This window comes from Rhodanobacter sp. OK091 (assembly GCF_900142825.1).
GTDB lineage: Bacteria > Pseudomonadota > Gammaproteobacteria > Xanthomonadales > Rhodanobacteraceae > Rhodanobacter.
Genome location: NZ_FRCH01000003.1, coordinates 56,632 through 114,302, shown reverse-complemented (window position 1 = coordinate 114,302; position 57,671 = coordinate 56,632). Strand labels below are relative to the sequence as shown.

At 64.4% G+C, this 57,671-nt stretch carries 50 protein-coding genes (2 of these 50 only partly in view); 14 read left to right on the top strand and 36 right to left on the bottom strand.

What is annotated here, in order from left to right; all coding sequences use genetic code 11:
* From BUA26_RS15190 to BUA26_RS15180, 3 genes are all read right to left on the bottom strand, one after another.
* A protein-coding gene (locus BUA26_RS15190; RefSeq protein WP_072761724.1) for a TonB-dependent receptor crosses the window boundary here: on the bottom strand, positions 1-1,060 show its start. The gene continues 2,081 nt to the left of window position 1, outside the view; the window shows 1,060 of its 3,141 coding nt (coding positions 1-1,060); the start codon lies at positions 1,058-1,060; its stop codon lies beyond the left edge, outside the window.
* A 372-nt stretch (positions 1,061-1,432) separates the two neighbouring features.
* Positions 1,433-2,602, bottom strand: coding sequence for a PilT/PilU family type 4a pilus ATPase (locus tag BUA26_RS15185; protein ID WP_072761723.1), 1,170 nt, complete (start codon positions 2,600-2,602; stop codon positions 1,433-1,435).
* A 99-nt stretch (positions 2,603-2,701) separates the two neighbouring features.
* On the bottom strand, positions 2,702-3,739 hold the full coding sequence (locus BUA26_RS15180; protein WP_072761722.1) for a type IV pilus twitching motility protein PilT: 1,038 nt from the start codon (positions 3,737-3,739) through the stop codon (positions 2,702-2,704).
* A 374-nt stretch (positions 3,740-4,113) separates the two neighbouring features.
* Here BUA26_RS15180 and proC point away from each other — a divergent pair, with 374 nt between their 5' ends.
* On the top strand, positions 4,114-4,938 hold the full coding sequence (proC, locus tag BUA26_RS15175; protein WP_072761721.1) for a pyrroline-5-carboxylate reductase: 825 nt from the start codon (positions 4,114-4,116) through the stop codon (positions 4,936-4,938).
* Positions 4,935-5,510, top strand: a complete 576-nt coding sequence (locus BUA26_RS15170; protein WP_072761720.1) for a YggT family protein — start codon at positions 4,935-4,937, stop codon at positions 5,508-5,510. Before proC ends, BUA26_RS15170 begins: the two co-directional genes overlap by 4 nt.
* Positions 5,511-6,246: 736 nt before the next feature.
* On the opposite strand, the gene BUA26_RS15165 is transcribed toward BUA26_RS15170, so the two are convergent.
* From BUA26_RS15165 to pdxH, 3 genes are read right to left on the bottom strand one after another with little or no spacing between them, the layout of a single operon-like run.
* Positions 6,247-7,065, bottom strand: a complete 819-nt coding sequence (locus BUA26_RS15165; protein WP_072761719.1) for a cobalamin-binding protein — start codon at positions 7,063-7,065, stop codon at positions 6,247-6,249.
* 4 nt (positions 7,066-7,069) lie between these two features.
* Positions 7,070-7,510, bottom strand: coding sequence for a secondary thiamine-phosphate synthase enzyme YjbQ (locus BUA26_RS15160; protein WP_072761718.1), 441 nt, complete (start codon positions 7,508-7,510; stop codon positions 7,070-7,072).
* On the bottom strand, positions 7,507-8,094 hold the full coding sequence (gene pdxH, locus BUA26_RS15155) for a pyridoxamine 5'-phosphate oxidase (protein WP_072761965.1): 588 nt from the start codon (positions 8,092-8,094) through the stop codon (positions 7,507-7,509). Before pdxH ends, BUA26_RS15160 begins: the two co-directional genes overlap by 4 nt.
* Positions 8,095-8,326: 232 nt before the next feature.
* Between pdxH and BUA26_RS15150 the strand changes: the two genes are divergently transcribed.
* Entirely contained in the window at positions 8,327-9,160 is an 834-nt protein-coding gene (locus tag BUA26_RS15150) for a kinase (RefSeq protein WP_072761717.1), read from the top strand.
* A gap of 56 nt (positions 9,161-9,216) precedes the next feature.
* Here the strand turns inward: BUA26_RS15150 and BUA26_RS15145 are convergent, their stop codons facing one another.
* The 3 genes from BUA26_RS15145 to BUA26_RS15135 form a co-directional block, all read right to left on the bottom strand.
* Positions 9,217-9,420: a dodecin family protein gene (locus tag BUA26_RS15145; protein WP_072761964.1), complete on the bottom strand. Its 204-nt coding sequence runs from the start codon at positions 9,418-9,420 to the stop codon at positions 9,217-9,219.
* A gap of 111 nt (positions 9,421-9,531) precedes the next feature.
* Complete coding sequence (locus BUA26_RS15140; protein WP_072761716.1) at positions 9,532-9,876, bottom strand: YbjQ family protein; 345 nt, start codon at positions 9,874-9,876, stop codon at positions 9,532-9,534.
* A 31-nt stretch (positions 9,877-9,907) separates the two neighbouring features.
* Positions 9,908-10,741 (bottom strand): NAD-dependent epimerase/dehydratase family protein, encoded by an 834-nt coding sequence (locus BUA26_RS15135; RefSeq protein ID WP_072761715.1) that lies wholly within the window; start codon positions 10,739-10,741, stop codon positions 9,908-9,910.
* 35 nt (positions 10,742-10,776) lie between these two features.
* On the opposite strand from BUA26_RS15135, the gene BUA26_RS15130 reads away from it, so the two are divergent.
* The 6 genes from BUA26_RS15130 (at position 10,777) to BUA26_RS15105 (ending at position 18,641) form a co-directional block, all read left to right on the top strand.
* Positions 10,777-11,334, top strand: coding sequence for a shikimate kinase (locus tag BUA26_RS15130; protein WP_072761714.1), 558 nt, complete (start codon positions 10,777-10,779; stop codon positions 11,332-11,334).
* Positions 11,331-12,431 (top strand): 3-dehydroquinate synthase, encoded by a 1,101-nt coding sequence (aroB, locus tag BUA26_RS15125; RefSeq protein ID WP_072761713.1) that lies wholly within the window; start codon positions 11,331-11,333, stop codon positions 12,429-12,431. Before BUA26_RS15130 ends, aroB begins: the two co-directional genes overlap by 4 nt.
* Before the next feature lie 102 nt (positions 12,432-12,533).
* A complete protein-coding gene (locus BUA26_RS15120; protein WP_072761712.1) occupies positions 12,534-12,794 on the top strand; it encodes a WGR domain-containing protein in 261 nt (86 codons plus the stop codon).
* Between the two features lies 1 nt (position 12,795).
* Complete coding sequence (gene hemE / locus BUA26_RS15115) at positions 12,796-13,863, top strand: uroporphyrinogen decarboxylase (RefSeq protein ID WP_072761711.1); 1,068 nt, start codon at positions 12,796-12,798, stop codon at positions 13,861-13,863.
* A gap of 76 nt (positions 13,864-13,939) precedes the next feature.
* A complete protein-coding gene (locus tag BUA26_RS15110; protein ID WP_083573038.1) occupies positions 13,940-14,695 on the top strand; it encodes an alpha/beta hydrolase in 756 nt (251 codons plus the stop codon).
* A gap of 1,102 nt (positions 14,696-15,797) precedes the next feature.
* Positions 15,798-18,641: a valine--tRNA ligase gene (locus tag BUA26_RS15105; protein ID WP_072761710.1), complete on the top strand. Its 2,844-nt coding sequence runs from the start codon at positions 15,798-15,800 to the stop codon at positions 18,639-18,641.
* Between the two features lie 256 nt (positions 18,642-18,897).
* Here BUA26_RS15105 and rimI read toward each other — a convergent pair whose 3' ends face one another.
* From rimI to BUA26_RS15090, 3 genes are read right to left on the bottom strand one after another with little or no spacing between them, the layout of a single operon-like run.
* Entirely contained in the window at positions 18,898-19,368 is a 471-nt protein-coding gene (gene rimI, locus BUA26_RS15100) for a ribosomal protein S18-alanine N-acetyltransferase (protein ID WP_072761962.1), read from the bottom strand.
* Positions 19,369-19,373: 5 nt separating this feature from the next.
* Positions 19,374-19,868 carry a hypothetical protein gene (locus BUA26_RS15095; protein WP_072761709.1) on the bottom strand — a complete coding sequence of 165 codons (495 nt, stop codon included), beginning with the start codon at positions 19,866-19,868 and terminating at the stop codon, positions 19,374-19,376.
* Positions 19,865-20,647: a CDP-alcohol phosphatidyltransferase family protein gene (locus BUA26_RS15090; RefSeq protein ID WP_072761708.1), complete on the bottom strand. Its 783-nt coding sequence runs from the start codon at positions 20,645-20,647 to the stop codon at positions 19,865-19,867. Before BUA26_RS15090 ends, BUA26_RS15095 begins: the two co-directional genes overlap by 4 nt.
* A 129-nt stretch (positions 20,648-20,776) precedes the next feature.
* Here BUA26_RS15090 and BUA26_RS15085 point away from each other — a divergent pair, with 129 nt between their 5' ends.
* The 3 genes from BUA26_RS15085 (at position 20,777) to BUA26_RS15075 (ending at position 23,630) form a co-directional block, all read left to right on the top strand.
* Positions 20,777-21,199: a DUF4124 domain-containing protein gene (locus BUA26_RS15085; RefSeq protein WP_072761961.1), complete on the top strand. Its 423-nt coding sequence runs from the start codon at positions 20,777-20,779 to the stop codon at positions 21,197-21,199.
* Positions 21,200-21,304: 105 nt separating this feature from the next.
* Positions 21,305-23,002 carry a proline--tRNA ligase gene (locus BUA26_RS15080; RefSeq protein WP_072761960.1) on the top strand — a complete coding sequence of 566 codons (1,698 nt, stop codon included), beginning with the start codon at positions 21,305-21,307 and terminating at the stop codon, positions 23,000-23,002.
* Positions 23,003-23,306: 304 nt separating this feature from the next.
* Positions 23,307-23,630, top strand: a complete 324-nt coding sequence (locus BUA26_RS15075; protein ID WP_072761707.1) for an H-NS histone family protein — start codon at positions 23,307-23,309, stop codon at positions 23,628-23,630.
* A gap of 120 nt (positions 23,631-23,750) precedes the next feature.
* Here BUA26_RS15075 and BUA26_RS15070 read toward each other — a convergent pair whose 3' ends face one another.
* From BUA26_RS15070 to BUA26_RS15035, 8 genes are all read right to left on the bottom strand, one after another.
* Positions 23,751-25,031, bottom strand: coding sequence for a threonine/serine exporter family protein (locus BUA26_RS15070; RefSeq protein ID WP_072761706.1), 1,281 nt, complete (start codon positions 25,029-25,031; stop codon positions 23,751-23,753).
* Entirely contained in the window at positions 25,028-25,474 is a 447-nt protein-coding gene (locus tag BUA26_RS15065; RefSeq protein WP_072761705.1) for an NfeD family protein, read from the bottom strand. The genes BUA26_RS15070 and BUA26_RS15065 overlap by 4 nt, the downstream gene beginning before the upstream one ends.
* Positions 25,475-25,484: 10 nt before the next feature.
* Complete coding sequence (locus BUA26_RS15060) at positions 25,485-26,429, bottom strand: SPFH domain-containing protein (protein ID WP_072761704.1); 945 nt, start codon at positions 26,427-26,429, stop codon at positions 25,485-25,487.
* A 240-nt stretch (positions 26,430-26,669) separates the two neighbouring features.
* Positions 26,670-27,911, bottom strand: coding sequence for a TolC family protein (locus BUA26_RS15055; RefSeq protein ID WP_072761703.1), 1,242 nt, complete (start codon positions 27,909-27,911; stop codon positions 26,670-26,672).
* Positions 27,908-28,210 (bottom strand): DUF3240 family protein, encoded by a 303-nt coding sequence (locus BUA26_RS15050; RefSeq protein WP_072761702.1) that lies wholly within the window; start codon positions 28,208-28,210, stop codon positions 27,908-27,910. Before BUA26_RS15050 ends, BUA26_RS15055 begins: the two co-directional genes overlap by 4 nt.
* The gene (locus BUA26_RS15045; protein WP_072761701.1) at positions 28,203-31,286 is read right to left on the bottom strand and encodes an efflux RND transporter permease subunit; all 3,084 of its coding nucleotides are present in this window, start codon (positions 31,284-31,286) and stop codon (positions 28,203-28,205) included. The genes BUA26_RS15050 and BUA26_RS15045 overlap by 8 nt, the downstream gene beginning before the upstream one ends.
* Position 31,287: 1 nt before the next feature.
* Positions 31,288-32,394 carry an efflux RND transporter periplasmic adaptor subunit gene (locus BUA26_RS15040; RefSeq protein ID WP_072761700.1) on the bottom strand — a complete coding sequence of 369 codons (1,107 nt, stop codon included), beginning with the start codon at positions 32,392-32,394 and terminating at the stop codon, positions 31,288-31,290.
* A gap of 344 nt (positions 32,395-32,738) precedes the next feature.
* Entirely contained in the window at positions 32,739-33,125 is a 387-nt protein-coding gene (locus BUA26_RS15035; RefSeq protein WP_072761699.1) for a hypothetical protein, read from the bottom strand.
* A gap of 82 nt (positions 33,126-33,207) precedes the next feature.
* On the opposite strand from BUA26_RS15035, the gene BUA26_RS15030 reads away from it, so the two are divergent.
* Together BUA26_RS15030 and BUA26_RS15025 are read left to right on the top strand one after the other, a co-directional pair.
* The gene (locus tag BUA26_RS15030) at positions 33,208-34,275 is read left to right on the top strand and encodes a DMT family transporter (RefSeq protein WP_072761698.1); all 1,068 of its coding nucleotides are present in this window, start codon (positions 33,208-33,210) and stop codon (positions 34,273-34,275) included.
* Between the two features lie 12 nt (positions 34,276-34,287).
* Positions 34,288-34,905, top strand: a complete 618-nt coding sequence (locus tag BUA26_RS15025) for a class I SAM-dependent methyltransferase (RefSeq protein WP_072761697.1) — start codon at positions 34,288-34,290, stop codon at positions 34,903-34,905.
* 69 nt (positions 34,906-34,974) lie between these two features.
* On the opposite strand, the gene BUA26_RS15020 is transcribed toward BUA26_RS15025, so the two are convergent.
* The 16 genes from BUA26_RS15020 to BUA26_RS14945 form a co-directional block, all read right to left on the bottom strand.
* Complete coding sequence (locus BUA26_RS15020) at positions 34,975-36,360, bottom strand: sensor histidine kinase (RefSeq protein ID WP_072761696.1); 1,386 nt, start codon at positions 36,358-36,360, stop codon at positions 34,975-34,977.
* 121 nt (positions 36,361-36,481) lie between these two features.
* On the bottom strand, positions 36,482-37,822 hold the full coding sequence (locus BUA26_RS15015; RefSeq protein ID WP_072761695.1) for a sigma-54-dependent transcriptional regulator: 1,341 nt from the start codon (positions 37,820-37,822) through the stop codon (positions 36,482-36,484).
* 126 nt (positions 37,823-37,948) lie between these two features.
* Positions 37,949-39,763, bottom strand: coding sequence for a DUF885 domain-containing protein (locus BUA26_RS15010; RefSeq protein WP_072761694.1), 1,815 nt, complete (start codon positions 39,761-39,763; stop codon positions 37,949-37,951).
* A 172-nt stretch (positions 39,764-39,935) separates the two neighbouring features.
* Entirely contained in the window at positions 39,936-41,150 is a 1,215-nt protein-coding gene (locus BUA26_RS15005) for an ABC transporter permease (RefSeq protein ID WP_072761693.1), read from the bottom strand.
* Positions 41,151-41,161: 11 nt separating this feature from the next.
* Positions 41,162-42,484, bottom strand: a complete 1,323-nt coding sequence (locus BUA26_RS15000; RefSeq protein WP_072761692.1) for an ABC transporter permease — start codon at positions 42,482-42,484, stop codon at positions 41,162-41,164.
* 72 nt (positions 42,485-42,556) lie between these two features.
* Positions 42,557-43,801 carry an ABC transporter permease gene (locus BUA26_RS14995; RefSeq protein WP_255368379.1) on the bottom strand — a complete coding sequence of 415 codons (1,245 nt, stop codon included), beginning with the start codon at positions 43,799-43,801 and terminating at the stop codon, positions 42,557-42,559.
* Positions 43,802-43,808: 7 nt separating this feature from the next.
* Positions 43,809-45,113 carry an ABC transporter permease gene (locus BUA26_RS14990; protein WP_072761691.1) on the bottom strand — a complete coding sequence of 435 codons (1,305 nt, stop codon included), beginning with the start codon at positions 45,111-45,113 and terminating at the stop codon, positions 43,809-43,811.
* A 26-nt stretch (positions 45,114-45,139) separates the two neighbouring features.
* A complete protein-coding gene (locus tag BUA26_RS14985; RefSeq protein ID WP_072761690.1) occupies positions 45,140-46,363 on the bottom strand; it encodes an ABC transporter permease in 1,224 nt (407 codons plus the stop codon).
* 1 nt (position 46,364) lies between these two features.
* A complete protein-coding gene (locus tag BUA26_RS14980) occupies positions 46,365-47,669 on the bottom strand; it encodes an ABC transporter permease (protein WP_072761689.1) in 1,305 nt (434 codons plus the stop codon).
* A 122-nt stretch (positions 47,670-47,791) separates the two neighbouring features.
* Complete coding sequence (locus BUA26_RS14975) at positions 47,792-49,045, bottom strand: ABC transporter permease (protein WP_072761688.1); 1,254 nt, start codon at positions 49,043-49,045, stop codon at positions 47,792-47,794.
* A 90-nt stretch (positions 49,046-49,135) separates the two neighbouring features.
* On the bottom strand, positions 49,136-50,461 hold the full coding sequence (locus tag BUA26_RS14970) for an ABC transporter permease (RefSeq protein WP_072761687.1): 1,326 nt from the start codon (positions 50,459-50,461) through the stop codon (positions 49,136-49,138).
* Between the two features lie 66 nt (positions 50,462-50,527).
* Complete coding sequence (locus tag BUA26_RS14965) at positions 50,528-51,736, bottom strand: ABC transporter permease (RefSeq protein ID WP_072761958.1); 1,209 nt, start codon at positions 51,734-51,736, stop codon at positions 50,528-50,530.
* 40 nt (positions 51,737-51,776) lie between these two features.
* Positions 51,777-53,090, bottom strand: a complete 1,314-nt coding sequence (locus BUA26_RS14960) for an ABC transporter permease (protein WP_072761686.1) — start codon at positions 53,088-53,090, stop codon at positions 51,777-51,779.
* Between the two features lie 84 nt (positions 53,091-53,174).
* Positions 53,175-53,894 carry an ABC transporter ATP-binding protein gene (locus tag BUA26_RS14955; protein WP_072761685.1) on the bottom strand — a complete coding sequence of 240 codons (720 nt, stop codon included), beginning with the start codon at positions 53,892-53,894 and terminating at the stop codon, positions 53,175-53,177.
* Between the two features lie 157 nt (positions 53,895-54,051).
* Positions 54,052-55,323 carry an efflux RND transporter periplasmic adaptor subunit gene (locus tag BUA26_RS14950; RefSeq protein WP_072761684.1) on the bottom strand — a complete coding sequence of 424 codons (1,272 nt, stop codon included), beginning with the start codon at positions 55,321-55,323 and terminating at the stop codon, positions 54,052-54,054.
* A 253-nt stretch (positions 55,324-55,576) separates the two neighbouring features.
* On the bottom strand, positions 55,577-57,671 hold the 3' portion of the coding sequence (locus BUA26_RS14945; RefSeq protein ID WP_178368610.1) for a TonB-dependent receptor. The gene runs 446 nt beyond the window's last position; only the last 2,095 of its 2,541 coding nucleotides appear in the window; the start codon falls outside the window, past its right edge; it ends in the stop codon at positions 55,577-55,579.

The window sequence follows — 57,671 nt, the reverse complement described above, 5'->3', positions numbered from 1 at the left end:
CGTTCCAGCCAGTCTTGTTGACACCGGCTGACGAGTTGGAGAACGACGCAACGCTGTTGCCGCTCTGGCGATTCATTTCCGCGTCGACGTAGAAGAACAAGCGATCCTTGATCAACGGACCGCTGAAATAGACGCCCGTCGTTAGATAGGAGAACTGGTTCTGGTTGCGGTACTGATACAACGTGCCGTCGGTGTGGTTGCTAGGCAGCGGACTGGGGTTGGAATTGCCGTAGTAGCCAGTGTTGGGAAAGTAGTTGTTGCGTGGATTGGCACGCAATGCTTCCGGGCGCCAGATGGTGTAGACGCCCCCCTTCCACTCGTTCGAACCGCGCTTGGTCACGATGTTGATGACGCCGCCGGTGGAGCGGCCGAACTCGGCACCGTAGCCGCCGGTCAGAATCTGTTCCTGATCGATCGCGTCGAACGGCAGCGTGCTGAAACCGATCGAGGTGAGCGGGTTGGCCACCGCATAGCCGTTGATGAAATACGCATTCTCCGACGAGGCAGCACCACCGAAGCTGGGCACGCCATAGCTGTCATTGCCAACTACGCCCGGCGCCAACAACGCGGCAGCGGCAATGTCACGCGCGACCGGCAGCTTGCTCAGCTGTTCCGAGGTGAGCACGGTACGCGTATCGACCGACGAAACGTCGATCGCGGGCAATGCGGAGGCAACTACCGTAACACCTGACAGTTCCTTGGCAGCAGCAGCCGTGCCCGCACCGAAAGATACCTCGGTGCCGCCAGCAATATTCACGGTCACATTGTCCCGTACGCCCACGTCGGCCCCCTGATTTCTCAGGGTTACTTTGTAGCGACCGTTCGGCAGCGATGAAAGCCGGTAGCGACCGCCGTCATCGACTGTGGTCGTACGGGTCATGCCCGTATCAAGATTCTGGATAACCACCGTCGCACCAGGCTGATTGGTCGCCTGACCAAAAATGGCGCCGGTAATATTGGACTGCGCAAATACTGCCGTGCTTATGAAAGCCAGGCCCAAGGCAGCAGCGAGCGCCGATCGGCGCAAATTCCCCCGGCCAAACACCGTCGAAGTACTCATCTAAACTCCCGAAATAGAAGCATTCACACGAGCGTCCGCGGACGGCCTTCGTTATGAATCGCCAAAAATTGAAGACAAAAAAGCCCACTCAAGCCGACTGGGCTCGATTGAATTCTGAAAGTGGACTTTCACTCCTGCTGCCGACTTTCCCCTCGACAGTGGCGCAAGATATAACGCAGGTAAATACGTCAGTCAACCAATTTTTTACGAAATATTTCAACTAATTTCATAAGCCGCACGGCGTTCGTCGCTGCGATAATTGCCGGATTTTCATGTTGTTACGAAACACAAGCACAGAATGCATCTGTGCCTAGAAACGAAGAAAGGCGCCCTATGGGCGCCTTTCTTCGTTTTTATTTGCGATGAAAATTCTCAGCGATTCAGCAGGTTGCTGCCGCCGAAGTTCTGCGAGTCGCGCGTTTCCTCCAGTTCCACGCCATCCAGGCCTTGCGACAAGGTGTGCGCATCGCCGCCCTGCGCCAGCTTGATGCGCAGGCGCACCTCGTTGGAGCTGTCGGCGTAACGCAGGGCGTCCTCGTAGGAGATCTCGCCGGCGTGATACAGCTCGACCAGGCTTTGGTCGAACGTCTTCATGCCAAGCAAGGTGGATTCCTTCATCAGCTCCTTGAGCTTGTGGATCTCGCCTTGGCGGATGTAATCCTGCGCCAGCGGCGTGCCAAGCAGCACTTCCACCGCGACCCGGCGCGCCTTGCCGTCGGGTGTGGGGATCAGCATCTGCGCCACGATGCCTTTCAGGTTCAGCGACAGATCCATCAGCAGCTGCTGCCGACGATCCTCCGGGAAGAAATGCAGGATGCGATCCATCGCCTGGTTCGCGTTGTTCGCATGCAGCGTGCACAACACCAGATGGCCGGTTTCGGCGAAAGCGATCGCGTGATCCATGCCTTCGCGCGTACGCACCTCGCCGATCATGATCACGTCCGGCGCCTGGCGCAAAGTGTTCTTCAGCGCGTTGTCCCAGCTGTCGGTGTCGATGCCGACTTCGCGCTGGGTGATGATGCAGCCCTCGTGCTTGTGCACGTATTCGATCGGATCCTCGATCGTGATGATGTGGCCGGTCGAGTTCAGGTTGCGGTAGCCGACCATCGCCGCCAGCGAGGTCGATTTGCCCGAGCCGGTGGCTCCGACGAAAACGATGATGCCGCGCTTGGTCATCGCCAACTGCTTGATCACCGGTGGCAGATTCAACTCCTCCGGTGTCGGGATCTTCGATTCGATCCGGCGCAGCACCATGCCCACGCAGTTGCGCTGGTAGAAGCACGACACACGGAAGCGGCCGACGCCTTGCGCCGAGATCGCGAACTGGCACTCGTGGGTCTTCTCGAACTCCTCGCGCTGACCGGGCGTCATCACGTTGAGCACCATGTCGCGCGACTGCTGCACGCTGAGCGGGCTTTGCGTGATCGGCACGATCCGGCCCTGCACCTTCATCGAAGGCGCCACGCCGGCCGTGATGAACAGGTCCGAGGCCTTCTTGTGCACCATCAGTTTCAGGAATGAGGTGAAATCGAAATCGCTCATGGCGATTCTCCTTCGGAGACGGAAAACGGGAAATGCGGAGCCGGGAATCGAGTCGGGAGATCGCCGTTGCGGGCGGCCTCCGGTTCCCTGCTCCCGGCCTTACTTGAAGCTGTCCTTGTTCTTGGCATAGCTGGATGCCTGCTGACGCGTCACCAGACCGCGTTTGACCAGATCCTGCAGGCACTGATCCAGCGTCTGCATGCCGAACTGCGTGCCGGTCTGGATCGACGAATACATCTGCGCCACCTTGTCCTCGCGGATCAGGTTGCGGATCGCCGGAATGCCGACCATGATTTCATGCGCCGCGATGCGGCCGCCGCCGACTTTCTTCAGCAGCGACTGCGAAACCACGGCGCGCAGCGATTCGGACAGCATCGAACGCACCATCGGTTTTTCACCGGCGGGGAACACGTCGATGATGCGGTCGATCGTCTTGGCCGCCGAGCTGGTATGCACGGTGGCGAACACCAGATGGCCGGTTTCCGCCGCGGTCAGCGCGAGGCGGATGGTCTCCAGATCGCGCAACTCGCCAACCAGGATGTAGTCGGGATCCTCGCGCAGCGCCGAACGCAGTGCCTCGTTGAAACCCAGCGTGTCGCGATGGATCTCGCGCTGGTTGACCAGGCATTTCTGCGAGGTATGCACGAATTCGATCGGATCCTCGATCGTGAGCATGTGCCCGTATTCGTTCTTGTTGATGTGATCGACCATCGCCGCCAGCGTGGTCGACTTGCCCGAGCCGGTCGGGCCGGTCACCAGAATCAGGCCCTGTGGCTGTTCGATCAGCTCCTTGAAGATGCGCGGTGCGCCCAGATCCTCTAGCGTCAGCACCTCGGACGGAATGGTACGGAACACCGCACCGGCACCGCGGTTCTGGTTGAACGCATTGACGCGGAAGCGCGCCAGCCCGGGAATCTCGAACGAGAAGTCGGTTTCGTAGAATTCTTCGTAATCGCGCCGCTGCTTGTCCGACATGATGTCGTAGATCAGCGAATGCACCTGCTTGTGCTCGAGCGCGGGGATGTTGATGCGGCGCACGTCGCCGTCGACGCGGATCATCGGCGGCAGCCCCGCGGACAAGTGCAAGTCCGAGGCTTTGTTCTTCACCGAAAAAGCAAGCAGTTCGGCAATGTCCATCTGTCGTTCCCCTCAACCGATGTCTGGCAATCGTCTGGATCGCATGAATTCGTGTGCCACGTCAGGGGACGGGTGATATTCGCAGGCGTGGCCTGCCACAGCCCATGGTGCGCCATGGAACCACCTGAACGAACTACCTGGATCCCCCTGTAGCCGCGTCGATACTACTCGCGCAACCGGCTGTGCGGCCAGTCTTTCCAGACCCCGACTTGCAAACTGTCGACCCGGTTTGAGCACCCGGTCGAAAAATCATCGTCCGGCCACCGCACGGACCGTCGAACCCGCTGTGTCGGCGTCCATGCATACCCACAAAACTGCCGCGTGACGACACCGCTCCGGTAAGGTACGCGGTCTGGACACGCGAGGAACCCTGCATGACACGACTTGCCTTCATCGGCGGCGGCAACATGGCACGCAGCCTGATCGGCGGCCTGCTGAAAACCGGCGTGGCCCCGGCCACCATCAGCGTCGCCGAGCCCCTGGCCGAAGCCCGGCATGCGCTGGGTCGCGAATTCGGCGTCGCCTGCTATGCCGAGAACCGGCTTGCCGCGGCCGCGGCCGAAGTCATCCTGCTGGCGGTCAAGCCGCAGATCATGCCCGCAATCCACACCGAACTGCGCGATACCTTGCAGCGCAACCGGCCGTTGCTGATCTCGATCGCTGCCGGCGTGCGCCTGGATCAGCTGGAGCGCTGGTTCGGCGCCGGCCTGCCTATCGTCCGCTGCATGCCGAACACGCCGGCGCTGATAGGTGCCGGCGCCACCGGCTTGTGCGCCAACAGCCGGGTCAGTCCGCCGCAGAAGGCGCAGGCGCAGCACATCCTCGACGCCGCCGGAATCACCCGCTGGATCGACGATGAGGCGTTGATGGATACCGTCACTGCGCTGTCGGGCTCCGGCCCTGCGTATTTCTTCGCCCTGGTCGAGGCGCTGGAAGCCGCCGCGGTGGCACAAGGCCTGCCGCGCGACACGGCCCGCGCGCTGGCTGCACAGACTTGCCTAGGCGCTGGCCGCATGCTGGTCGAGGGCGGCGAGGATCCCGCCATCCTGCGCCAGCGCGTCACCTCGCCGAACGGCACCACCCAGGCCGCACTGGAAAGCTTCAGCGCCGACGGCCTGGCCCGCATCACCGCCCGGGCCATCGCCGCCGCCACCCGGCGCGGCGTGGAACTGGCCGCACAATTGGACAAGTTGTCATGAGTTATGTGTTGAATGCGCTGTCCCTGTTGATCGAGTTGGCGTTCGAGGCCGCCGTCACGCTGTTGTTGCTGCGGGTTGCCGCCGAAGCCTGCCGCGCGGATTTCAACAATCCGCTGAGCCAGTTCGTCTATCGCTATACCAACCCGGTATTGGCGCCGATCCGGCGCGTGCTGCCGAATTGGCGCCGGATCAACCTGGCGGCGCTGCTGCTGGCGTGGCTGCTGATGCTGCTGAAACGGCTGCTGCTGTTCGCCTTGATCGGCGTGGCGCCACGTCCGGTCGGCCTGATCGTGCTGGCATGGGCCGAATTGCTGGACTTCGTGCTGTTGTTCTACCTGGTGCTGATCTTCGGCTGGTCGCTGCTGAGCATGTTCGCGGTCGATCGCCGGCAGCCCCTGCTGCGACTGGTCGGCAACATTGTCGCTCCGCTGCTGCGCCCGTTGAATGGCAAGCTGATCGCCGGCAACATCGACTTCGCCCCGATGGCGGTGATGATCGTGTTGCTGCTGGCGCGTTTGCTGATCGCCGCACCGCTGCTCGATCTGGGCACCCGGTTGGCGCTGGGTGCTTGAGTTTTCTCCTGTGGGATGTGGGAGCGACTTCAGTCGCAATGGCTCTTGCTCGTTTTGTTGATTAAGTGCAGAGCGTTCACCCTCCTGCGGAGGGCGAGTTACTTCTCTTTTGCTTGTCCAAAAGAGAAGTAACCAAGAGAAAACGACACCCCGCTTACGCGCCTTGCGGGCATCCCTGCCCGCAAGGTCCGCGGGTGGGTTACGGGGTTTGTCGACAGCACATCCTGTGCTGACGCCAAACTGGCCGGCATCCCTGCCGGCCACCCTGCGGGCTGTTCCTCCACCCACCCGCCGCTTCAGAGGGGCCCCGGGTAGAGCAGCGGGCCATCGTGGCCCGCACTTTTCAGAAGAGCCGGAGCAACAGCAGAGCGACGCTTTGCTTCGGCTTTTCACCGAGTGCGGGCCAGGATGGCCCGCTGCTCTACCCGGGGCCCCTGTGCGGCGGTGAGACGGGGTCGACAGGCCCGCAGGGGCATCGGCAAGGATGCCGATGCCTTTTCGCCAGGACAGGAGTCCTGTCGAAAAGCCCGGCCCCGGCTCACGGACTTGCCGGGCAGGAGCCCGGCAAGCGCCAAGCGGGGTGGCCTTTCTCTTTGGTTAGCTTTCTCTTTGGCCACACAAAGAGAAAGTAACTCGGGCGCCGTAGGCGCACGAAAGCTCTTCGCTTCAAACCACCAAAAAGTATCGCGACTGAAGTCGCTCCCACAAAAGACCAACAACCCAAAACCAAAAAAACTCAGCGCAGCGCCCACTCCGTGATGATGCGATGGATCTCGTCCAGCCCATCGAACAGCGCCGCCGGTCCCGGCTGCAGAATGATCGGCGATTTGATTTCGTACAGGTCGCCGTTGCGCACCGCCGGAATGGTGTCCCAACCGGGCCGCGCAGCGACGCGTTCGGGCCGGAAGCGCTTGCCGCACCAGGAGCCGAGAATGATGTCCGGCGCGCGCCGCATCACTTCGTCGCCGTTGGGCAGAATGCGCTGTTTCGCCAGCGGCTCGCGCGCCAGCTCGGGAAAGCAGTCGTCGCCGCCGGCGATGCCGATGATCTCGGCCACCCAGCGGATGCCGGTGATGATCGGCTCGTCCCATTCCTCGAAATACACCTTCGGTCGCCGCGGCAACCGCGCGACCGCGGCGCGGATGTCGGCGATGTGCTGTTCGGCACGCCGGGCGTAGACCTCGGCTTTTTCGTGCGCACCGACCATCGCGCCCAGCCGGCGGATGTAGGCAAGAATTCCGTCGACGCTGCGGTGATTGCTGATCCACACCTCGACGCCGGCCTTGATCAGCTCGCGTGCGATGTCGGCCTGGATGTCGGAGAAACCGATCGCCAGGTCGGGTTCGAGTTTCAGGATCTCGCCGATCTTCGCGCTGATGAACGCCGAGACCTTCGGCTTCTCCTTGCGTGCCCGCGGCGGCCGCACGGTGAAGCCGGAAATACCGACGATGCGGCGGTCCTCGCCGAGCGCGTACAACACCTCGGTCGGCTCCTCGGTGAGGCAGACGATGCGTTGCGGAAAGTGATCCGGCGAACGAGTTTCCTGTCCGTTCATGCGCTCAATGCCCCAGCACGGTCACCGTGACCTTGCGCTGGTGCGGATCGAGACGATGCTCCCACAGGTAGACGCCCTGCCACGTGCCCAGCAGCAACTTGCCGGCGTGGACGGGTACCGTGAGGCTGACGCCGGTGAGGATCGAACGGACATGCGCCGGCATGTCGTCGGGGCCCTCCGCATCGTGTTCGAAGATGGGATCGCCATCGGGGACCGCGCGCGCAAACCAGCGCTCGAGGTCGTCGCGCACGTGGGGGTCGGCGTTCTCGCCAAGCAGCAGCGAGCAGCTGGTATGCGCGGTGAAGACGTTCGCGATACCGGTCTGCACGTGGCTGCTCGCCACCGCGTCGGCCACCTGCGCCGTGATGTCGCTGAAGCCGCGGCCGCGCGTGTGCACGGCGAAGCCGCCCTGCGCCACATGCTCCGCGGGCAGCGGCCTGGTCACGGATACAGCAGCCGGCTGGTCCAGGTCTGGCCGTGGCGATCCCAGCGCACCCGTTCGTGCAGGCGGAACTCGGCGCCGTACCAGAACTCCAGCATGTCCGCTTCGACCACGTAGCCACCCCAATGCGGTGGCCGAGTCACCTCGCGGCCATCGAACTGCTGCTCGTAGCGTGCCACCCGCTGCTCGAACGCCTCCCGATCGGGCAGCGTCTGCGATTGCAGCGACGCCCACGCGCCGATCTGGCTCTGGCGCGGACGGCTGGCGAAGTACGTGTCCGATTCCTCGTCCTGCAGCTTGCGTGCGACACCCTCCACGCGCACCTGGACTCCATCGCGCAGCTGCTTCCAGTGGAAACACAACGCGACCTGCGGGTGAACCTCGATCTGATCGCCCTTGTCGCTCTGGTAGTTGGTGTAGAAGCGGAAGCCGCGCTCGTCGGCACCCTTGAGCAGCACGATGCGCGACGCGACGCGGCCGGAGCCGTCGACGGTGGCCACGCTCATCGCCGTCGGATCGCGATCGCCGCTGGCCTTGGCCTCGTCCAGCAACCGCAGGAAGGTGTCCAGAATCTCGGGTTTGAGCATGATGTTGAAACTTTCCTTTTGCATCGTGGCTGACACGCGCCATCATGGCGCAAATGAATCTGACCGATGATAGTGCAATGCCCCATTCATCCAGTACCACTTCCGCACGGCGGGCGGCATCATTTTCCGCCGTGAAATGTGAAGACGGTCGCTGCGCGTCGGTTGGCGGGACACACCGCCACCGCTATCTTCCCGCAGCCGAAATACCTCCCGGAACCGGGGTAGCCCGCGGATGAAGATGTCTCACGCAGACATGCAGAACGAAGCCCTCGCCGGCCATCTGCTCGACCAGTACGCGGGGCGCATCGCCCGCTCGCGGCGCCCGTACATCCTGGGACTGTCCGGACTGCAGGGCAGCGGCAAGAGCACGCTGGCGCGGGTGATGAAAGCCCAGGCCGAGGCCCGCGGCTGGGCCACCGAGGTACTCTCGCTGGACGATTTCTATTACGCCCGCAGCGACCGTGAAGCGCTGGCGCGCGACGTACATCCCTTGTTGCGCAGCCGCGGCGTGCCGGGCACCCATGAGATCGAACTATTGATGTCGGTACTGGCCGCATTGCCGTACGCCTCGGACAAGCTGCCGGTGACGCATCCTCGCTTCGACAAGGGTCGCGACACGCGCTTTTCACCGTCGCGCTGGCCGCGAACCACACGGCCGCCGAGGCTGGTGATCGTGGAAGGCTGGGCGCTGGGTATCCGCCCGCAGCTGCAGGCCGCACTGGCCAGACCAATCAACGAACTGGAACGCAAGGAAGACCCGGACGGCAGCTGGCGGCACTGGGTCAACAAACAGTTGCGCGGCTACCAGCCGCTATGGCGCAAGTTCGACGCGCTGATTGTGTTGCAGGCGCCGAGCTGGGAGATCGTGCGCCGCTGGCGTGGCGAGCAGGAACAGGATCTGCTGGCGCGACATGCGCCACTGGCGATGGACGAGACGGCGATGGAGCGCTTTCTGGCCCACTTCGAGCGGCTCAGCCGACACGCGCTGGCCACCTTGCCGGCACTGGCCGACACCTGTGTGGAATATGACGACGATCGTCACGTGACCGGCCTCAGTCACGGCTGAATTCGGGCAACGGAACGGGAAAGCGGGAGCACTCCGAAGCCCCCGCCGCTGCCTGCTCACTCGACGATGAAGTTCACCTTCATGTTGACGCGCCACTCGGTCACGGTGCCGTCGTCCTTCGTGACCGCCTTGATCTCGTTGACCCAGGCGCCCTTGATGTTCTTCACCGACTCCGCCGCCTTGCGCAAGCCGTGCTGCACGGCATCTTCCACACCCTTGGCGGACGAAGCATTGATTTCGATGACCTTGGCTACCGACATGGCGTCAATCTCCCATTCGATCGTGCGAGCGGCACGTTGCGCTTCCCCGGTCCTGAAGCCCGAGTCTGCGCCGCAGCCGTCGGCCGCAACAAGCCGCACCGCGTCATCACATCATGTTGACGCTTCCACTTGCACTGCCGTACCGTAAGCCAGCACTTCGGTGACGCCCTGGGCCACGTCGTTGGCGTCGTAGCGCATCGCCACCACGCCGTTCGCACCCATCGCGCCTGCGTGCTGCAGCATCAGCTCGAAGGCCTCCTCGCGCGCCTTCTCGCACAACTCGGTATAGATCGAGATATTGCCGCCGACGATCGTCTGCAGAGCCGCACCGAGATTGCCGACCACGCTACGCGAGCGCACCGTGATACCTCGCACGATGCCCAGCGAACGCACGATGCGGTAGCCGGGAATCTCGTTGCTGGTGCTGACCTGGTGATGAGGAACAGTGTTGGCCATGCGGGTTCTCCCTGGTGAGTGAGTGGGTGTTTCACTGATCGAACAAGGCAGCGTAACCATCGCGCGCATCCGGCCATTGCGGCACGAAGCCGCTGGCGCGCAGGCGCGCGTTGCTGAGCCGCTTGCTACCGACACCGACCGGAGCCGGGCCGTCGTCGGCCGGTCGCGCGCCGATCAGGCCGGCCAGATGGTCGTACAACACATCGAGCGGCAGCGGCGTGTTGTCCACGCCAAGATACAGCGGCAACGGATCGTCCAGCTGCAGCAGGTGCACGACCGCCGCTGCGGCATCGTCGACATGAATGCGATTGGCCCAGTGCGGCAGCGTACGCGGTGCCACGACCTGCCCGGCGCGCAGACGTTCCAGCCATTGCATGCGTCCGGGACCGTACAGCCCGGCCAGCCGCAACACGATCGAAACCGGTGATTGCGCGGCCAGCCACCGCTCCGCCTCCAGCAGTACTTCGCCATTGAATCCCGGCGGTGCCGGCGGCGTGTCTTCATCCACCCAGTCGCCGCCATGTTCGCCATAAACCGCGCTGGAAGAAACCAACAGCACGCGCTGCAAGCGGTCATGCCCCAGCGCGTCAAGCAGATGGCGCAAGCCGTCCACGAAAGTCGCGCGATAGGCGGCGGCATCGCGCCGGTCCGGCGTCGGCAGATAGACCAGCTGGGTGATATCCGGCGGCCATCCGCGCAGGGTTTCCGGCAGGGTCAGATCACCGCGCAACCAGTGGATGCCGTCGCCATCGTGCATCGGCTGCTGGCGCCGCAGCGCCCACACTTCATCGCCACGCGCCAGCAGGCGCTGTGCCACGCGCAGGCCAAGGTCGCCACAACCGGCCAGCAATACCCGTTCGCTCACCACAGTCCTCGCAGCTGCCCTGTTAGCATTTGTCCATGAATCCGTCGTGCAACCTGTTCATCATCGGCCCCACCGGCGCCGGCAAGACGTCGATCGGGCGCCGGCTCGCCGTGCATTATGGACTGCCGTTCGTCGATCTCGATCAGGAGATCGAGCGCCATTGCGGCGTGGACGTGAGCACCGTGTTCGAGATCGAGGGCGAAGCCGGCTTCCGCCAGCGCGAAACTGCCTTGCTCGACGAATGCAGCCAACGCCAGGGCGTGCTGCTGGCCACCGGTGCGGGCGCCGTGCTGGCCGAGCAGAATCGGAGCTACCTCGGCGAACGGGGCTACGTGGTATGGCTGCAGACTACTGTCGAGCAGCAACTGGAACGACTGGAACGCGACCACCACCGCCCGCTGCTGGCCGTGCCGAACCGACACGAGCGGCTGCTGGCGATGGCGCAGACCCGCGAGCCGATCTATCGCGGGCTCGCCGACCTCGCCGTGCCCGGCCAACACGGCAGCGTCGCCGCCGCCAGCGAACGCTGCATCGCACTGATCGATCATCACTGGCAACGCCCATCCACTGCATGGCCCCGGCAGAAAGCATGAACAACCCCGCACCCCAGACCATCACCGTCGCGCTGGGCCAGCGTAGCTATCCTGTGTGGATCGGCAGCGGCGTGCTCACCGAGCATGCCCGTTGGCGCGCCATGCTGCGCGGCCGGCACGCGCTGGTGATCAGCAATACCACGGTGGCGCCGCTATACCTGCCGCGCATCGAACAGGGACTGCACGGCCTGAAGTGGTCGTCGTTCCTGCTCGATGACGGGGAAGCACACAAGAGCTTCGCCAATGTCGGCCGCGCGCTGGAAGCGCTGGGCCAGCTGGGTGCCACCCGCGACGCCTGCGTGATTGCACTCGGCGGCGGCGTGGTCGGCGACCTGGCCGGTTTCAGCGCGGCGTGCTGGATGCGCGGCATCGACTTCATCCAGATGCCGACCACCTTGCTGGCCATGGTCGACTCCTCGGTCGGCGGCAAGACCGGCGTCAACCTGCCGGTGGGCAAGAATCTGGCCGGTGCGTTTCATCAGCCGCGCGCGGTGATCGCCGATATCGACACGCTGGCTACCCTGCCCGAGCGCGAATACCGCGCCGGCCTCGCCGAAGTGATCAAAGGTGCGGCGATCGGCGACGAACCGTTTTTCGCGTGGCTGGAGCAGCACGCCGATGCGCTCGCCGCACGCGACTCCGCCGCTGTGCTGGAGGCGATCGCGCGCAAGGTGCGTTACAAGGCCGGCGTGGTCGCCCGCGACGAGACTGAACAAGGCGAGCGTGCCCTGCTCAACCTCGGCCATACCTTCGGCCACGCACTGGAAACCGCCGGCCACTACACGACCTTGCTGCACGGCGAAGGCGTCGCGATCGGCATGTTGCTGGCTGCGCAGTTGTCCGAACGCCTCGGCATGAGCGGCAGTGCCGATACCGCGCGACTGCGGAAATTGCTGGAGAAGCTCGACCTGCCCACGACGATTCCACCTGGCATGGAGGCGCAGCAACTGCTGGCGCTGATGCGGCTGGACAAGAAAAACACCGCCGGCGTGCTGCGGCTGATCCTGTGGCGCGGCATCGGTCGCGCCGAGATTGTCGGCGGGGTTGCCGAAGCCGATGTATTGGCGACACTGCAGGCGGCCACGAGCCCGCCTTGAAGCGGTCGCGTCACACCTGCGACGTCAGCGCCCTCGCTACCGGGCCGCCAGCCTTCTAGAATGACTGGGTTTGCGGCGTGCCGCACAGTCCACCCGGAATCCATGCGCCTCTATCTGCAAACCGTGCCAGGCAGCGCCGAGGCACCACGCTACGTCCAGATCACGCTGGAGCAGGATCTGCTGGGCGGCTGGACGCTGTACCGCGAATCCGGCACCCAGGGCGGTCGCGCCACGATGAAGCGCGAGCAGTTCCTGGAGCGCGACGAGGCGGTCAGTGCGTTCGAGAAAGCGCGCGATGCCCAGCTCAAGCGCGGGTTTCGCCTGATGTTTGCCCAGGGCCTCGAAGGCCCTTACGGACGTTGAAATGACCGAATTGAAGAACGACCGCTTCCTGCGCGCGCTGCGCCGGGAGCCCACCGACACCACGCCCGTGTGGGTGATGCGCCAGGCCGGCCGCTACCTGCCCGAATATCGAGCCACCCGCGAGCGCGCCGGCAGCTTCATGGGCCTGGCGCAGAACCCCGAGTACGCCTGCGAGGTGACCTTGCAGCCGCTGGAACGCTTCGAACTCGATGCGGCGATCCTGTTTTCCGACATCCTCACCATTCCCGACGCGATGGGTCTGGGCCTCTCGTTCGCCCAGGGCGAGGGCCCGCAGTTCGCGCATCCGGTGCGCACGGCTGCCGACATCGCCAGGCTCGCCGTACCCGACATGGACGGCGAGCTGCGCTACGTGATGGACGCCGTGCGGCTGATTCGCCAGGAACTGCATGGCCGCGTGCCGCTGATCGGGTTCTCCGGCAGCCCGTGGACGCTGGCCTGCTACATGGTCGAAGGCCAGGGCTCGAAGGATTTCGCCACGCTCAAGGCGATGTGCTGGAACGAACCGAAGCTCGCTCACAAGTTGCTCGATACTCTGGCGCGCGCCGTCGCCGCCTACCTGATCGCCCAGGCCGCCGCCGGCGCGCAGGCGCTGATGATCTTCGACACCTGGGGCGGCCTGCTCGGACCCGCCCCGTTCCGCGAGTTCTCGCTGCGCTACATGGCGCAGATCGTCGCCGCACTGAAGGCCGACCCATACGCCCGCGATCTCCCGGTGACCCTGTTTTCCAAAGGCGCCGGCCAGCACCTCGCCGACATGGCCGACACCGGCTGCAGCGCGCTCGGCGTCGACTGGACCATGGATCTTGCCGATGCCCGTCGCGTGGTCGCCGGCAAGGTCGCCCTGCAAGGCAACCTCGATCCCGCGGTGATGCGCGCCCATCCCGACGTGATCCGCCGCGAAGTCCGCGCCGTGCTGGACAGCTACGGCAATCACCCCGGCCACGTGTTCAACCTCGGCCACGGCATCACGCCGGAAGTCGATCCCGCGCATGTCAAAGTGCTGGTCGACGAGGTGCACGGCTACGGCCGCGAGTTGCGCTCGCGCTGAGCCGCTGCACCGCCGTCGCTGGCCTTTGCCGGACGCCTCACGTAGCCTGCGCCGGGTATCCCCGAGGAGCCCCGCCATGCACGTCATGTCCCCTGCCCGCCTGATCCGCTGGACCTGTCTGATCCTGCTGTGCCTGCCTGCTCTCGCGCTGGCCGGCGAACCACTGACCTTGCACACCAGCGACGGCGTGGCTGTCTACGGCACGCTCAGCCAGGCGCAGCCGCACGGCCGCAGCATCGCCCTGCTGTTCCACCAGGCCCATGCGAATCGGCACGAGTACGACAGCGTAGTGCCGGCGCTGCAGAAGCTGGGCTTCGACACCCTCGCGATCGACCAGCGCTCCGGTGGCGACCTGTTCGGCGGCCACAACGAAACTGTGGCGAAGCTCGGCTCGTCGGCGGATTACGTGGCCGCGCTGCCCGATCTCGAAGCCGCCCTCGCCTGGGCCCGCGCGCAGCACTACGCGCGCATCGTCGCGGTGGGCAGTTCCTACAGCTCGTCGCTGGTGATCGTGCTGGCCGCGAAACACCCGCAAGGCCTGAGCGCCATCGCCAGCTTCTCGCCGGGCGAATACTTCGACGACAAGAACCAGATCAAGCAGGCAGCCGCCAAGGTGACCCTGCCGTTCTACATCACCACCGATCCGAACGAGGCCAGCGACGTCGCCGAGGTGCTGCGCGACGCTCACGGCGCCAACATCGTGCACTACCAGCCCAAGATCGGCGTACACGGCGCGTCGACCCTGGTCGCTGCGCGCAATCCCGGCGGCTGGCAAGCCAACCTGGCGAGCTTCACCGCCTTCCTGCAAGGCCTTCCCGCGCCAGCCCGCTGACTCGCGCCCGCCACTCGCGGGAGGCACCACGGCCTGGTTCATCAGCAATTACATGATCACCGCCACGGTGGTGGTGATCGTTTTGAAGCACCAAAGCGCAGCGACCGCCTCGGCGGGCTGATCGCGGTGCTGATGCCTCTCGATATCTAGGCACCGGCTGGCGCTGCGCCAGAGTTTTCTCTCGGGTGGGACATGGGAGCGGCTTCAGTCGCGATGCCCTGGCTCGTTTTGTTGATTAAGTGCAGAGCGTTCACCCTCCTGCGGAGGGCGAGTTACTTCTCTTTTGCTTGTCCAAAAGAGAAGTAACCAAGAGAAAACGACACCCCGCTTACGCGCCTTGCGGGCATCCGTGCCCGCAAGGTCCGCGGGTGGGTTACGGGGTTTGTCGACAGGGCATCCTGCCCTGACGCCAAACTGGCCGGCATCCATGCCGGCCACCCTGCGGGCTGTTCCTCCACCCACCCGCCGCTTCAGAGGGGCCCCGGGTAGAGCAGCGGGCCATCGTGGCCCGCACTCGGTGAAAAGCCGAAGCGAAGCGTCGCTCTGGCTGTTGCTCTAGCTCTTCTGAACAGTACGCGCAGGAGGCGCGTCGCTCTACTCGGGGCCCCTGTGCGGCGGTGAGACGGGGTCGACAGGCCGCGCAGCGGGAGTCGACAAGGAGGTCGACTCCTTTTCGTCAGGGCAGGAGCCCTGTCGAAAAGCCCGGCCCCGGCTCACGGACTTGCCGGGCAGGAGCCCGGCAAGCGCCAAGCGGGGTGGCCTTTCTCTTTGGTTAGCTTTCTCTTTGGCCACACAAAGAGAAAGTAACTCGGGCGCCGTAGGCGCACGAAAGCTCTTCGCTTCAAACCCACCCTCAAGCGCAAAGCCATCGCGCCTGAAATCGCTCCTACCTCGGGTTGAGATTGGGCTGAGGCGATGACCAGCGCCAGCATCCCGCAAGCCCCGAACCCTCACCCCAACCCTCTCCCAGAGGGAGAGGGGGCAAGAACCGACCCAGGCTGCGGCCGGCCATTTTTGGCAGCCCAGCCCCCTCCCCGTACAATGACCGGCTTTAACCCACGACAAAGCGTGCGCCCTGCGCGCGCCACCGAGCGCAATCCCGATGGAAAAGAGTTTCGAACCCGCCCAGATCGAGTCGAAGTGGTACGAGCGCTGGGAAGCCAGCGGCGCGTTCCAGCCATCGGGCAAGGGCGAGCCGTATTGCATCCTGCTGCCGCCGCCGAACGTCACCGGCACGCTGCACATGGGGCATGCCTTCCAGCAGACCGTGATGGATATGCTGGTGCGCTACCAGCGCATGCGCGGCATGAACACGCTGTGGCAGGTCGGCACCGACCACGCAGGCATCGCCACGCAGAAGATCGTAGAGAACCAGCTCGCCATCGAGGACAAGACGCGGCACGACCTGGGCCGCGATGCGTTCGTCGAGCGTGTATGGAAATGGAAAGAGGAGTCCGGCTCCACCATCACCAACCAGATGCGCCGCATTGGTGCCGCCGCGGACTGGTCGCGTGAGCGCTTCACCATGGACGAAGGCCTGTCGGCCGCGGTGCGCAAGGTATTCATCGACTGGTATCGCGCGGGATTGATCTACCGCGGCAACCGGCTGGTGAACTGGGACCCGGTGCTGGGCACCGCGGTATCCGATCTGGAAGTGAACAACGTCGAGCGCGACGGGCATATGTGGTCGATCCGCTATCCCGTCAATGATAAGAGTGGCGCGGGCAGCGACGAAAGCGTGGTGGTCGCCACCACGCGTCCGGAGACCATGCTCGGCGACGTCGCCGTGGCGGTGCATCCGGAGGACGAGCGCTACGCGCATCTGGTCGGCCGGACGCTGAAGCTGCCGCTGACGGATCGCGAGATTCCCGTCATCGCCGACGACTACGTCGACAAGGATTTCGGCACCGGCTGCGTCAAGATCACGCCGGCGCACGACTTCAACGACTATGCGATCGGCCAGCGTCACAAGCTGGCACCGATCACCATTTTCACGCTGGCCGCGAAGGTCAACGACAACGCGCCGGAAAAATATCGCGGCCTCGACCGCTACGACGCACGCAAGCGCGTGCTGGCCGATCTGGAAGCCGCCGGCCTGCTGGTCGAAACCAAACCGCACAAGCTGCAGGTGCCGGTGAGCGACCGTTCGGACGCGGTGATCGAGCCGATGCTGACCGACCAGTGGTTCGTCGACCTCACCACCGACACGCTGTCCGATGGACGTCCCGGCGGCCGCCAGGCGATCACCCAGCCGGCGCTGGATGCCGTGCGTTCGGGCGAAATCAAGTTCGTGCCGGAAAACTGGTCGACCACGTACACGCAGTGGCTGGACAACATCCAGGACTGGTGCATCAGCCGCCAGCTGTGGTGGGGCCATCGTATTCCGGCCTGGTACGACGAGGCCGGCAACATCTTCGTGGGCGAGGACGAGGCGGACGCGCGCGCCAACGCCACCACCGCGCCGGTCGGCGCGCTGCGCCAGGACGAGGACGTGCTCGACACCTGGTTCAGCTCGGCGCTGTGGCCATTCTCCACGCTGGGTTGGCCGGCGAATGGTCCGGTGAAGAACGAGCGCGGCGAAGTCGTGGCGAACTGGGAACAGGACAAGATCTTCCTGCCCAGCGCCGTGCTGGTCACCGGCTTCGACATCATCTTCTTCTGGGTCGCCCGCATGGTGATGGCGACCAAGTACTTCGTTGGCCAGGTGCCGTTCCGCGAGGTCTACATCAACGCCATCGTGCGCGATGCGGAAGGCCAGAAGATGTCCAAGTCCAAGGGCAACACGCTGGATCCGCTGGACCTGATCGACGGCGTCGAGCTGGAGCCGCTGGTGGCGAAGTCCACCAAGTCATTGCTGATTCCGCAGGTGCGCGAGAAAGTCGAGAAGCGTGTCCGCAAGGATTACCCGGCCGGCATCCCCGCGATCGGCACCGATGCGCTGCGCTTCACCTTCGCCGCGCTGGCCAGCTACAGCCGCACGATCAACTTCGACATCAAGCGCGCCGAAGGCTACAAGGCGTTCTGCAACAAGCTGTGGAATGCGGCGCGGTTTGTGCTGATGAACCTGCCGGAAGGCGAGATCGCGGCGCCCGCAGGCGCTCCGGTGACCGAGGCGGAACGCTGGATCCTCACGCGTCTCAAGCAGACGCTGAGCGAGGTCGAGCAGCATTTCACTACCTACCGCTTCGATCTGCTGGCGCAATCGCTCTACGAGTTCGTCTGGAACGAGTACTGCGACTGGTTCCTCGAGCTGGCCAAGCCGGCCTTGAACGGTGAGGACGCCATCGCCGCCGCCTCGACGCGCCACACTTTATTGGTGGTGCTGGAAAGCGTGCTGCGCGCGCTGCATCCGGTGATCCCGTTCATCACGGAAGAAATCTGGCAGTCAGTGGCGCCGAAGCTCGACCTCACCGAAGGCAGCCTGATGCAGCGGCCATGGCCGCGCGCCGAAGAGATCGGTGCGGATGACGCGGCAACGGCTGAGATCGAGTGGTTCAAGAACGTGCTCAGCGGCATCCGCAGGATCCGCTCGGAAATGAATGTCTCGCCCGCCAAGACCATCCCGCTGCTGCTCGCCGACGGCGACGCCGGCGATCGTGCTCGCGTGGCGAAGTTCGCCGCCCAGATCGCCTTCCTCGCCCGCACCGACTCGCCGCAATGGGTCGAAGCCGGAGCCGACGAACCGGCCGCCGCGGCGGCCGTGGTCGGCACGCTGCGCGTGATGATCCCGCTCGCTGGCCTGATCGATCTCGGCGCCGAGAAAACCCGCCTGGCCAAGGAAATCACCCGCATCGAAGTCGAGATCAAAAAGTGCGAAGGCAAACTCGGCAACGCCAACTTCGTGGCCAATGCTCCCGCCGAAGTCGTCGTCCAGGAACGCCAGCGCATCACCGACTGGAACACCACGCTGACGGCCTTGCGCGAGCAGGCGCGGAAGCTGGGCTGAACAAGCGAGCGGATCCCGCCACCTTGCATGTGTGTAGGAGCCCGCTCGCGGGCGATGCTTTTGCTCCGATGGTTGGAGAGATTTGAAGCAAGAGCAATCGCCCGCAAGCGGGCTCCTACATGAAGCTAGGCGCGCTGATCCCGTAAAATCTAGAAGCTGCACCGCGAGCACCCGCCCCCTCACCTCAATCCTCTCCCCGGAGGGGAGAGGAGGCAAACGCGAGGAGCATGTGTCCATATCGTCGTAGCGCAGCGCACTACGACGGCAACAAATCCAGCGCCATCACGATCGCATCCTCGCGCCCATCGTGCGCCGGGTAATAGCGCGGCCGCCGACCTATCTCGTTGAATCCCACCGACTCGTACAACGCTTTCGCCAGCGGATTCGATGGCCGCACTTCCAGGAACACTCGTTCCGCACCATTCCAGCGCGCGATGTCCAGCAACCGACCGAGCAGATGCCGGCCCAGCCCGCGGCCGCGAAAGTCCGGCCCGATGCAGATGTTCAGCACGTGTGCCTCGCCCGCGCCCATCGACAGGATGCCGTAGCCGGCGATGTCCGCATCCACGCACAGCACCCAGCACGGATGCCCGGCTTTCACGCAATCGGCAAAGATGCCGGCCGACCACGGGAAGTCGTAGGAGATATTTTCCATCGCACTGACCGTGGCCAGGTCCTCGGCGCGCATGGCGCGTACCTGGATCACCGGTTTGATGACCGCGACCATCACGGCTAACCGCCCGCTGTGGCCAGCGCGCGGCGCAGATTGCGCAGCGCGCTCCACAGCCGCCGTTTGGCACCGGCGCTGATCAGCACCAGGGCCGGCTCATCGGCCAGCACGATCTGCGCCTGATGCATCGCCGCTGCCGGCAATGTGCGTCCCAGCGCATGCGCTTGTGCCTCGCCGAACACCAGATAGGCGCGCGCCTCGGGCAGGTCTGCTGCGAGCTGGCCGCCACGTACCGTGACGCGCGCGGCACGGGCCAGCGCTGCGCCGCAGGCATTGAGCGCGCGGCCCAGCAGGTCGAGTTCGCGCGTGCTGCAACCCTCCGGCAACACCACCACGCAGGCGACTCCGGCGTCCGTATCGGCCATCGGCGGATTCGACTCGATGGCGCCTGCCGGCAGCTCCGGTGCCGTTCTCCGCACCCACGGCGTCACGCCCAGCGCGCGCAATACACGATCGCGATGGCTGACGGTTGCGTGCTGGCGCGGGCTCGCATTCATGCCGGATTGCGCCTCGTCCGGCGCCGATGTGTGGCCAGGCCCCAGACCGTCCATACCGGCCCGGACAGCAGATAAATCGTGAAACCGGCAAACAGCACCCGCGGCGTATCCAGGATCAGCAGCGCGATCAACAGCACGGCGCCGACCATCCAGCCAAACGGCACGCGCTGGCGCTCGCCCAACGGCAGCGACTTGAAGCTGAAATAACGGAACCGGCTGACCATCAGCAAGCCAACGACCACTGCGATCACCGGTGTGATGAAGCAGAACTCGCTGCCGGACAGGCCGAACTTGTCCACGCTCCACACGAACGACATGCACACCGCCGCCGCCGCCGGACTGGCCAGCCCCTGGAAATAGCGCTTGTCGGCCACGCCGACCTGGGTATTGAAGCGCGCCAGCCGCAACGCGGCGCAGGCGGCATAGATGAACGCTGCGGCCCAGCCCAGCTTGCCCCACAACGGGCCGAAATCGCGCAACGCCGACAGCGACCACGTATACATCACCAGCGCCGGCGCCAGCCCGAAGCTGACCAGATCGGACAGCGAGTCGTATTGCACGCCGAATTCGGTCTGGGTGCCGGTCATCCGCGCGACACGCCCGTCCATGCCGTCCAGCACGGCGGCAATGAATACCGCCACGGCCGCCTCGGTGTAACGACCGCCGATGCTGGCGATAATCGCGTAAAAACCCGCGAACATCGCCCCGGTGGTGAACAGGTTCGGCAGCAGGTAAATACCCCGGTGGCGGGGCGGGCGTACGGGTAAGATCTCGCTCATGAATCAATCCGTGACAGGATGCGCGCAGTGTAAACCATCGGCTGCTTGAGTCCGGGCCGACACAGTGATAACAAGACAGCTAGCGATTTCCCTTGAAAGCTAGCGATTTCCCATGAAATGGAGAACACCATGCACCGTTCGCTGATCGCCGTGGCGCTGCTGTTGCTGGCCCCCCTGGCCACCGCCCAGGTCTACAAGTGGACAGACGCCAGCGGAACCGTGCATTACTCGGAAACGCCGCCGGCGCAGGGCACGAAATTCTCCAAGGTAACCACCACCGGTACGGTGGAGCCGCTGGCCACACCGGCTGCCGCCGCAAGCGCGGCCGGCAGCAGCCAGCCCGCCGCCGCGCCGGCCCAGCCGGTGGCGGACAACCCGGAAAACCGCAACAAGCTGTGCAACTCGCTGAAAGCCAATATCACCGCGTTGCAAGGCAGCGGCCAGGTGGTCATGCAGCAGAATGGCAAGACCGTGGCGCTCGACGCCGACCAGCGCAAACAGCAGACCAGCGCCGCCCAGAGCCAATACGACTTGTATTGCCAATCCAAGTAATAGCCCGATTCACGGCGACGGCGGTTCTGCCGTCGCCCCAGCTATCAGCGACGACGGCAGCAGCCCGCTACAATGGGCGTCTTCATTTATGCCGGAATGCCTCGCATGCGCCTCAGCCAATTCCATCTGGCCACCGTCAAGGAAGTCCCCGCCGACGCCGAAATCGCCAGCCATCAGCTGATGCTGCGAGCGGGCATGATCCGCCGGCTCGCGTCGGGTCTGTACACGTGGAGTCCTCTGGGCCTGCGTGTGCTGCGCAAGGTGGAACACGTCGTACGCGAGGAAATGAACCGCGCCGGCGCGATCGAAATGCTGATGCCGTCGATTCAGCCGAAAGAGTTATGGGAAGAAACCGGCCGCTGGGAAAAATTCGGCGGCCAGCTGCTGAAAATCAAGGATCGCAAGCAGCAGGAATACTGCTACGGCCCGACCCATGAGGAAGTGATTACCGATTTCGCCCGCAACGAGCTGAAAAGCTACAAGCAGCTGCCGGTCAACTTCTATCAGATCCAGACCAAGTTCCGCGATGAAATCCGTCCGCGTTTCGGCGTGATGCGCGCGCGCGAATTTCTGATGAAGGACGCGTATTCGTTCCACCTGACCCAGGAGTCGCTGGCTGAAACCTATGCCGTGATGTATCAGGCTTATGTGCGCATTTTCACCCGGCTCGGGTTGACCTTCCGCGCGGTGCAGGCCGATACCGGAGCGATCGGCGGCAATGCCAGCCATGAATTCCAGGTCCTGGCCGATTCCGGCGAAGATGCGATCGCGTTTTCCGACGGCTCCGATTACGCCGCGAATCTGGAGAAGGCCGAGGCATTGGCGCCGACCCACGCGCGTCCGGCTTCGTCGGCGCCGTTGCAGCGGGTCGATACACCGATCCAGAAAACCATCGCCGAGGTCAGCAGCTTCCTCAAGGTATCGCCGCAGCAATGCATCAAGACCTTGCTGGTGCGCGGCCGCGAAGGTCTGGTCGCGCTATGCCTGCGCGGCGATCACGAGATCAACGAGGTCAAGGCCGGCAAGCTGGCTGAACTGCCCGATCAATCGGTACTCGCCAGCGAAGAGGAAATCTTCGCCGCCACCGGCGCCCGCCCCGGCTTCATCGGCCCCGTCGGCCTGCCCGATTCGATTCCCGTCATCGTCGACCGCGATGCCGCCGTGCTCGCCGATTTCGTCTGCGGCGGCATGGCCGATGCGAGCCATTACACCGGCGCCAATTGGGAGCGCGATGCGCGCATCACGCGCATCGCCGACCTGCGCAACGTGGTCGAGGGCGACTTCTCGCCCGACGGCAAGGGTGTGCTGCATATCGCCCGCGGCATCGAGGTCGGCCATGTGTTCCAGCTTGGCCAGAAATATGCCGAGGTACTCAAGGCCAGCGTGATCGACGAGACCGGCAAACCCCAGGTGATGACCATGGGCTGCTACGGCATCGGCGTCAGCCGCATCGTCGCCGCCGCCATCGAACAGCGCCACGACGACGCCGGCATCCTGTGGCCCGAGGCGATGGCACCGTGGCGGTTGGCGGTATGCGTGATCAATCCAAAGAACCTACCTGAAGTGGCTGCGGCCGCCGAGGTGCTGTACCAGTCGCTGTGCCAGCATGGCGTCGAGACGGTGCTGGATGATCGCGGCCTGCGTCCGGGCGGCATGTTTGCCGACATGGAGCTGATCGGCATTCCGCATCGCGTGGTGGTCAGCGAACGGGGCCTGGCCGCCGGCACGCTGGAATATCGCGCCCGCGGCGAGGGCGAGAGTCGCGCACTCAGCCAGGACGAGCTGTTCGCCTTGCTTTCCTGAATGTCGCGGCTGAACCTGGGGAGATAACCCGGAATTAACCAAAAAAACGGCCGCCGTGCACGGCCGTTTGCGCATTCGACGCAACGAAATCCGGAATATCGATTATTCAAATCAACCGCGGCGCCATTAATCGGGTTTAATGTGAACGCGTACTTCTCTGGATGAATTGCGCTTTACAACTATTCCGTCAATCAGCGAGAATCCGGACTGCTGCAACTTTCCGCGCGTCTGGCTCCGTCCCCGATAATAATCAGACACCGGCCAGGACGTTTTAATTGCCGATACTCACCCCCCGGAGTTCATCATGGCCGTCGATATCAAGAATCTCAATCACACCCAGCTGAATGATCTGATCAGCAAGGCGCAGGTTCGCCAGAACGAACTGCGCAAGGAAAAAGTCGTCAAGCTGCGCGAGAAAGTACACGCGCTGATCAAGGCCGAGGGATATACCTTCGAGGATATTTTCGGCAGCACCCGCGGCAAGGCCAAGCGCACCACCGGCACGGTCGCCCCGAAATACCGCAATCCCGCCAATCCGGCGCAGACCTGGTCCGGCCGCGGCAAGCGTCCGCACTGGTATAACGACGCGCTGAAGGCCGGCAAGAAGGAAAAGGATCTGGTGATCTGATCGTCCCGCTTCAAATCGGATCATCGAATCGGGATCACTGCATCGGTAAATCCCATGTGATCCACATCAACGATTCACATGAAAACGCCGGCCTGAAAGCCGGCGTTTTTTATATTCGCCTTACAGCGATCGGCGCGGCGAAACCAGCAGATCGCCGAACATCAGTCCGGCCACCAGCGACACCAGCAAGGTCAGCAGCAACAGACCGGTATCCAGGCCCAGCGAAGTGTCCCGTTCGAGCAGAAACGACATGCTGCGGAAACCGACGCTGCCCGGCACCAGCAACAGAATGCCGGGCTCGCGAACCACCGCACCCGGCCGACGTGCGAATCGCGCATAGATGTTCGACATGGCACCGAGCAGAAATCCGCCAAGGAACACGCCAAACGGCGCGCCCGGCAAGGAGCCGGAAATCGCGCCCCCCCAGCGAGTGGCCAGATAACCCACGATCACCGCCACGATCACCACCGGCCAGTCGCGCCTGGCCGCACGGAACAAGATGGCGAACGCGATCGCCGCCACCAGCAGCGCCGGGTAATCGGTCCACGTCGGCAGCGCCGGCAAGGCAAAATCGCGGGCAGTGATGCCGACCGCCCCACACAGCTGGGTCGCCGCGAGGGTGCCGAAGGTGAGCTTGAGCAGGGTCGACATCGCACCGCCCATGCGCGCCATGCCGGAGACCAGATGCTGGCTGGAGATTTCGCGTACCGCGGTGGTCAGCGACATGCCCGGGATCAGGATGATCAGGCTGGCCAGCACCACCGACTTGATCGCCAGCGGCACCACGAACGCGCTGACCACGATGGTCACCGCGGTGGCCACCAGCGCGCAGATCGCATCGCTGGCCACCGCCAGTCGCGGCCGGTTGGCCGCCAGCATGCTGATGCCGCCGATGATCACGCCGATCACGCCGGCCACCAGCAGATCCACCCACGAGCTGTGCAGGAACAACGCCGCGATGCTGGCGGCGGACAGGCCATAGCTGGCGATCAGGCCGATTTTCTCGCGGCGGGTATCCGGCCGGCCCAGCGCACGCAGCAGGCGGAAGCCCTCGCGCAGATCCAGTTCGCCGGCAATCGCGCGGTCGGCGATATCGTCGGCCTCGCACAGGCGCTCCAGATTCACCTCGCCCGGGGCCAGCCGCATCACCTGGGTGGTCTGCGCCACACCGTCCTCGCCCTGCGCCAGATCGGCAAAGGAGATGATGATCGCGGTGGGACTGGACCACACATCGGCGGCCAGTCCCAGCCGCTGCGCCGCGCCGGCCACCGCCATCTCCAACCGCGGCGCCGAAGTGCCGTACTGATGCAGCCGTCGCGCCAGCTCCAGCACAAACGCGATCCGCGTCGTCGGCGCTGTGGTGGCGAACTGCTGCCGGCGGATGGCGTCACCTGCGCTCATGTAGCCGCACGCACCTGCAAGGTGGTGCCTTCGACAGCCACCACTTCCACCGTGCTGCCCAGCGGCAGATCCGGCCCGCTGACCAGCCACTGGCCATCGCCCACGCGAGCCTTGCCGCGGCCGTTGACGATAGGCTCGACCAGTACGTAGCGCTGACCGATCATCTGCTCGCCACGACGGTTCAGGCGCTCGTCGCCAGGTGCGCGGCGCTCCAACCGCGGACGCAGCCAGCGCGCATAACCGACGCAGAAGGCGAACGCGAGCAACGCGAACAGCACGGCCTGCGCGAGCAGGCCCAGCGTCGGCACAGCCCACAGCACCATACCCATCGCGGCCGCGGCCAGACCGATCCACAGCATGAAATAACCCGGCAGCAACACTTCGCCGGCAATCAGCAGCAACGCGAGAATCCACCACAGGTAATGCGCGGAAAGCTCCCACATGGCATCCACCTCAGCGCAGCGGCGGCTGGACCGCCACCGCCTTCTGCTGCTGGCCCATCGATTCCTTCGCCAATTCGGCGATGCCGGCCAACGAACCGAGGATGCCGGTGGCCTCGATCGGCAACAGCAGCATTTTCTGGTTCGGCGACTTCGCCATTTCCTTCAATGCCTCGACGTAGTTGTTGGCGACGAAGTAGTTCAACGCGTTGACGTTGCCGCCGGAGATCGCGTCGGACACCATCGTGGTCGCCTTCGCCTCGGCCTCGGCGGATCGCTCGCGCGCCTCGGCGGCGCGGAACGCGGCCTCCTTCTCGCCCTCGGCGGCAAGGATCACCGACTGCTTCTCGCCTTCGGCCTTGAGGATCGCCGCCTGGCGGAAACCCTCGGCATCGAGGATGTTCGCGCGCTTCTCGCGCTCGGCCTTCATCTGCCGCGCCATCGCGTCGATCAGGTCGCGCGGCGGCGCGATGTCCTTGATCTCGATGCGGTTGACCTTGACGCCCCACGGATGGGTCGCCTCGTCGACGACCTTGAGCAGTTTCGCGTTGATCGCGTCGCGCTGGCTCAGCGATTCGTCCAGGTCCATCGAGCCGAGCACGGTACGGATATTGGTCATCACCAGCGCCAGCGACGCCTGCTCCAGATTCGACACCTCATAAGCGGCCTTGGACGCGTCCAGCACCTGGTAGAACACCACGCCGTCGACCCGCACCACCGCGTTGTCCTTGGTGATCACGTCCTGCGATGGCACGTCCAGCACCTGTTCCATCATGTTGATCTTGCGCCCGACCGCCTGGTAGATCGGGATCAGGAAATGCAGGCCGGGACTGAGCGTGCGGGTGTATTTGCCGAATGTTTCCACTGTCCATTCGAAACCTTGCGGCACGATGCGCACCAGCTTGGCCACACCGACCACCACGACGAACACGATCACCAGCGCGAGAATCTGTCCCATTGCCTACCCCTTTATCCCTGAAGAGGCCTCGAGTATAGGCGAGCCGGCGCCTGTCCCGCCGCGATGGGGGTGCCGTGCTTGCGTGGCCCTGAAATGCCCATCGAAGTCTCCTTTGCGGCGGCCACCTTATGCAACCGCCACAGCGTTATGTACTGACATCGCGAAAGATCGCCGAGAGCGAGCCCAACCATCGAAGGAAGGGCGCCGAAATCAGGGGCGGCGCCGTACGCCGCCCTGCCTTCATTCGCGCGCAAGGCCCCATATCAGACGGGCGTCGACGAGCAGCCGGTAGTAGGAGCGGAGTGCAGCGGTACGTGCGTCCAGGGCCGATTGCATGGCATCCACCGATTGGCGCCGGGCCAGCAGAAGCGTCTGCAGATCGGCCTCGCCAAGGGCATAGGCGCGCTGTGTCAACTGGGCATTCCGGCGGGTTCTCGACGCCCCTTCTTCCGCTAGTTTCCAGCGGTCGTAGTTGCTCGTCGCATCGGTATAGCTGTCCGCGATTTCCGATTCGAGCTCACGCTGCCGACGATCGCGCGCCGCACGCGCGGCATCCACTTCCGTCAGCGCTTGCCCCAGCCGCTCAGTTCGGTAGCTGCCCGGCAAAGGCATCGAGACATTGACACCAACGATACGCTCGCGGCTGAATGCTTCCGACGCGGCATACAGACCGATCGTGGGATCCGGCAAGCGGTCCGCGCGTGCGCGCGAGGCCGCGAGTTCCGCCTGCTCCATGCGCAGTTGTGCCATCCGAAGCGGATCGCTGGCTGCCAGCACCCGATCCTTCCAGACCACCTCGGACTCGTCCAGCTTGACCGGCTGGCCGAGCATGGGCGGCTCGGCATCGGCGGCGCCGGGAAACCTGACGTTGAGTCGTGCCTGTGCCTTGGTTTCATTGGCCAGTGCCTCGCTCATGCCCTGCTCGACCTCGGCGAGGTCGGCCGCAGCCACATTCACGTCGAGCGCCGCCGCATCGCCTGCCTTGTGGCGCTTCTGCACCGACTGAAGGTTGCTCCTTGCCAGTTGCACCTGCTCCGTCATGAAGGCGCGCGCCTGACGTGCACTCAGGCGTCCCATCCAGAGATCGACCAACCCACGCGCGGCCTCTTGAATGGCTTCACCGAGTTGCGCGTCAGCCAGCGCGATACCGGTATCGCCCAGCTGTCGGTCCAGCCTCTTCTTGCCAGGCAGCCGCACGGTGCGCTCGAATCCCGCCGTCCATTCCCGCGAGGCTGGACCGCTGGCGTAATTCCTGCGCTGTGCGGTGCCTTTCATGATCCACTCATTGGGAGAAGCTGCAAGCATCCCCGCCGCATGCCCCGCCCCCGTCCGCGCACTCTGCGCCTCGACCACCGCCGGATCCTGTGCGATCCAGGTTTTCGCCGCGATGGCCGGCGGCAGGTCCGCTGGCGCGGGAACTTCCTCCATGGCGTAGCCCACCGTGCAAAGACCCATCAGCAATACGAACAGGATGGCCTTCATGCGACTTCTCCTTCGAGGGCAAGCGGTGTAGCCCAGTAGCGGATGCCCGTACCCGCGAAGTCATCCGCCAGCAGAGTCAGCAGTGTCTGCATTTCAGGATCGCTCACCAGGATCTGCACCAGAACCGAACGGCTGCGCCCCATGACCTGCTCGGCAGGGCTCAGCCGCCCCATCGCGGTGCCATGGCTGCAGGTGGGCGTACTGGTGAAGACCTCCTCGTTGAAAGCGGTCAACAGGGCGTCCAGAAGTTTTTCTTCCACGTCTGGCACGCAGACCAGCGAGAAACAGTACTTATCCATGGCGCACCTCCACGCGTGCGTGCGCGAAGCGCAGATAGAGAATGGGCAAAAGGAAGAGTGTCAGCGCAGTCGCCGTGACCAGGCCGCCGATGACCACGATCGCCAGAGGCCGCTGCACCTCCGATCCCGGCCCGCTGGCAAACAGCAGCGGGACCAGGCCGAAGGCGGTGATCGAGGCGGTCATCATCACCGGCCGCAAACGGCGATGGGCACCCTGCACCACACAGGTGACCGGATCGAAGCCCTCGGCGTGGAGCTTGTTGAAATAGCTCACCAGCACCACGCCGTTGAGTACCGCGATGCCGAGCAAGGCGATGAACCCCACGGAGGCCGGTACCGAGAGGTATTCGCCGGTGATCCACAGCGCAACGATGCCACCGACGAGCGCGAAGGGAATATTGCTGAGGACCAGCAGCGACTGGCGCACCGAGCCGAAGGTGGAGAACAGGATCAGGAAGATCAGTCCCAAGGCCAGCGGAACGACCAGGGATAGCCTTGCCGCGGCCCGTTGCTGATTCTCGAACTGTCCACCCCAGCTGATCCGATAGCCTGTCGGCAGCTTCACGGCCTGGGCGATCTTCGCCTTCGCCTCGGTCACGAAACCGACCAGATCGCGACCGGAGACGTTGGCGATGACGACGCTGTAACGACTACCCATCTCGCGATCGATCTTTACCGGGCCGCTGTCGCGCTGCAAATGCGCGACGGTTTCCAGCGGCACGCTGGCACCGTCGGCGGTGGTGATGCGCAGCGCGGCGAACTCGGCGGGGGATACCTTCACGCTGTCCGGACCGCGCACGATGATCGGTACGCGCTTGTTCCCTTCGGTCACCGTACCGACGCGCTGGCCTTCGATCTGTGCGCGCAGCGCATCCTGCACGTCTTCTACCGACAGGCCGAAGCGTCCGCTGGCCAGGCGATCGACGATCACCCGCAAGTACTGCACGCCGTCGTTCTGAACGGTATAGACATCCTGGTTGCCCGGTACGGTTTTCACCAACGCCTCGATCTGACCGGCGAGCTGGTTGAGGACCGCCAGATCCGGCCCAAAGACCTTGATCGCCAGATCACCGCGCACCCCGATGATCATCTCCTGCACACGCATGTCGATCGGCTGGGTAAAGCTGTACTTGATGCCGGGCAGCTGATCGAGCACGCCCCGGATTCTGTCGATCAGCGCGTCCTTGTTCTTTACGGCCCAGTCCGCCCGCGGCTTCAGCACCAGAAACGTATCCGTCTGGTTCAGACCCATCGGATCCAGTCCGATCTCATCGGAACCGGCGCGGGCCACAACACCGGTGATCTCCGGAATCTGTGCCATCAGTGCCTGCTGGATCTTCAGATCCAGCGCGGCGGTCTCCTCCAGGCTGACCGAGGGCAGCTTCTCGATACCGACGATAATGTCGCCCTCATCCATGGTCGGCATGAAGGTCTTGCCGACCATGGCGTACACGCCACCGGCAAACACCAGCATGACGATCGCCGCGATGATCACGATGCGCTGGTGGGTCAGTGCCCATGCCAGTGCCGGCTGGTATCGACGCAGCAGCTGGCGCGGCAACCACGGCTCCTTGTGAGACACCTTCTTCAGCAGGAATGATGCGAGGACCGGAATGACCGTCAGCGAAAGCACCAGCGAACTGGCCAGCGCGAACACGATGGTCAGTGCGACGGGCACGAACAGCTTGCCTTCCAGACCTTCCAGGGTAAGCAACGGCAGAAAGACCGTGATGATGATCAGCACGCCCGCGGCAACCGGCACGGCAACCTCACGCAGTGCGCGAAACACGATGTGCAGTCGGGGCAGTTTGCCGCGGACCTGATCGTGCCCCAGATGCTGCACCACGTTCTCGACGACCACGATCGCCGCGTCCACCAGCATGCCGATCGCAATGGCGAGTCCACCGAGGCTCATCAGGTTGGCCGACATTCCCTCGACGCGCATCAGGATGAAGGTGGCCAGCGCCGATAGCGGCAACACTACCGCCACCGTGACGGCCGCACGAAGATTGCCCAGAAACGCACCCAGCAGGATCAGCACCAGCACGGTGGCTTCGATCAGGGCTTTCGCCACCGTTCCCACGGCGTTGTCGACGAGCTGGGCGCGATTGTAGAAGACCTTCAACGCGACGCCGGGAGGAAGGCTGGGCTTGAGCTCATCGAGTTTCGTGGTGACACCTTCCACGACGTCACGGGCGTTCGCGCCGGCCAGGCCAAGCACCAGCCCTTCGACCGCTTCGCCGCGCCCGTCCTTGGTCACCACGCCGTAGCGCGTCAGCGCGCCCATGCGCACTTGCGCCACATCGCCCAGGCGAATCGGCGCAGTGCCTTTGCGCCCCAACACGATGGCGCGCAAGTCATCCATGGTTTGCACGTTGCCCTCGCTGCGCACCAGCAGCACCTCGTCGCCTTCGCCGAGCCGACCGGCACCATCGTTGCGATTGTTCGCCTCGATGGCACGCTGGATGTCCGCCGTGGACAACCCCACGGCCGCCAGCCGGGTGGCATCGGGAACGACTTCGAAACTGCGCACCGCGCCGCCGAGCGCATTGACGTCGGCCACACCGGGAACCGCGCGCAGCGCGGGCCGGATCACCCAGTCGAGCAGGCTTCGACGTTCGTCCAGCGAAAGCCCGCCGCCCTCCACGGTGAACATGAACATTTCGCCGAGCGGCGTGGTGACCGGTGCCATGCCGCCGCTGATGCCGGGCGGCAGATCGCCGGCAATCCCGCCCAGACGCTCGGCGACTTGCTGGCGTGCCCAGTAGATGTCCGTGCCATCCAGGAAGTCGATAGTGACGTCGACCAGGCCGTACTTGGAGACCGAGCGCAGGATCCGCTGGTGCGGAATGCCGAGCATCTCCACTTCGATCGGCAGGGCGATCCGGCTCTCGACCTCTTCCGGGGTCATGCCGGGAGCCTTCATGATGATCTTGACCTGCGTGCTGGATACGTCGGGGAAGGCATCGATCGGCAAATGGCGGAAGGCATACCAACCTGCGCCAACGAGCAACACGGCCGACAAAAGGATGAAGAGGCGCTGCGCCAGCGCGAACTGAATCAGGCGATTAAGCATCTCATTCGCCTCCGCTTTCGCCGAGCCAGGCCGCTTTCAACGCAATCACGCTGCTTATCGCGATCTGGTCGCCGACCTTCAGCGGCCCTGCCACGCTGACCGATGGCCCCGAGCTGGCAACCACCTCGACCGGCTGCGCCACAAACCCCTGCGCGGTGCGAACGAATACGTGGGCCTGCTCACCCTGGCGGACCACCGCCGCAAGCGGCAGCGTCCATGCGCCCCGTGTGTCGGCGAGCGGCACCTGCGCCTGCACGAATTCGCCGGGCCGCAACTGATCGGCGCCGGCAGTCACCTCGGCCCGCAAGGTGAGAATCTGGCCTTCGCCGACTACCGCACCCAGGCTCAGCGGTTTGGCCGTTGCCTTGCGGCCGGCCACGACGATCTGCCCATTCCTGGCCCATGCGTTCGCGCGCTCGGCCGGGATCTGGATGTCCAGCCAGAGCCGACTCATGTCCGCCACCCGCATGAGTGGATCCCCAGCAGCCACCCGTTGGCCCGGTTTGGCATCGATGCCGACCACCACACCCGCGCTCTTGCCGTGCAGGACCAGCGCATCCTTGAGCGCACCGCTGCGGATGAGCTCGGCGATGGCGGCACTGTCCACGCCAGCCAGCCGCAACGCCCCGTTCGCCTGGCGTACCCTTGCTTGCGCATCGCTTGCGGCCGCTTCGGCCTCGAACACCCGCCGCCGCGGAATGATGCCCTCGGCAAACAATGAGCGCTCGCGTGCCAGGGTCGCCTGTGCAAGCCGGCCCTTGTTGGCTGCTTCCAGTGCATTGAGTTGTTGTTCCCCATACTCGGGGCTGTTGAGGTGCAGCAGCGGCTGGCCGCGGGTAATGGCCTGGTGTTCGTCCACCAGCAGCTGATCGACCAGACCGGCCATCGGTGCGCTGATGACCTGCTCCTGCTGCAACGGCAGCACCACGCGTGCCGGATAGATCGGCCCGCGGATGTCGACGGGACGATCCAGGCGCTGCACGGTTATCCCGAGCGCTTTCATCTGTGCGGCGGTGACCGGAAAGGTATCAGCCGCATATACGGCTGAACCTGAGGCAAGACAAAGCAGGGCAAACGCGCCGAGCGCGCGCCGGATAGAAAAATTCATGAAAAAGCTCCCGGAAAAAGGCTCAGCTTCGTGATGCATCGATCGACATCAGCGCTCCCCGTAGACACGGAGGTGCGCATAGAGCCGGAAGCCGCCTGGACGACCCGCATGTCTGGGCTGGCTTCCCGGATGCGGCGCGTCGCGTCCCGCAACGGGGACGATGCCGGTAGCGCAACTGCCGTTGGCGATGGATCGGAAAGAGGTACGGCGGTGGGCATCGCCGCATACAACAGACACACGGCGCCGATCGGCACCGAACGTGGAACAGACATGAAGCCATCTCCTGAAAAACGATCACGAGACGACGAACCGCACAGGCGGTTTCATCGCGGAACGGAGCGGTTTCAGGCGATAGGGGGGCGCAGCAACGAGCCGGTCGCCGCCGGGACCATGCCCGGGGAGAGGCGGAAAGATTCCGTGCTCGTCTCGATGAGCGCGACGGAGAGCGTCACGCTGGTCGCCAAGGTCAGCGCATGGGCACACGCGCAATGGCAGCCGCCGGCTTCACCCAGCAGACATGCGTTGTCGTCCGGCGTAGCGGCGGTCGCCGAGTCCATGGTGGCGAGCACGCTGATGGTCGCCTGCGCATCGGCCAGCGCCGTTGCGGCGGGGTTGTCGCCCAGGCAGATCGAGCCCGCGACCAGCTTGATCAGCAACACCGCAACAGCCAGCACCCACAGGCCGCGATGGCGGCGCAGACGGGTCAGCAAAGGCGGTGTGGAGCGGATCATTCCATCATCGTAAGCAAACATCGAAGTGTTAGACAATTGCATTGCCGGCCGGAGTTACCTATGGGCCGCGTAAGATGCGCTTATGAAACTCACGAATCCCGACCACGCCCACGGCATTCTCCAGGCGCTCGCAGCGGCTGCACTGTTTGGCATCAGCACGCCGCTTGCCAAGACGCTGCTGGGCAGCATGCCGCCGCTGCTGCTGGCGGGTTTGCTGTATGCCGGATCGGGCATCGGCTTGTCGGTGTGGATGCTGCTGCGTCGCCTGCGCGGACAGGCGATCACCGAGGCGGCATTGACGCGGCGGGATGCACCGTGGCTGGCCGGTGCCGTGCTGTTCGGCGGTGTGCTTGGCCCCATCCTGCTGATGTTGGGTCTGGTGTACACCGCAGCCTCGACAGCGACCCTGTTGCTCAATCTGGAAAGCGTACTCACCGCCGTGCTGGCCTGGGTGGTGTTTCGCGAGAACGTGGATCGGCGCGTGTTCCTGGGCATGCTGGCGATTGTCGCCGGCGCCGTGCTGCTGTCGTGGCAGCGGCAGAGCGTACACACCGTGCCGTGGGGAGCGCTGGCGGTGGCGGGGGCCTGCCTGTGCTGGGCTATCGACAACAATCTGACCCGCCCGGTGGCCGGTGGCGACCCGGTGCAGATTGCAGCGATCAAGGGCGGCGTGGCCGGGACGATCAACATCACCATCGCGCTCGCCATCGGCTACCGTTTTCCCCACGTCGGGCCCTTGCTGGCCACCGGCGTGCTCGGCTTTTTCGGTTACGGCTTGAGCCTGGTGCTGTTCGTGCTGGCCTTGCGCAACCTGGGCACGGCGCGAACCGGCGCCTACTTTTCCACGGCGCCTTTTCTGGGTGCCGCGCTCTCGCTGATGTTGTTTGCCGAACAGGCCGACCCAGCGTTCTGGTTGGCTGGCGCCTTGATGGCCATCGGGGTGTGGCTGCACGTGAGCGAGCGCCACGAGCACGAGCACGCGCACGAGGCGCTGGTACACAACCACCGCCATCGCCACGACGCCCATCATCAGCACACGCACGATTTTCCATGGGACGGCGAGGAGCCGCACACGCATCCCCATGTACACGAACCCCTGATCCACAGCCATCCGCACTATCCGGACATGCATCACCGCCATGGGCACTGAGGACGGCACGGCATGAATCGTCAACAACACTGGGAAACCGTCTACACGACCAAGGCCACCGATGCGGTCAGCTGGTACCGACCGCACCTGGACAGGTCGCTGGCCTTGATCGAGCGTGTCGCTCCCGATCGTGGCGCCGCGGTGCTCGATGTCGGCGGCGGTGCGTCGACCCTGGTCGATGATCTGCTCGCGCGCGGCTATCGCGACCTCAGCGTCCTCGATATTTCCGCGGAAGCATTGAGTGTTGCGCGGAAGCGCCTCGGCGAATCGGCGCATGCGGTGACCTGGCTCGCAGTCGATCTTCTCGATGCGCCGTTGCAGGAGGCCCGCTACGACGTGTGGCACGACCGCGCCGTCTTCCACTTTCTGACCGAGGCCGCACAGCGCGCAAACTACGTGCGGCAGCTGGCCCATGCGCTCAAACCGGGTGGCCATGCCGTGCTCGCCACGTTCGGTCCGGACGGCCCGATGAAGTGCAGTGGACTGGATACGATGCGCTATGACGCCGAAGGATTGGTGCGCGCGCTAGGCGATGGCTTCACGCTGATCGACAGCACGCTGGAACTTCATGCGACGCCGTTCGGCAGCAGCCAGCAATTCCTCTATGCGCTGTTCCAGCGAGCGGGATGAGCAAGATCGATAGTCGCGGCACTGCGGCCACGAAGCTTCACATGATCGGAAGGTGGGTACGACCTTGCGTTACGAGATCCCCGCCTGCGGCAAGCGCAGGCTCACTCGCAAACCGCCGCCTTCGCGATTGGCCAGCAGCACGCGACCGCCGTGCGCCTCGGTGATCTCGCGCGCCAGCGCCAGACCGAGGCCGGTGCCGGAACGCTTGGTCGAATAGAACGGCAGCAATGCCTGGGCCAGCACGGTCTCGCTCATGCCGGGGCCGCGATCGGCCACCTCGATGCGCAGCTCGTTGCCGACCTCCAGGATCGACAGAGTGACCTCATCATCGGCACCGCCCGCCTCGTGCGCGTTCTTGATCAAATTGATCAGCACCTGTTCGATCTGCACCGCATCGAATACGCCCGGCCGCTCCGGCGGCGGTGCCGCCAGCCGGTAACGGCAATGCAACGCCAACCCCTCGAGGAACGGCGGCCATGCGACCGCCACCGGCTGCGGCGTGGGCAGCTTGGCGAAACTCGCGTAACCGGCGATGAAACCATGCAAGTGCAGCGCTCGCTCGCTGATGGTGGCGAACACGCCCGGCAAACGGTCGAGCTGGCCGCGCCGGGCCAGTTCGGCGCCGGAATGCGCCAGCGAAGAGATCGGCGCCAGCGAATTGTTGAGCTCGTGGCTGATCACCCGGATCACCCGCTTCCAGGTCGCCACTTCCTGTCGCGACAGCTCGCGCGTCATGCGCCGGAACAGCTGCAGCCGATGCGGCCGGCCCTGCAGACGGAACGCGCGCTGCGACAGATGGAAGGTTTCCTCGCTGCCGTCCATCTCCACGCTGAGCAGCGCATCCTCTCCACTTTCCACCGCCTTGCGCAACACTTCGGGCGCATCGGCCAGCAGCTCGGCAAAATCCAGTCCGATCAGGTTGCGCCCCTCGTTGAACAGATGCCGCGAGGCGATGTTCGCGTACGCGACGCGGCCGATCGAGTCGGTCAGCACCAACGCCACCGGCGTGTTCTGCACCACCGTGTCGAGCAGCAGCTCGCGTTGCACCAGATGCTGACGCTGTTCGCGCAAAGTCTGTCCCAGCGCGTTGTGCATGCGGATCAGTTCGCCCAGCTCGTCACGCCGGTTGATCGCGATCGAGAAACTGAAATCGCCGTCGCGGTAGCTCGCCACCGCGCCTTCCAGTGCGCGCAGCAGGCGGCTCACCGGCGCCATCGCCCGGCCGGCCAGCCAGAACGCCAGCGGCAGCAGCACGACCAGACTGGCCAGCAGGCCACCGTAGACACCCAGCTGCATCGGCGCACGAATGGTCAGCGCCATATCCTTGCGCAGCCACAGCAGCAGCTGCGGCAGCGGCCACTGGGTGATCCCGGCATAGACCAGCGCACCGGCCAGGGCGGCAACGGTCAGCAAGACGGTCAGCCGCCCCTGCAGGGAACTCAAACGACGCCACATCGGCCGTACTCCACGACGGGGGAAACTCGCCTCAATGGCACCTGCAGTCCATCGGTGCCCATGGATGCGGCCATCTTTCTACGCCATCCGGATATCGGCAAGCATCGCAGCCCGATCCGGATCAAGCCGGCGTCGCCAGACCGTAGCGCTCCATCCGGCGATACAACGCCTGCCGCGACAGGCCCAGATGCTGCGCAGCGCGGCTGACCACGCCATCGGCCTTGTGCAGCGCCGCCTCCACCGCTTCGCGGCTGGGCTCATCGAGATTGCGCGCGGCGGTCGCCGCATGCTGCGGCAGATTGAGCAGCTCGGGCGTGATCGGGTTGCTGCCGGTCAGCAGCGCGGCGCGTTCGATCGCGTTCTTCAATTCGCGCACGTTGCCCGGCCACGGATAAGCCAGCAGTGCCTCGCGCGCGGCATCGCCGAGTTCGGCGCGGCCGTCCAAAAAGAATTCGGCCAGCGGCAGGATGTCGTCGCTGCGCTCGGTCAGCGGCGGCAGGTTCACTTCGATCACGTTGAGCCGGTAATACAGATCCTCGCGGAAGGTACCGGCGCGTATCATCGCCTTGAGGTCGGCATTGGTCGCGCTCAGCACGCGGACCTTGACCTGGCGCGTGCGGCCGGAGCCCAGTCGTTCGAACTGGCCGGTTTCCAGCACGCGCAACAGTTTCATCTGACCAGGCAGCGGCAGGTTGCCGATCTCGTCCAGGAACAGCGTGCCGCCGTCGGCCAGCTCGAAACGGCCTTCGCGCGCCTTGTTCGCGCCCGTGTAGGCACCGGCGTCGGCACCGAACAGTTCGGCCTCGATCAGCTCGCCTGGCAGCGCACCGCAGTTCACCGCCACGAACGCGCCGCGTTTCACCGCGGAGTTCGCGTGCACGATCGCCGCGATGCGCTCCTTGCCGGTACCGTTCGGGCCGGTGATCAGTACCGGCACATCCGAGCGGGCGATCTGGCAGGCCAGGTCCAGCGTGCGTGCCATCGCCTCGGAAGCGAACACCAGGCCGTCCAGTTCGTATTTGCGCTGCAGCTGCTCACGCCGCTGGCGCCGCTCGCGCCGGCTGCGGGTCATCTCGCGGGTGGATTCGGACAGCTCCAGCAGGTTCTCCACCGTGGTCAGCAGCTTGTTGTCGTCCCACGGCTTGGCCAGGTAATCCGAGGCACCGGCCTTGACCAGTTCCACCGCGGTCTCCAGATGCGTCCACGCGGTGAGCAGAATGACCGGCAAGTCCGTGTGGCGCTCGCGGATCGCGCGAAACAGCGCCACGCCCTCCTCGCCCGAGGTGGTGTCGGCGGTGAAGTTCATGTCCTGGATCACCACGTCGACCGCCTCGCGCTCCAGCAGCGCCATGCCTTCGTCAGGCGTCAGCGCGGTGAGCGGGCGAATCTCGTGCAACGACAGCGCCAGCGAGAGCGCCTCGCCCACGGCAGGGTTGTCGTCGATGATCAGGACGGTTCGCATCTTTCTTCTGCACATGCGGCAATGGATGCCGCTCCGGACGCAAAGGTTGCCATGACTGATGGCAGGCGTACACCGCCGCCGCGATCCCGCTCCCCCAACGACCTCGGGAGAGCGGGTTGCCGTTGACTACTTCGCCACCGGACGCACCGGCGCCTTGGCGGCCTTCATCGCGGCGATCCAGTCGTTGACGCGGCTGTCGAGCACGTCCAGCGGCAGAGCGCCGCCGTTGAGGATCTCGTCGTGGAAGGCGCGGATGTCGAACCGGTCGCCCAGTGCCTTCTGCGCGCGAGCGCGCAGTTCGAGAATCTTCAGCTCGCCCGTCTTGTAGGCCAGCGCCTGGCCCGGCCAGGTGACGTAACGGTCGGTCTCGGCCTGCACGCCCGGCTCGTCCTGGCTGGAATGCGCGTGGAAGAAGTCCACCATCTGCTGACGCGTCCAGTGTTTGTAGTGCACGCCGGTATCGAGCACCAGGCGGTCGGCGCGCAGCAGCTCGTCGCCGAGATGGCCGTAATAGGACAGCGGATCTTTGTAGAAACCGATCTCCTTGCCCAGCTGCTCGGCATACAGCGCCCAGCCCTCGATGTAGGCGGTGTAGCCGGCCTGCTGGCGGAACGGCGGCAGCTTGGGCAGCGTCTGCGCGATCGAGATCTGCATGTGATGGCCGGGGATGCCCTCGTGGTATGCGGTCGATTCGATGTCCAGCACGTTGCGATGCGCGAAGTCGCCGGTGTTGACGAAGATCTGTCCCGGCCGCGAACCGTCCGGCGTGCCCTGATGGTATTCGGCACCGGGGGCCTCTTTTTCGCGGAATGGCTCCACCGGCATCACCACCACCCTGGTCTTGGGCAGCAGACCGAACAGCTTGGGCAGCTCAGGCTGCATCTGCGCCAGATAGCCGCGATAGCGGTTGAGGATATCCTCGCGCGAAGTAGCGAAGGTCTTCGGATCCTTCTTCAGCGCCGCACGAAAACTGGCCAGATCGGCATAACCCTGCGTCTTGGCGATCTTGGTCATCTCGCCTTCGATGCGCTTGACCTCCGCCAGTCCCAGCTGGTGGATCTGCTCGGGCGTCTGATCGGTGGTAGTCATCTGCTGCACGTCGAAGCGATAGATCGCGTCGCCGTTCGGCAGCGCCCAGATGCCCGGCTCGGCACGCCCGTGCGGCACGTAGTCCTTGGCCACGAATTCGCCCAGCTTGCGGTAGGCCGGGCGCACGTCCTGATCGATCGCGGCGAGGATCGCGTCATGCAGGCGCTTCTGGTCCGCCGGCGACACCGACTTCGGGAAGTGTTTCAGCGGTTCGGCGAACGCGCTGTCCAGGCCGGCCGGACTGGCGATGCCGTCGATCTGCGTCACCACCTTTTCAAGCAGGTACTTCGGCGGCATCATCTTGTCGGCCATGCCTTGCCGCGCCAACGCGATGACCTGATCGAAACTCTTCGGCACCGCCTTCAGGCGTGCGAGGTAATCCTCGTATTCCTTGGTATTGTCGAACGGGATCGAACTGACGAAACCGGCTATCTGCAGATGGACGCCGCTCATCTGCTCCAGCGGCATCTCGAACAGCTTCAGGTCGTAACTCTTCAAACTGTCCTTGAGCTGGCGCACCATCAGCTGCTGGTTGAGCTTGTCGGTGTCGGAGAACCCGCGGGTATCGATCGCCTCGAAACGCTTCAGGAAATCGGCCGTCACCTTGTTCTCCGCCGCCGCATGCGCCAGCGAGAAGTCGCTCCAGCGGTCGTTGTAGCGCAGGTCGCCCAGGATCGTGGCGAACTCCGGCGAATTCTGCAGCGTGTGCTGCCACTGCTCGGCCAGCAGTGAATTCAGCGCCTGCACCCGCGTCGCCACGTCCGTCTGCTCGACCGGGGCTGCGTTCACGGATGAGGCAAGGGTCACCGAGCCCAGCAGACTCGCGCAGATCAGCAACGGCAAGATTTTCATCAGACACATTCTCCGAGGTCATGAACGCCCATTATGACTTGCCCGAAGCTCGTCTTCCCGTGCTGAACCGCATGGTTAGGGATCGGAATGGCCGTTGTCGCCGATCCATCTCCTCTCCCCCTCATCCAACCCTCCCCCGGGCGACGCCGGGGGGAGAGGGCCTTTCAAGCCTTCACACCGATCGCGTCGCCACCACCGGTGACACCGCCGCTGCGCGCAGCGCGGGGCCAAGTACCGCCAGCTGGCCCAGTCCCCACAAAATCAGTGCACCGATCGGCAGGTAGTACAGCGGCAGTCGCGGCAATTCGTAATGCTGCATCAGCACAAGGTTCAACGCATACGCCAGCAGCATGCCCAACGCGATGCCACCGCTGACAATCAGGAAATTCTCGATCTGGAAGTAGCGCAGGATGTCGTTGCGAGTGGCGCCGATCGCACGCCGGATGCCGATCTGCCGACGTCGTTGCTGCACCCAGAAGCTGGCGAGACCGACGATGCCGAGCGCGGTGACCAGCAACAGCGCGGCGATAACCCCGACCAGCATGCCGATCATCGCGCGGTCCTTCTGAAAGCCCTCGGCGCGAAGGTCGTCAAGGGCCTTGCTGCCTTCTTGATCGAGCACGGCGTCCGGCGCGATCTTGCGCACCATGTCGCGCGCTTCTCGCAGCACGCGCGGCAGATCTTTCGGATCAGCGCGCAGCAGGTAGCTGCCGGAAAGGAAAACACCCGTCTGCGCCGGCACGAAGATCGACCAGTCCTTCCTGTCGCCGGGCCAGCCACCGGGGTCCGGCCTGACCAGATGATCGATCACGCCGACCACGCGGTACTGCAGGTCGCCGAGCCAGAATGTCTTGCCCAGAGGATCGGCTCCCGGCCACAGATGGTTGGCCAACGCGCGCGTGATCTGCACCGATGCATTGTTGGGCATCAGTCCGGTGAAGGCCTGGAAGTCGTCCATCTGTGGGCCGCGACCCGCGACCAGTTTCACGCCAAGCGCCTTCAGGCTGCCCGGGCCACCGACGTAAAACTCCACCACGCCGCCGAACTTCTGCCCGGCCTGATCCAGCGTCATTCCCGCCGTGCCGCGCCGCGCGCCGAAGGGTATGGAATTGAGCACGCTGACCGACTGCATGCCCGGGATGCCGCGGAAGCCGGCCAGCACGCGCGCATTGAGATCGTTCGCCTGGTTGTCCTCGTAGCCAGTCAACTGCACCGTCGCCAGCGAGGATTGATCCACGCCACTGTCGAGATGGATCAGGGCAATGCGGTTGGCGATCAGGAAGCAGGCATTGCACAGCACGGCGCAGGCCAGCGCGATCTCCAGCGCAATCAGCAAGGTGGCCAGCCGATGACGACGCAATGCTGCAAGTATGGGTTGAATTTGCATCGACAGGCTCCTTACAAGGTCTTCAACTGTAGGCCGAGCGGCAGCCGGCTGGCGCGCAATGCCGGCAACACGCCGGCCAGCAGGCTGGCGGCGATGGCGAGCACGAATGTGAGCAGGAACATCGACGCATCCAGGTGCGCGAGATCGGCGTATGGCACCGACTGTTGGCGTACAAGCCACAGACCCGCCAGGGCCAGAAGCCAGCCGACCAAGCCGCCGATCAACCCGACCATGCCGGCCTCCACCAGGCACTGCGCGAACACCGCACCCCGCGTCGCACCCAAAGCCCGGCGTACGCCGATTTCGCCGCCGCGCCGCAGGAATTTCGCCAGCAGCAGACCGATGGTGTTGAACAGGCAGATGGCCAGGAACGCGAACGCCAGCCAGGTCTGCAGACGTACATCGCTGGGCACCACGCCCTCATAGTCGAGCCATTGCATCAGGCTGCGCAGGCGCGTGTTCTGCGGTCGTGCGACACGGCCGAGCACTTTCTGCTGGGCCGCGTAGCCGTCCAGGAACTGTTTGTACGCGGCCACCTTGCTGCTGTCGCCCAGCTGCACCCAGAGGCGCACCCACACGCAGGGCGAATTCCGCAGGTGGCCGGGATGATCGGGCAGATGCCAGCAGGTGTACTGGCTGAAATTGCCGTCGTTGAGTTCGAGGCCGGTGAAGAACGGCGTGAACACGTCCTCCGTCTTGCTGTAGAGATCTGCAGTGTCGCCGTTGGCGTAGTGGGCACCGGCCACCATGTAGAACAACGGCGATGGTCGCCACGGTTTCAGCACGCCGATGATGCGTACATCGGTATCGCGCAGGCGCAGGGTGCGGCCCACGCTGTTGGCGCCGCCAAACAGTTTCTGGTTGAGGTCCGCCGAAATCACCGCGACCTGGGCGCGCTTGGTGTCGTCCTCCGCGGTCCAGCCGTTGCCGTACTGGAACGGGACATCGAACATCGAAAAGAAATCCGCCGTAATCGACGCCATCGTCGGCATCGTCGCCGGCAGGTTGACATCAGGTGCGCGCATGCGCACCGGGCTTTCGATGATCAGGGTCTGGCGATCGGCGCGATGCGCGCTCCACAGGTCAACCGCCGACTGATAGTCGATCACGTCGTACGGCTCCTTCCGGTCGCCTGGAGTCGGGTCCGGATCAATCTGCGCATAGAACAGGTGGGCGCTGCGAGCCGGGATCGGATCGCCCGACAACAGCCGCATCACCGTCAGCGTGGTCATGCTCGCACCGATGCCGACGGCAATCGCGATCACCATCAGCGCGGTGAGCACCTTGTTGCGCTTGAGGCTGCGAAAAGCCAGATCAAGGTAATAGGCAAACATGTAGAGCTCCGTTGGATTTCAAACTCCCTCTCCTCAGACGACTTCATCGTTGGGGGAGAGGGCTTCACGCGATCACACCGACCTCGTCGCCACTACCGGTGGCACGGAGGCCGCTTTCTGCGCCGGTCCGAATACCGACGCCTGACCGAGCAGCCACAGCGCCAGCGCACCGCCCGGCAGGTAGTACCAGGGCATGCGCGACATTTCGTAGTGCTGCATCAGATAGATATTGATGCCGAAGGCCAGCCCCATGCCGACGACTACGCCAGCGGTGGTCAGCAGCAGGTTCTCGGTCTGGAAGTACTGCATGATGTGGCCGCGCGTGGCGCCCACCGCACGACGAATGCCGATCTGCCGACGCCGCTGGCCCACCCAGAAGCTGGTCAGGCCGACGATGCCGAACGCCGTCACCGCCAGCATCACCACGCACACCAGCACCAGCATCCACGCCATGCTGCTCATGTCCGCGAAGTACTTCTCGCGGATGTCCGCGTAGGTCTGGCCTTTGGCGACCGCACCGGGATTGAGGTCGGCCAGCTTCTGCTCGGCCTCGCGCATGATGCGGTCGCGATCCTGCGGCGCGCCGCGCAATATGTAGTAGCTCAACGCGCCTTTGCTGCCGGCGGCGCTCATCGGGAAGTACACGGCGTCGTACGACTTGCGCGTGTTCTGCGTATACACATTGGGTCGCAGCACATCGTCGACCACGCCGACCACGGTGTAATAGTACGGTTTGGAGTAGATCGTTTTGCCCAGTGCCGCCTGCCCCGGCCAGAAATTCTCCGCGGCGGAGCGCGTCATCACCACCACGTGGGTCTCGGGCAGCGGCGCGGTGTCGAACTTGCTGTCGGCGAGTTCGTCCGCATTGAAGAACCGGCCTTGCAGCATGTGCAGGCCCAGCGTCTTGTCACCGCCCTCGCCGATGAAATACAACGACACGTTGATGTTCTTCCGGTTGGCGAGCGCCGAATCGGGACTCGTCCCGAAACTCCAGCCCCAGTTGTTGTGGCTGAGCGGCAAGCTGCTGGTGATGGCCGCCTGCTGCACCCCCACAATGCCGCGCAGCGCGGCAAGATTGCGCGGGATGTCGCTGCCGACCAGCTTGTCATCGGTGCCGCGCAAGGTGGCGGAGACCAGGCCCTGCTCGTCGATCGCGCTGGGCAGATGGATGTCATTCACCCGCTGGCTGATCATGAACACGGCGTTGCACAGCACGGCGCAGGCCAGCGCGATCTCCAGCACGATCAGCATGGCCGGAATGCGATGCTTGCGAAGGCTGGCCAGGATCGGACGAAATTCGATCGGACGGATTTCCATGATGGCCTCAGGCAGCTTTGAGTTGGGGGGCCGGTGCCAGCACGCAGGCGCGCCAGGCCGGCAGGATGCCTGCGACCAGGCTGGCAACCAGCGCCACGACAAAGGTGAACATGAACATCCATGTATCAAGATGCGCGAGGCTGGCGTATTCGGCTGGCTGGTGACGGATGCCCAGCAGCCCCAACTCGGCAAACAGCAGGCCCAGCACGCCACCTGCCAGACCGACGATGCCGGCCTCGACCATGAATTGCGTGAAAATCTCGCGTCGCGTGGCGCCGAGTGCGCGCCTTACACCGATCTCCGCCGAGCGGCGCAGGCACTTGGCCAGCAACAGGCCAACCGTATTGACCACGCAGATCAGCAGGAAGCCGAACGCGAGGCCGGCCTGCAGCCGCACGTCGTCAGGCACCACCTGTTCCTGGCGCAGCCAACCCATCAAGTCCAGCAGTGAGGTTTCGGTGCGTTGAAAACGGCCCAGTGCCACCTGCTGCTTCACGTAGCCATCGAGGAACGTCTTGTAGTCGGCCACTGCCGCTCCGCTATCGAGCTCGACCCAGACGCCCAGCCACTCGCACGGCGCCGTCTCGAGGTGGCGGATGTCCGGCACCGCGGCATAGCACTCGGTGTCCTGCGGCCCCATCTCCATCGCGCGCGCCGTCTGCAGCGGCAGGAACACCGCATCGCCGTCGCCGTAGCTGCGCCCGCCAAGATCCTGCGCATAGAACCGCGGCTGCGGCGCCCACGGCTTCAGCACACCGACGATGCGCAGATCGTGGTCGTTGATACGGATAACCCGGCCCACACTGTTGGCGCCCGCGAATAGTTTGTCGTTGAGGAAACCGGCAATCACCACCAGCTGCGCGCGGCCATCGTCGTCCGCCGCGGTCCAGCCGCCGCCGTACTGGAACGGTGCATCGAACATCGCGAAGAAGTCCGCCGTGGTCATCACCGCATCGCTGAAGAACGGGCGTGCGTTGACCTGTTTCGGCATCACCTTGGCCTGGGTCAGCGCCATCGCCGCCTGATGCGTGCCGCGGTGGGCTTGCAGCAGATTCATCGCGTCGGGATAGGCCATGAGCTGGTCAGGCTTGGTCTGCCCTTCGATGTAGCCCTCCTTCGCATTCGGATCGATCTGCGGATAGAACAGCTGCGCGCTTTTCTGCGGCAGCGGATCGCCGGACAGCAGCCGCAGCACGGTCAGCGTGGTGATCGTGGCGCCGATGCCCAGTGCGAGCGCCATCACCATCAACGCGGTCAACACCCGGTTGCGCTTCAGGCTGCGCAACGCCAATTCGAGGTAGTAGGCGAACATTCGTCACGCTCCAATCATGGGTTGCATCACACCGATCTCGTCGCCACGACCGGCGGCACCGCCGCCGCGCGCATCGCCGGGCCAAGCACGGCCACCTGCCCGATCAGCCAGAGCACGATCGCGCCGATCGGGAAATAGACGGCCGGAAGTCTGGGCAATTCGTAGTGCAGCATCAGGAACAGGTTGATGCCGTAGGCCAGCACCATGCCGAGTGCGATGCCGATGGTGGCGAGAAGGAAGTTCTCGGTCTGGAAGTAGTTGAGGATGTTGCGGCGGGTCGCGCCCAATGCGCGGCGCACGCCGATCTGCCGGCGTCTCTGCGCGACCCAGAAACTGCCGAGGCCGACAATGCCCAGCGCGGTGACCACCAGCAGCGCGATGCACACGCCCACCAGCAGGCCGGCCATCGCGCGATCGTTCTGGAAGAACCCGCTGCGGATCTCGTCCAGCGTTTTCTTCTCGATGATCACGCGGTGCGGATCAGCCTTGCGCAGCGCGGCCACCGCGCCGGCGATCACCCGATCGCGATCGTTCGGTGCCGCACGCAGCACGTAGCGGTTGGCATTGCTGACATTCATGCGCAGTGGAAACGCCATCGACCATTGCGCGCTGGCGTCGCCATTGAACAGCGCGGGGCGGATCAAGCCGGCCACCACGCCGATCACACGCACCGAGGTCTCGCCGAGATAGATCGTCTTGCCGAGCGCACTCTGTCCAGGCCACAGCCGTTCCCCCAACGCCTGGGTGATCACGATCACACCTACCTTTGCCTGCAGTTTCTGGTCGCGCTGGACGGCTTCGAAATCCAGGTATTCGTCGGCGTTGAAATAGCGCCCGGCCACCAGCCGGGTGCCGAAGGTCTGCAGCAGGTTCTCGCCGAAATACTGGGTGGCGTTGAGCGTGGCCTGCTTCTGGTTGGGACCGAGCTTGACGCTAGTGTTCCACGAGCTATTGGTGAACGGCACCTGGTTGACCAGCGCCGCACCGGTGACGCCCGGAATCTGGCGCAGCCGGATCAGGTCCTCCTGCGCACGCGCTGCCGCATCGTTCTGCTTGCCGATGCTGACCGCCTGGATCTGGATCAGTTCGTGCTCGGCCACGCCGCTGAACATCTGCATGCGCTCCAGCCGCTGGCTGATCAGGAATACCGCGTTGCAGACGATGGCGCAGGTCAGCGCGATTTCCAGGATCACCAGAAACGCGGTGACTTTGTGCCGGCGCAGGGTCGAGAGAATCGGCAGGATGTCCATGTCAGTTGCTCTTCAGTTGCAGGGCGGGCGTGACCTGGCAGGCCCGCCAGGCGGGCAGCAGACCAGCGAGCAAGCTGGCGCCTATCGCAAGCAGGAAGGTGGCCAGCAACATCGGCAGGTCAAGCCTGGCCAGCGAGGCATAGTCGGACGGCTGCATGCGTACCAGCCACAGGCCGACGAACGCGAGCAGCAGGCCACCGATGCCGCCAGCCAGTCCGATCGTTCCAGCCTCGACCAGCAATTGTGCGAATACGGCGCGCTTGGATGCGCCAAGTGCGCGGCGCACGCCCAGCTCACTGCTGCGACGAAGGAACTTCGCCAGCATCAAACCCACCGTGTTGACCAGACACACCAGCAGGAAGCCGAACGCCAGCCACGCCTGCAGCCGCACGTCGCCCGGCACCACCTTGTTGTAATCCAGCCAGCCCATCAGGTCGGGCAGACGCACATTCGGCGGGCGCTGGAAGCGGCCCAGCGTCTTCTGCTCCTGCGAATAATGCAGCAGGTATTCCTTGTAGGCAGCTGCCTTGGCCGGACTGTCCAGTTCAACCCAGAACTGCAGCCAGACGCAGCTCGCCGCTTCCAGATCGTCCTCACCGCCACTGCCCTTGCCCCAGCAGTCCATCGAACCGCTGCGACCGAACTTCAGTTCGCGCGCGGTGGTGAGCGGCACGAAGACACCTTCGTCTTCCGAATAATTGCCGCTGTTGAGATCGTAGAAATGCGGTGATGGGCGCCAGCCGTCGAGCACCCCGATGATGCGAAACGCCGCGTCTTCCATGCGCAAGGTCTGGCCGGTGCTGTCGTGTCCCTGGAACAGCTTGTCGTTGAGCTTGCGCGAGATCAGCACCACGCGGGCATGGCTGTCGTCGTCCGCGCTGGTCCACGGTCGGCCGAACAGCAGCGGCACGTCGAACATCGGGAAGAAGTCGGCTGTGGTATAGCGGGCGTCCTCGAAGAACGGCTCGATCGAGGACTGCGCCGGCTGCACCGGCACCGCGCCGCCGGTCATCAGCGCCTGATGGTCACCACGCTTGGCATGCAGCAGGGCTATGCCGTCGAGCCAGGTGACCTGCGCCGGCGGATCATCCTGCGGCTTGTAGCCGTCCATGTCCTGCGGGTCTATCTGCGGATAGAACAGCTTGCTGCTCTTCTCCGGCAACGGATCGCCCGACAGCACATGCAGCACGGTCAGCGTGGTCATGCTGGCGCCGATGCCCAGCGCGATCGCCACCACCATCAGCGCGGTGAGCGCCTTGTTGCGCCGCAGGCTGCGCAGGGCCAGGTCAAGGTAGTAGCTGAACATTGCATTCCCCGTCGTTTGCGTATTCCTCCTGCTCTGCAGGTGGAGGTCGGGAAAAAGGTGCCTTCTTGCGAAGAGTCCTCTTCCCCAGCCCTCCCTTGCATGCAAGGGAGGGAGTACAAAAATCAGACCGCCCGCGTCGCCGTTACCGGCGGCACGTTGGAAGCGCGCCGGGCCGGCACGAACACCGCGCCCTGCCCCAGCGCCAGCACCACCACGATGCCGGTCAGCACGTAGATCACCGGCAGGCGGTCCATCTCGAAGTGCTTCATCAAAAGCAGGTTGAGACCGATCGCCAGCAACAGCCCGATCACTGCCCCGACGCTGGCGATCACCAGGTTCTCCATCTGGAAGTAATGCAGGATGTCGACCTTGCGCGCACCCAGCGCACGCCGCACGCCGATCTGCCGGTGCCGCTGGCCGACCCAGAAACTGGTGAGGCCGACGATGCCGGCGGCGGTGACTGCCAGCAGAATCAGGCACACCACACCCATCAGGATCGCCATGCCGACATCGGCGCGATAGGCCTCCGCACGGATATCGGCGAATGACTTGACGCTGTCGTCGTCGAGTACGCGCATCGGATTCGTCGCGTACAGCGCCGGAGTCGCCGCGTGCATCGCGGCAGCCAGCCGGCCCGGCTTGGCGCGAATCGCGTAGCGCGAGAAATTCGCGTTCAGGCGGGTCGGAGCCAGCGTCGCATTCCACGTGAAGCTGTTGGTCCAGCTGCCCACCCCCGGCACCTGCATGCGCTCGACCAGGCCGACGATGGTGGTCGGCGCGGCATCGCCATTGAGATAGATCACCTTGCCCAGCGCGTCGCCTTTCGGAAACAGCTTGTCGGCGAGCGCCTTGGTCATGATCACGATGGACGGCCCGCGCTGGTCATGCATGGCCTGATGCTGCACGTCGGCTGCGGTGAATGCCCGGCCCGCCACCAGATGCAGGCCAAGCGTGGACAGCACCTGTTCGTCGCTGAAGTAATACGTCGTGCGTGCGTTGCCGGCGCGCAGATCCTTGCCCGGCTGCAGCGCCACCGAGCCGTTCCACGACGAATTGAGCAGCGGCAGCGAGTTGATCGGTGCCACCGAGGCCACGTCCGGCAGACTGCGCAGCGCGGCGAGGTCGGCCTGCTGCATGCTGTCGAGTTTGTCCACGCTGGCCGGGTCGTCGCCGCTGGGCGCGCCCACCCATTGCTGGCTGACAAGAAACAGATTGCTCTCGTCCAGGCCGGTCGGGCGGTTCACTCGCTGGATGCGCTGGCCGATGATGAACACTGCGTTGCAGACGATCGCCAGAGTCAGCGCGATCTGCAGTGCGATCAGCACTACGCCCGCCTTGTGCCGGCGCAATGCCGCGATCATGGGATGCAGAGTCATGTCGATGTTCCTTTTGCACTGCCTGATGGAACCGGCTTTTATTGAGGAGTGCGGCCATGGATGGCCGCTTTCATGCACAGGGATAGCGCGTTAATTGCTTTTGAGCTGCCACGCAGGTTGCACGCGCGAGGCACGGAAGGTGGGATAGAGCCCGGCCAGCGTGGTCGCCACGACGGCAACCAGCAGGGTGAGCGTGAGCAGCGAGAAGTCCAGCCGGGCCAGCGAGGCGATGTCCTTGGGCAGCACCCAGCTCACGCTGGCCACGCCCACGCCGGTCAGCAGCAGGCCCAGCACGCCTCCGGCCAGCCCGATCATGCCGGCCTCGGTAAGGAACTGCGCATAGATCGCCAAGCGCGGCGCCCCCAGCGCGCGGCGCACACCGATCTCGCTGCTGCGGCGCAGGAACTTCGCCAGCAGCAGTCCGGCGGTGTTGACCAGGCAGACGATCAGCAGGCCAAGCGCCACCAGCAGCGATACCTTGGTGTCGCTCGGCACCACCTTCTGCTGATCGAGGAAGGCCGGTACGTCGCGCAGGCGGTTGTTCGGTGCCCAGCCGAAGCGGCCGGCGGTCTGCTGATCCTTCGCGTAGCCATCCAGCCAGGAACGATAGCCACTGACCGCAGCGGCATCGTCCAGCTGCGCCATGTAGGCAATCCAGATGCAGCTGGACCGCTGCAAGCCGACGAAACCCGACTCGGAGGGGATCTCGCTGCAGTTGGTATTGCCGTCGTTGGGCATGCCCATCGCGATGGCGCGCTCGAACGGCACGAACACGTCCTCCACGCCGATCGAGAAGCCGCCGGTGTTCACCACATCGTAGAAGCGCGGCTGCGGATTCCAGTGGCCCAGCACGCCGACCACGCGATAGTCCTTGCCTTCGATGCTGAGCGTGCGGCCGACGCTGTTGACGCCGCCGAACAGCTTGTCGTTGAGCTTGCCGCTGATCACGGCGACGGCGGCGCGCTGGGTATCGTCATCCGCGTTCCAGCCGCTGCCGTAGAGAAACGGCACATCGAGCATCGGGAAGAACTCGCCGTACACCGCATGCCCGCTGACATTGATCGGATGCTTGCTGGCATCGGCCGGCACCACCGACGGCGAGATCTGGTACATCGCCGACTGCAGCTTGGCGCGATGCGCATGCATCAGTGCCATCGCGTCGGTGTAATCCATCGCATTCGGCGGCTCGTTGTCGGCGCTGTCGGGGCCACGGCCCTTCGGTCCCCACATGTCGATCTGCGGCACGAACAGCTTCGACGATTTCCATGGAATCGGATCGCCCGACACCGCCCGGAACACCGACCAGGTGGTCATCGACGCGGCTACACCGAAGCCGATCGCCAGCACCATCAGCGCAGTCAGGCCGGGGCTGCGCTTGAGGCTGCGCAGGGCCAATTCGAGGTAATAGCTGAACATGTGGTTCTCCGTGAGGTTTTGAGCTCCCTCTCCCCAACGACTGCGGGAGGAGAGGGTTTCAAGCCGTCATACCGAACGCGTCGCCTCCACCGGCGACACGTGTGAAGCACGCAGCGCCGGCGCCAGCACTGCACCTTGGCCAAGCAGCAGCAGCGCGACCACGCCGACCGCCACATAGGCCAGCGACAGCCGCGCCATTTCGAACTGGGTCACCATCCACAGGTTGATGCCGATCGCCAGCACCGCGCCCGCGAGCACACCGCCGATGCCGATCAGCAGGTTCTCGGTGAGGAAGTAGTTGAGGATGTCGCCGCGCGTGGCGCCAAGTGCGCGGCGCACGCCGATCTGCTTGCGCCGCTGGCCGACCCAGAAACTGGTCAGCCCCACGATGCCGGCGGCGGTGATCGCCAGCAGCACCACGCTGATGATGCCCATCAGGATCGCCATGCCGAGGTCGCTCTTGTAGAAGCGCTGGCGCACCTGGGCGAACGTCATCACGCCGTCCTTGCGATCGATGATGCGCATGCGGCTCTGCGCATACAGCGCCTTCGTCGCGTCATGCATGGCGGCGGCCAGTTGGCCGGGCTTGGCGCGCACCAGGTACACCGTGCCGTCGTCCAGCAGGCGTGCCGGAATCAGTACGGCGTTGTACGCATAGTCCGGCGTCCTCCGGCTTTGCATATGCGCCTGCAAGGTGTCAGTGATGCCGATGACGGTCGACGGTTTGTTGGCATCGGCCGAAACGTAAATCGTCTTGCCCAGCGCGGATCCGGCCGGGAACAGCCGTTGCGCGAGGTCCTTGCTGATGATCACCTGGGCCGAGGAGAGCCGGTCGCGCGGCTTCTGGCTGCCGATTTCGCTGGCGGTGAAGTTGCGCCCGGCAATCAGCTTCGTGCCCAGCGTCGCCAGGCTGTGCTCGTCGGCAAAGTAGATCGCCGCATCAGTGGTCATCTTGACCTGATCCGGTGCCAGCTTGATGAAGTTGTCCCAGCCGCCGCCGCGCAGCGGGAAACTGTTTGTGGGCGAAGCGTCCTGCACGCTGCCCAGCTGACGCAGTGCGAGCAGGTCGGCCTGCATCTGTATGTCAGTGTGTTGCGGATCGGACTTGTCGGCCCAGTCGCTCCGGATCACGAACAGGTTGCTTTCCTCGACGCCGCTGGGCCGCGAGAGACGCGCCGTGCGCTGCTGGATGATGAACAGTGCATTGCACACGATCGCCAGGGTCAGCGCGATCTGCAGCGCGATCAACACGGTGCCGGCCTTGTGGTGGCGCATCGCGGCGAGGATGGGTTTGATCTGGATCACGGCGGCCTCCTCAGTTCGACTTCAGCTGCCATGCCGGCTGCACTTGCGCAGCACGCCAGGTCGGATAGAACGCGGCCAGCACAGTGGCCACAATGGCCACCAGCAAGGTCAACGCCACCAGGGACAGGTCCAGGTGCGCGAGACGCGCGATGCCCGGATCGAAGATGAGACCCACGCCGAGTATGCCGATCGCGGTCAGCAGCAGGCCAAGCACGCCGCCGGCCAGGCCCACGGTGCCGGCCTCGATCAGGAACTGCTGGTAGATCTCCCGGCGCGGCGCACCCAGTGCGCGACGCACGCCGATCTCCGGCGCACGGCGCATGAACTTGGCCAGCAGCAGGCCGATCGTATTGACCAGACAGATCACGAAGAAACCCAGGGCGACCATCAGCGAGATGCGGCTCTCCGGCGGCACCACCCGTTCTTGCTCCAGCCAGTTCGCGACGTCGCGCAGACGCACATTCGGCGCCCAGTTGAAGCGGCCGGCACGCCGCTGTTCCGCCGCGTAACCGGTCAGGAATTCGCGGTAGTGCTCGGCATCGGCCCTGGTAGGCAGTTCCACCCAGACCGGAATCCACACGCATTCGCCATGCAGCCAGCCTTCGCGGCCGACGCCGTAGCTCGGGATACCACCGCAGTTGTTGCGGCCGGCGGTATCGATCTGCATATCGATCGCACGATTGAACGGCACGTAGAGCTGCACCGGATCGGCGAAACCGTTGCCGCTGAAAAGATCGTAGAAGCGCGGCTGTGGATCCCAGTGCGCCGTGACGCCGACGATGCGGTAGGCATGCCGGTCCAGCATCACTTCGCGGCCCACGCTGTCGGCCCCGCCGAACAGCTGCTGGTTGAGCTCATGGCTGATCACCGCCACCGCGGCACGCCCGTCGTCGTCGCCGGCATGCCAGGCACCGCCGTATTCGAACGGCACCTCGAACATGCCGAAGAAGTCGGCATTGGTGGCATAGCCGTTCGCGGTGAACGGCACGCTCTGGCTGCCTTCCGGCAAGACCGATGGCGCCACTTCGTAGAACAGCGTCTGATGCGCGGCCTTGTGCGCTTTGATCAGTGCCGTCGCATCGGTGTAGCTGAGCGCTTCCGGCGGCTCGCCCTGGTCGTTGTACTGCGGTCCGCGGTTGTCGACCAGCGCCGTATAGAGCTGCGCCGACTTGTCCGGAATCGGATTGCCCGACACCGCGCGGAAGACCGAGTACGTGATCATCGAAGCCGCCACGCCGAAGCCGATCGCCATCACCATCAACGCCGTCAGCACCGGATTGCGGCGCAAGCTGCGAAGACCAAGTTGGAAGTAGTAGGCGAACATTGCTGCGGAGACTCTCCGAAAAATGGTGGTGCTTCGTCACATGGCACGTAGGGCGTCTATGAGGACGCCCTCATGGCAGTTCGCTCAGGCGTTTGTGCCGGTATGCTCCGCATGCACGACGTGGAAACGCGGATCCTCGGACAGATCCACCACCTGGCCGTCGATGATGTGTACGTTGCGCTGTGCGCGCGCTGCCAGCTCGGGGTCATGCGTAACCATCACGATGGTGGCGCCTTCGCGATGGATGTCCTCGAGCAGTTCGAGCACGCTGCGCGCCATCTGCGTGTCCAGGTTGCCGGTCGGCTCATCCGCCAGCAGCAGGCGCGGCGAACCGGCCAGCGCACGGGCGATCGCCACGCGCTGCTGCTGACCGCCGGACAGTTCCGCCGGATAGTGCTTGGCACGCGAGGCCAGGCCGACGCGCTCGAGCGAATCCATGATGCGCTGCTTGCGCTCGGCGGCCTTCATGCCGCGGTAGCGCAGCGGCACTTCGATGTTGTCGAACACGTTGAGGTCGGGGATCAGGTTGAACGCCTGGAAGATGAAGCCGATCTTCTCGTTGCGGATCTTCGAGCGGGCGTTGTCGTTGAGGTTGCTCACCTCGATGCCGTCGAGGTGGTACTCGCCGCCGCTGAACGTCTCCAGCAGGCCGGCAATGGTCAGGAAGGTGGTCTTGCCCGAACCGGACGGACCGGTGACGGCGACGAACTCGCCCTCTTTCACGTCGATGTTGAAATCGCGCAGCGCATAGGTCTCCACCACTTCGGTGCGGTAGACCTTGGACAGGTGGGTCATCTTCAGCATGGTTGTTCCTCGGTGGTGGTGGTGGTGGTTTCTTGAACCCCTCTCCCACTAGGAGAGGGGTTGGGGTGAGGGTTCGGCCTTGCGAAAAGTTACGCGCAAGCCCCGCACCCTCATCCGCCCTTTGGGCACCTTCTCCCAAAGGGAGAAGGCAAAAACATCAGTTGCTGATCGCGACGGTCGCCGCGCTCTTGAAGCTGTCGGTGCCGGAGATCACGATGCGGTCGCCTTCCTTCAGGCCATCGAGGATCTCCACTTTGTCGATACTCGAGGTACCGACGCGGATCGGGGTTTTCGTGGCGATGCCGTCGCGCACCACATAGGCGTAGCTGCCGCCGGATTCGTCGACGAACGAGCCGCGCTGCACGGTCAGCACGTTGTCGCGCTTGTCCAGCAGCACGCGCACCGACAGACGCTGGTTCTGCCGCAACTGTTTCGGCGTTTCACCGTCGAAGCGCAGGCGCGCAGCCACCTGGCCATTCACCACTTCCGGCGAGATCGCACTGACCAGGCCTTTCCAGACGTGGCCGTTGCCGCTGATTTCACCGGCCATGCCGATGCCCAGATCGCGTGCAAAGCTTTCCGGCACCTGCATCTCCACCTGCAGCGCGGACAGGTCGATCACGCTGAGCAGTTGGGCGTCCTTGGCCACCGTAGCGCGTTCGGCGATGAAGAGCTGGCCGACCTGACCATCGACCGGCGATTTCACATTGAGGTCGTCGACCTGGCGCTGCAGATCCTTGACCAGCAGGAGCTGGCGCTCGTGCGCGAGTTTCTTGGACTGGATGTCGAAGTTGAGGCTGTCGTTGTCGAGGCCGAGGTTGGCCTTGGCGTGCGTGGTGGCGATTTTCGACTTGTCCAACGCGTCCTTGGCCTTGTCCACATCCATGCTGGACACCGCGCCCTTGCCGAACGCCTTGTGGTAACGATCGAGGTTGCGGTCGGCGGTGGTCTGATCGATGACGGCGTTGTCGTAGGTTTCCTGTAGCGCGGAACGTTGCTTGCGCGCGTCGATCTGCGCGCGCCGGTATTCCACTTCCATTGCATCGGCGTTGCTTTGTTCCTGCGCCAGCTTGTTGGTCAGTTCCGGGCTCACGATGGTGGCCAGCACCTGGCCGATCTTCACGGTGTCACCGGCATGCACCTTCAGCGTCACTGCGCCGCCGGAAGTGGCATATAGCGTGGGGCTGACCGCCGCGACCACCTTGCCCTCGGCAGCGATGTCGCGCACGAACTGTCCGCGCTCGACCGTGGCGAAGGCCAGCCGTGAACTGCTCACCGATGCGGAAGCTGAAAACAGCCTCCCTATGCCTGGCGCCAGCCATGCCAGCAGCGCCAGCACGAGCACGCCGGCACCGAGCAGGATCAGCTGGCGCTTGCGGTTGGGTTTGACCTCGACCAGGCGGTCTTGTGCGGAAGTGTCGCGAATCATCGGTGCCGTTCCTGACCGCGGACAGCGCGGTTGCACAGAGATGGTTGCAATCCCTGTGCCACTCGGAAACGGCGTGATAATTTCTTGTTTTTCAATAATTTGGTCGACACGAACGGCATCGCCGGAGTGTCCGCGGACACCGTACGGACAGCCGGACGAACGCGCTTCGAACAGCCGCCGCCGCTATCCCTGAAACACGAAAGGCCCCGGTTCGCACCGGGGCCTTTCATCCCAGACGGACAAGCACTCGCGCCTAGAACTCCTGCTTGAAGCGGATACCGAACGTGCGCGGCTGGCTGAAGCCGGTATAGACCTGCCCGTTCGGATACTGCGCCACGACATTGTGGGCACCGCAAACCGTCACGCCGCACTCGGTGAACTTGTACAAGGCTCCCCGCTTGTCGAACACGTTGTCGACGTAAGCGTCCACCGACCAGCTGCCATGCTGGATGCCCGCGGAAAGATCGACGGAGTTGTACGCAGGCAGATCGCCGAGCAGGCCGCGTTCAAGCAGCCGCAAGTCGGTCGTACGCCGTCCCACATGCACGAATGCCGCCTGGACGAAGGCATCGCTACCGCCCAGGGTGAAGGTGTAGCGCGCGACCAGGTTGCCCTTGAAGCGGGGCGTGATCGGCAACTGGGTACCCTTCGGCGCCAGCGGTCCGGTCACGACAGCGCCGGTGGACTGGTTGATCGTGCCGGGGGGGCAGTAGGTGACCGCATTGCCGTTGGCGTCGGTGAATCCGCAATAGTTCGCGGTCAGCTTGGCGTCGTACAGCGCGATGCCTGTGCTGAGATTCAGGTTGTAGGTGGCCTGCCAGTTCAGCTGCGACTCGAATCCGTCGATGCGGGCCGAGTTGGCGTTCTTGATCTGGGTAAGGCCATTCGCGCCGAGGATGTTGAACTGGAAATCGTTCCATTTCTCGCGGAACACCGCGCCGTTGAACGACAACCGGTTGTCGAACCAGGAGGTCTTCCAACCGAGCTCGAGATTGGTCAGGAAATCCGCCTGGTAAGGCGGCAACTGGCCGGCACGGTTGACGCCACCCGGCCGGAAGCCTTCGGAGCGGGTGATGTACACCATCTTGGTAGGCGTGATGTTCCAGGTCAGATTGACCTTGCTCAGGGAGCCGCTTTCCTTCACGGACTTGTTGAAGTCCAGGCACGGGGCGCCGGCGAACGGATTGGGCGAAATGCAGCCGGCCTCGCCGTAACTCGAATTCGGCGAGAAGCCCTTGCTGAAGCCGTAGAAGCCGTACAGATTATTGTTGGTGCGGAAATAACGCTCACCGACCGTGCCGGTAAGCACGTCGGGAATGATGTCGTAGGACAGTTCGCCGAACACGGACTTGTCGCGATCGTAGCGCATCTGCCGGGTCAGCCAGATCGTGTTGGGCCAGCCGGCGACCGACAGCGAGGTGGCCAGGTTGTTGATCTGGTAGTCCTGCAAGATGTCGTGCTTCTGTTTCTGCCAGAACGCACCGGCGACCAGTCGCAGGCGATCGTCGCTGGGCGACGCGATGCGCAGCTCGTGGCTGCTGTTGGTGTAGCGATCCCGGTCGCTGATGAACTCGGACGGATTGATCAGCTTGCCGCTGTTGTCGTTGATGTAGGCGCCGTAGGAAAGCAGCGTGTCGTACCAGAACGAATAATCGTTGTAGTCGGTCGCCTCTTCCTGGTTGCGTTTGAGATGCGCATAGGCATAGGTCAGGTCGAAGTTGCCGATCTTGCCCTGCACGGTCAGCGCGCCCTGCCACCAGCGGTCGTTGACGCGCTCGGGGTAGAAGTGGGTCACCGCCAGATCGCCCACGGCAGGATCGCTGGCAAAACTGCCGTGCGAGATCGTCTGCTGCCCCATCACGGTCGGGGTGATCGACCAGCTGTCGTTGAGATCGACTTTCAGCGCGGCGCGGGCACCGTTGGTGTTGGCGTCGTTGTAGTGCTTCCTGGCGTGTCCGAAACATTCCAGCATCGGGCCCGGCGTGCAGTTGTCGGCGTTGCTGACGGTAATGCCGGAAACCGGGAACGTGCGCGAACCGGCCTGGTTGTCGATGTAGCCCGCGTCGTGCTCGCGCCAGCCCACGATGCGTACCGCCGCACTCTTGCTGATCGGGATGTTGAGCATGCCTTCGGCGGTGAAGCCGATGCCGCCGTGCGCCACCTTGTTGACGCCGAGCGCGTAATTCGCCGCAAAGCTGCTGGGATCGGGCTTGTTGGTGATGATGCGCAGGGCGCCTGCCTCGGCGCTCGCGCCGTACAACGTTCCTTGCGGGCCGGCCAGCACTTCGATGCGGGCGATGTCGTACATGTGGATGTCGAGCGGGCCCTGGATCGTGGTGACCGGCTGG

Bases quoted from the DNA above. Each gene is read 5' to 3' on its own strand.
- BUA26_RS15185 (WP_072761723.1), bottom strand. From the start codon at position 2,602: ATGAGCGATTTCGATTTCACCTCATTCCTGAAACTGATGGTGCACAAG.
- BUA26_RS15180 (WP_072761722.1), bottom strand. From the start codon at position 3,739: ATGGACATTGCCGAACTGCTTGCTTTTTCGGTGAAGAACAAAGCCTCG.
- proC (WP_072761721.1), top strand. From the start codon at position 4,114: ATGACACGACTTGCCTTCATCGGCGGCGGCAACATGGCACGCAGCCTG.
- BUA26_RS15170 (WP_072761720.1), top strand. From the start codon at position 4,935: ATGAGTTATGTGTTGAATGCGCTGTCCCTGTTGATCGAGTTGGCGTTC.
- BUA26_RS15165 (WP_072761719.1), bottom strand. From the start codon at position 7,065: ATGAACGGACAGGAAACTCGTTCGCCGGATCACTTTCCGCAACGCATC.
- pdxH (WP_072761965.1), bottom strand. From the start codon at position 8,094: ATGCTCAAACCCGAGATTCTGGACACCTTCCTGCGGTTGCTGGACGAG.
- BUA26_RS15150 (WP_072761717.1), top strand. From the start codon at position 8,327: ATGAAGATGTCTCACGCAGACATGCAGAACGAAGCCCTCGCCGGCCAT.
- BUA26_RS15145 (WP_072761964.1), bottom strand. From the start codon at position 9,420: ATGTCGGTAGCCAAGGTCATCGAAATCAATGCTTCGTCCGCCAAGGGT.
- BUA26_RS15140 (WP_072761716.1), bottom strand. From the start codon at position 9,876: ATGGCCAACACTGTTCCTCATCACCAGGTCAGCACCAGCAACGAGATT.
- BUA26_RS15130 (WP_072761714.1), top strand. From the start codon at position 10,777: ATGAATCCGTCGTGCAACCTGTTCATCATCGGCCCCACCGGCGCCGGC.
- aroB (WP_072761713.1), top strand. From the start codon at position 11,331: ATGAACAACCCCGCACCCCAGACCATCACCGTCGCGCTGGGCCAGCGT.
- BUA26_RS15120 (WP_072761712.1), top strand. From the start codon at position 12,534: ATGCGCCTCTATCTGCAAACCGTGCCAGGCAGCGCCGAGGCACCACGC.
- hemE (WP_072761711.1), top strand. From the start codon at position 12,796: ATGACCGAATTGAAGAACGACCGCTTCCTGCGCGCGCTGCGCCGGGAG.
- BUA26_RS15110 (WP_083573038.1), top strand. From the start codon at position 13,940: ATGCACGTCATGTCCCCTGCCCGCCTGATCCGCTGGACCTGTCTGATC.
- BUA26_RS15105 (WP_072761710.1), top strand. From the start codon at position 15,798: ATGGAAAAGAGTTTCGAACCCGCCCAGATCGAGTCGAAGTGGTACGAG.
- rimI (WP_072761962.1), bottom strand. From the start codon at position 19,368: ATGGTCGCGGTCATCAAACCGGTGATCCAGGTACGCGCCATGCGCGCC.
- BUA26_RS15095 (WP_072761709.1), bottom strand. From the start codon at position 19,868: ATGAATGCGAGCCCGCGCCAGCACGCAACCGTCAGCCATCGCGATCGT.
- BUA26_RS15090 (WP_072761708.1), bottom strand. From the start codon at position 20,647: ATGAGCGAGATCTTACCCGTACGCCCGCCCCGCCACCGGGGTATTTAC.
- BUA26_RS15085 (WP_072761961.1), top strand. From the start codon at position 20,777: ATGCACCGTTCGCTGATCGCCGTGGCGCTGCTGTTGCTGGCCCCCCTG.
- BUA26_RS15080 (WP_072761960.1), top strand. From the start codon at position 21,305: ATGCGCCTCAGCCAATTCCATCTGGCCACCGTCAAGGAAGTCCCCGCC.
- BUA26_RS15075 (WP_072761707.1), top strand. From the start codon at position 23,307: ATGGCCGTCGATATCAAGAATCTCAATCACACCCAGCTGAATGATCTG.
- BUA26_RS15070 (WP_072761706.1), bottom strand. From the start codon at position 25,031: ATGAGCGCAGGTGACGCCATCCGCCGGCAGCAGTTCGCCACCACAGCG.
- BUA26_RS15065 (WP_072761705.1), bottom strand. From the start codon at position 25,474: ATGTGGGAGCTTTCCGCGCATTACCTGTGGTGGATTCTCGCGTTGCTG.
- BUA26_RS15060 (WP_072761704.1), bottom strand. From the start codon at position 26,429: ATGGGACAGATTCTCGCGCTGGTGATCGTGTTCGTCGTGGTGGTCGGT.
- BUA26_RS15055 (WP_072761703.1), bottom strand. From the start codon at position 27,911: ATGAAGGCCATCCTGTTCGTATTGCTGATGGGTCTTTGCACGGTGGGC.
- BUA26_RS15050 (WP_072761702.1), bottom strand. From the start codon at position 28,210: ATGGATAAGTACTGTTTCTCGCTGGTCTGCGTGCCAGACGTGGAAGAA.
- BUA26_RS15045 (WP_072761701.1), bottom strand. From the start codon at position 31,286: ATGCTTAATCGCCTGATTCAGTTCGCGCTGGCGCAGCGCCTCTTCATC.
- BUA26_RS15040 (WP_072761700.1), bottom strand. From the start codon at position 32,394: ATGAATTTTTCTATCCGGCGCGCGCTCGGCGCGTTTGCCCTGCTTTGT.
- BUA26_RS15035 (WP_072761699.1), bottom strand. From the start codon at position 33,125: ATGATCCGCTCCACACCGCCTTTGCTGACCCGTCTGCGCCGCCATCGC.
- BUA26_RS15030 (WP_072761698.1), top strand. From the start codon at position 33,208: ATGAAACTCACGAATCCCGACCACGCCCACGGCATTCTCCAGGCGCTC.
- BUA26_RS15025 (WP_072761697.1), top strand. From the start codon at position 34,288: ATGAATCGTCAACAACACTGGGAAACCGTCTACACGACCAAGGCCACC.
- BUA26_RS15020 (WP_072761696.1), bottom strand. From the start codon at position 36,360: ATGTGGCGTCGTTTGAGTTCCCTGCAGGGGCGGCTGACCGTCTTGCTG.
- BUA26_RS15015 (WP_072761695.1), bottom strand. From the start codon at position 37,822: ATGCGAACCGTCCTGATCATCGACGACAACCCTGCCGTGGGCGAGGCG.
- BUA26_RS15010 (WP_072761694.1), bottom strand. From the start codon at position 39,763: ATGAAAATCTTGCCGTTGCTGATCTGCGCGAGTCTGCTGGGCTCGGTG.
- BUA26_RS15005 (WP_072761693.1), bottom strand. From the start codon at position 41,150: ATGCAAATTCAACCCATACTTGCAGCATTGCGTCGTCATCGGCTGGCC.
- BUA26_RS15000 (WP_072761692.1), bottom strand. From the start codon at position 42,484: ATGTTTGCCTATTACCTTGATCTGGCTTTTCGCAGCCTCAAGCGCAAC.
- BUA26_RS14995 (WP_255368379.1), bottom strand. From the start codon at position 43,801: ATGGAAATCCGTCCGATCGAATTTCGTCCGATCCTGGCCAGCCTTCGC.
- BUA26_RS14990 (WP_072761691.1), bottom strand. From the start codon at position 45,113: ATGTTCGCCTACTACCTCGAATTGGCGTTGCGCAGCCTGAAGCGCAAC.
- BUA26_RS14985 (WP_072761690.1), bottom strand. From the start codon at position 46,363: ATGGACATCCTGCCGATTCTCTCGACCCTGCGCCGGCACAAAGTCACC.
- BUA26_RS14980 (WP_072761689.1), bottom strand. From the start codon at position 47,669: ATGTTCAGCTACTACCTTGACCTGGCCCTGCGCAGCCTGCGGCGCAAC.
- BUA26_RS14975 (WP_072761688.1), bottom strand. From the start codon at position 49,045: ATGACTCTGCATCCCATGATCGCGGCATTGCGCCGGCACAAGGCGGGC.
- BUA26_RS14970 (WP_072761687.1), bottom strand. From the start codon at position 50,461: ATGTTCAGCTATTACCTCGAATTGGCCCTGCGCAGCCTCAAGCGCAGC.
- BUA26_RS14965 (WP_072761958.1), bottom strand. From the start codon at position 51,736: ATGCGCCACCACAAGGCCGGCACCGTGTTGATCGCGCTGCAGATCGCG.
- BUA26_RS14960 (WP_072761686.1), bottom strand. From the start codon at position 53,090: ATGTTCGCCTACTACTTCCAACTTGGTCTTCGCAGCTTGCGCCGCAAT.
- BUA26_RS14955 (WP_072761685.1), bottom strand. From the start codon at position 53,894: ATGCTGAAGATGACCCACCTGTCCAAGGTCTACCGCACCGAAGTGGTG.
- BUA26_RS14950 (WP_072761684.1), bottom strand. From the start codon at position 55,323: ATGATTCGCGACACTTCCGCACAAGACCGCCTGGTCGAGGTCAAACCC.